This is a genomic window from Kitasatospora sp. NPDC038210 (assembly GCF_055600605.1).
In genome coordinates this window covers 629,630-672,864 of sequence record NZ_JBVJYK010000002.1, presented here as the reverse complement: position 1 = coordinate 672,864, position 43,235 = coordinate 629,630, and the positions used below count along the sequence as shown (strand labels likewise).

Sequence of the window (43,235 nt, the reverse complement as noted above, 5' to 3'; positions counted from 1 at the left end):
CTGATCCACCCCGAAGGGCTTCACCGTTCGACTTGCATGTGTTAAGCACGCCGCCAGCGTTCGTCCTGAGCCAGGATCAAACTCTCCGTGAATGTATACCGGTAATCCGGTCCACACCCGCGTTGAGCGGCACGGCAACCACCGGAATAAGGCGGCCCCGCGCACTGCGTCCTCGCTAGTGTTTGTTTCAAAAGGAATCTCCAACCCCAGAACAATCTGAGGCCGGGGATGTCAACATATCTGGCGTTGACTTTTGGCACGCTGTTGAGTTCTCAAGGAACGGACGCTTCCTTCGGACCGCCTTCCAGCGGACCCTCCGGGCTTCGTTCTTTCGTGTTTCCAGCTTATCAGACGTTTTCCGCTCCGTTTTCTGGAGTTTCATTCATCGGATTCGCTTTCCGCTTTGTCACCCCGGTCTCCCGCGGCGACTCCGGAACTGTACGGGGACCGGCCCACCACATGCAAATCGCCCCCGCCCGGGAGTCCGGGCGGGGGCGATCCGTTGGTCGAGCACCGTCAGGCGCGGCCCATCTCCTCGGCGATGGCCGCCGCGAAGGCGTCGATGTCGGCCTCCGTGGTGTCGAAGGAGCACATCCAGCGCACCTCGCCGGTGTGCTCGTTCCAGAAGTAGAAGCGGTAACGCTTCTGCAGCCGCTCGCTCACCTCGCGCGGGAGGATCGCGAAGACCGCGTTCGCCTGGACCGGGCGGACGATCTCCACGCCGTCGATGCCCCGGACGGCGGCCTCCAGGCGGCTGGCCATCGCGTTCGCGTGGCCGGCGTTGCGCAGGTAGAGGTCGCCGGAGAGCAGGGCCTCGAACTGGACCGACACGAAGCGCATCTTCGAGGCCAGCTGCATCGAGGTCTTGCGGAGGTACTTGATGTTGCGGACCCGCTCGGGGTTGAGCACCACCACGACCTCGCCGAACAGCAGGCCGTTCTTCGTCCCGCCGAAGGACAGCACGTCGACGCCCACGTCGGTCGTGAAGGCGCGCAGCGGCTGGCCGAGCGACGCGGCGGCGTTGGCCAGGCGCGAGCCGTCGACGTGGACGAGCATGCCCAGCTCGTGGGCGTGCTCGGTGATCGCGCGGATCTCCTCGGCGGTGTAGAGGGTGCCGAGCTCGGTGCTCTGGGTGATGGAGACCGCGAGCGGCTGCGCGCGGTGCTCGTCGCCGTAGCCCCAGGCCTGCTGGTCGAGCAGCTCGGGGGTGAGCTTGCCGTCCGGGGTGGGGATGGTGAGCAGCTTGATGCCGCCCATCTTCTCCGGGGCGCCGCCTTCGTCCACGTGGATGTGGGCGGTCTCGGCGCAGACCACCGCGCCCCAGCGCGGGAGCAGCGACTGGAGGGCGACCACGTTGGCGCCGGTGCCGTTGAAGACGGGGTAGGCCTCGGCCGTCTCGCCGAAGTGGCGGCGGAAGACGTCCTGGAGGTGGGCCGTGTAGTCGTCCTCGCCGTAGGCGACCTGGTGGCCGCCGTTGGCGAGGGCGATCGCGGCCAGGACCTCCGGGTGCACGCCGGCGTAGTTGTCGCTGGCGAAGCCGCGGACGGCGGGGTCGTGCCGCCGTACCGCGTCCGTACGGGTGAGGTCGGTCATCGGGCTGTCAGCCACAGGTGCTGTCCGTTCAGTTCTGCTGCGGGGCGGTCCCAGAGGCCCGCCAGGTGATCGGCGAGGTCCGAGGTGTCGGTGAAGCCGGCGAACTTCGCCTCCGGCTTCTCGGCCCGCATCTCGGGACTGACCAACGCCTTGATCACCAGGATCGCAGCCGCCGCGGTGGGCTCGCCGTCCGGGGCGGTGGTCTCCTTCTTGAAGGAGTCGGCCATGGCGAGGGTCCACGCCTCGGTGGCGGCCTTGGCCGCGGCGTAGGCGGCACCGCCGGCCGTGGGCTTGTGCGCGGCCGAGGCGGAGATCATCGCGTAGCGGCCGGACTCGCTGCGGACCAGCGCGGGCTGGAAGGCCAGCGAGGTGTGCTGGAGGGTGCGCACGACGGTGTCGTGCAGGAAGTCCCAGTCGTCCAGCCGGCTGTCGAAGAAGGTCTTGCTGCCGCGCCAGCCGCCGACCAGGTGGATGAGGCCGTCGACGTGACCGTGCTCCGACTCCAGGTGGTCGGCCCAGTCGTGGACCTCCTGCGGGTCGAGCAGGTCGATGACCTGGCCGCTGATCTTGGCTCCGCGCACCGCCACCCGGGTGGCGTCCAGGGCGGACTCCAGGCGCTGGGCGTCGATGTCGGCACCGATCACGGTGGCGCCGTCGGCGGCGAGGCGGCGCAGCACGGCCCGGCCGGCGGGGCCGCTGGCTCCGGCGACGGCGATGACCTTGCCGGCCAGCGGCGCGTTGGTGGAGGTGGTCACGCTGCGGCTCCCTGGATGGTGTTGCCGGTGATGCCGGTGGTGGAGGCGATGACGCCGCTCAGCTTCTTGTTGAGGGCCTCGTAGAACATGCTCAGCGGGAACTCGTCCGGGAGCACGGCGTCGCACAGGGCCTTGTTGAGGGCCTTGCCGTCGGTGATGTCGAGCGGCAGGGCCTCCGGGCCCTTCGCCCAGGTGGAGGCGGGGTGCGGGGTGAGGTACTGGGAGACCAGCTCGTAGGCGGCGATCCAGTGGGCCGGCTTGGGCCGGTCGATGCCGTCGCGGTACAGCTTCTCGATGTCGGCGCAGAGCGCGTTGGTGACCTGCGGGGCGCGCTCCCAGTCGATGGAGAGGCGGTTGTCGCGCCAGCTCAGCGCACCGTGCTTGTGCAGGTACGCGAAGAGCAGCTGGCCGCCGAGGCCGTCGTAGTTGCGCACGCGGTCGCCGCTGACCGGGAAGCGGAACATGCGGTCGAAGAGGACGGCGTACTGGACGTCGCGGGCGTGCGGGTTGCCCTCGGACTCCAGCTGCACCGCCTCCTTGAAGGTGGTGAGGTCGCAGCGGAGCTCCTCCAGGCCGTACATCCAGAACGGGCTGCGCTGCTTGATCATGAAGGGGTCGAACGGCAGGTCGCCGTGGCTGTGGGTGCGGTCGTGGACCAGGTCCCACAGGACGAAGGTCTCCTGCGCGCGCTGCTGGTCCTGGAGCAGGCCCTCGGCGTCGGCCGGGATCTCCAGGCCGAGCTGCTGGACGGCGCTGGTGGAGACGGCGCGGAAGCGGGCGGCCTCGCGGTCGCAGAAGATGCCACCCCAGGTGAAACGTTCCGGCGCCTTGCGCACGGACACCGTCTCGGGGAAGAGGACGGCGGAGTTGGTGTCGTAGCCGGCCGTGAAGTCGGTGAAGGTGATCGGCACGAACATCGGGTTGTCGAAGCGGGTGCGCTCCAGCTCGGCCAGCCAGTCGGGCCACACGACGCGCAGCAGGACGGCTTCCAGGTTGCGGTCCGGGTTGCCGTTCTGGGTGTACATCGGGAAGACGACGAGGTGCTCCAGGCCGTCCTCGCGCTGGTCGGCGGGCTGGAAGGCGAGCAGCGAGTCGAGGAAGTCGGGCTCGCGGTAGCCGGTGTCGGCCCACTTGGCCAGGTCCGCGTCGACGGCGGTGAGGTACGCGGCGTCGTGCGGGAAGTTCGGGGCGAGCTCCTCGACGGCGGCGCGGACGGTGGCGACCAGCGGGTCGACGGTGTGCCGCTGGACGGCGGCCAGGTCGATCGAGCCGTCCTTGGACTGCAGCGGGCGCAGCGTCTCGACGGCCTCCTTCAGGCGCAGCCAGGCCGGGTGGCCGGCGAGGGTCGAGACCGGGGCGTCGGCCGCCGCAGCGAGCCTTGGCGAAAGATTCTGCATCGTGGACTCACTTCGACAGGAGTTATTTCAACGGGGACACCATAAGTACGAAAGGTTCTCCCGTTCAAGGGGGTCCGGACCGGCAAAGCTGCGGCGCCCGGCCGCTCCGGCCCGAAATCCTGTGCGGGAAGGCGGTTGTCCGACATGTGGACACTGATCTGGATGTTCTGGACAGATGCGCCGTTCTGATGCGAACCTCCCGGCATGTTCCCGGCGGTGATCACGGTGGCCGTACGCCACGACAGCCCGTTCCGGGTGCCCACCCGTCGACACGGCTGTTGTTGTCGTCGGTGTCGCGCGCGCGGTCTCCGCCGCCGCTGTTGCCGCTGCTGTTGAGCCGGCCACCGGCCGCTGTCCGGCTGCCGTCGACCCGGCCGCGGCGGATCCGGCTCGGGGGCACCGCGGACGTGGGCCCGTACGCCGACCATGCCGTGTGTGTTCCGGCGCCGCCACCGGGGAAGTGACCCGCCGGGAACCCACCCCCCACGCCACGCCCTGCCGTCCCGGCCGTTCGTCCCGCCCGTCGTACCCGTTCCGCCCCGCTCGTCCTGCCAGTCCCTCCCCCCGTCCTGCCCGGTCCTTCCTCTGGAGTCCCGCCATGACCCTCCGCAAGCCGTCCGCCGTACTGTCCCTCGCCGCGCTGGTGGCCGCCGCGGCCACGCTGAGCGCGTGCGCTCCGCAGGACTCGAAGTCCGACGCCGCCTCCGGTGCCCCGGGCACGGGCGGCACGGCGGCGGGCTGCGCGCCGGGGGCGCTGGCGACGCACACGGCCGGGACGCTGACCATCGGCACCGACAAGCCCGCCTACGACCCCTGGTTCTCCGAGGACAAGCCGGAGAACGGCAAGGGCTTCGAGTCGGCCGTGGCCTACGCGGTGGCGGAGAAGCTGGGATACCCGACGTCCAAGGTCAGCTGGGTGGTCGCGCCGTTCGGCAAGGCCACCGCGCCGGGAGCCAAGGAGTTCGACTTCGACATCAACCAGGTGTCGATCAGCGACGAGCGCAAGCAGGCGGTGGACTTCTCCTCCGGCTACTACGACGTGCGCCAGGCCGTCATCGCGCTGAGGAACTCCAAGGCGGCGGGCGCCAAGAGCATCGCCGACCTCAAGGGCGCCAAGCTCGGCGCGCAGATCGGCACCACCAGCCTGGACACCATCACCAACACCATCAAGCCGACCGGCCAGCCGGCCGTCTTCGACTCCAACGACCTGGCCAAGGCCGCGCTGAAGAACGGCCAGGTCGAGGCCCTGGTGGTGGACCTGCCGACCGCCTTCTACATCACCGGCGCCGAGGTGCCGGAGGCCCAGGTTGTGGGCCAGTTCGAGGCGGCCTCGCAGGGCGAGCAGTTCGGCCTGGTGCTGGACAAGGGCTCCAAGCTGACCGGCTGCGTGTCGCAGGCCGTGGACGCGCTGCGCTCGGACGGCACGCTGGCGAAGCTGGAGAAGCAGTGGCTCTCCGACGCCGTCTCGGCGCCGGTGCTGAAGTGAGCGCTGACACCGGCCCCGGCACGGCCGGGGACGCGACGGCGACCGGAGCCGTGGAGCTCGCGAAGCCCGCGGACGGGGACGACGGGTACCGCCCGTCCGAGCGGCGCCTCGCGCACGAGGCGTACCGGCGCGCCCGGGCCCGCCGGTCGGCGCTGATCGCCGCGGCCTCGACCCTCGCGACGGCGTTCGCGCTCTACCTGCTGATCGTCAACTCCCCCGGCTGGCAGGTGACCCGACGGACCTTCTTCAACCTCGACTACGCGCGCCAGGCGCTGCCCGAGGTGCTGAAGGGGCTGCGGGTGAACCTGGAGCTGATGCTCGGCTGCGGGGTGCTGATCCTGGTGTTCGGCCTGCTGCTCGCGGTGCTGCGGACGCTGCGCGGGCCGGTCTTCCTTCCGGTGCGGCTGCTGGCCACCGCGTACGTGGACTTCTTCCTCGGGCTGCCGATGATCATCTGCCTGCTGGTGATGATCACCGGGGTCCCGGCGCTGCGGCTGACCGGGGTCACCACCGATCCCCTGCTGCTGGGCGGGGCCGCGCTGGTGCTGACGTACTCGGCGTACGTCTCAGAGGTGTTCCGCTCCGGCATCGAATCGGTGCACCCGAGCCAGCGGGCCGCGGCGCGGTCGCTGGGGCTCACCAATGCGCAGGCGATGCGGTACGTGGTGCTGCCGCAGGCGGTCCGGCGAGTGGTCCCGCCACTGCTCAACAACCTGGTGAGCCTGCAGAAGGACACCGGACTGGTGTCCATCGGCGGTGCGATCGACGCGGTGTACGCCGCGAAGATCATCGCGTCCCGGTCCTTCAACTTCACGCCGTACCTGCTGGCGGGTCTGGTGTTCATCGTGCTGACCGTTCCGCTGACCCGGTTCGCCGACTGGCTGACCGCGCGGATGAACCGTCGGCAGTTCCAGGGAGGTGCGGTGTGACGGCGCAGGTGCTGCGGCTGGAGTCGGTGCGCAAGACCTTCGGCGCCCACGTGGTGCTGCGCGACGTGGACCTCGCCGTGCCCGAGCACTCGGTGACGGCGTTGATCGGGGCCTCCGGCTCCGGGAAGTCCACGCTGATGCGGTGCGTCAACCTGCTGGAGGGCATCGACGACGGTGCGATCTTCCTGGACGGCGAGGAGATCACCGATCCGCGCGCGGACGAGGACGCCGTGCGGCGCCGGATCGGGGTGGTGTTCCAGTCCTACAACCTGTTCCCGCACATGACCGTGCTGGAGAACATCACGCTCGCGCCGCGCCGGGTGCACGGGGTCGCGCGGGCCGAGGCCGAGGCGCGGGCGCTGGACTTGCTCGACCGGCTCGGGCTCGCGGCCAAGGCGAAGGAGTACCCGGACCGGCTCTCCGGCGGGCAGCAGCAGCGCGTCGCCATCGTGCGGGCGCTGGCCACCGGACCGCGGCTGTTGCTCCTGGACGAGATCACGGCGGCGCTCGACCCGGTGCTGGTCGGGGAAGTGCTCTCGGTGGTGCGGGACCTCAAGGAGCAGGGGATGACGATGGTCCTCTCCACCCACGAGATGGGGTTCGCGCGGGAGGTCGCCGACCAGGTCTGCTTCCTGGACGACGGAGTGGTGCTCGAACAGGGTCCGCCGGAGCAGGTGTTCGGCGATCCGCGGGAGGAGCGGACCCGGCAGTTCCTCAGCCGGGTGGTCGCCTCGGGGCGGCTCCAGGGCTGAAGCCGGGCAGCCGGCGGGGGTGCGCGGCCAGGAGCCTCGCAACGACGGTCACAACCGTGCGCCCCCGTACGCGCCCTGGCCGCACCGAGGTGACTCCGGTGATCGTGGACGGGACGACCGTCACCGCGGACGGGGGCGGCGAACGGCGGCGAGGAACGACGAACGGATGACAGCCGACAGCTGACAGATGTTGAAACCTGTCAGCTGTCATCTGTTCGCCGACCGCTGTTCGTCGTTCGCCGCCCTCCGCCGCCCGCCGCCCCGGGAGGCCGCCGTTGCACGGACCCACCCTGGTCAACTGGCTGCTCGCCCTCCTTACCGCCACGGCCGGCGCCACCTGCCTGATCAGACTGCGCCACTCCTCCCCCGCCCCCTGCGCATCGGGCACGCACCGCCCGCGCGCCCGGGAGTCCGACGCCGCCGAAGCCCTGATGGGACTCGGCATGGCCGCGATGGCCGTCACCGGCGCCACCGTCCCGGCCGCCGTCTGGGCTTCGCTGTTCGGCCTCCCCGCCGCGGCCTTCCTGCTCGCCGCCGCCCACGCCCCGGCCGGCCGGGGCCACCGGCTGCACCACGCCGTCGGCGCGCTCGCCATGACGTACACGGCCCTCACGATGGCCGGACCCCCCGGCCACCAGCACCACCAGGGCGGCCTGGGCGTGCCGCTGCTGACCGGCAGCCTCCTCCTCTACTTCGGCGGGTACGCGGTCTGGGCCGGCAGCCGGCTGCTGCGCACCCCGGCCGGCACCCTCGCCGTCGGCACCGCGGGACTCCCCCAGGCCTGTCGGCTCACCATGGGCATCGGCATGTTCGCCATGCTCCTGACCATGTGACGCCTGCCCGCCCGCCCGTCTGCGCCAAGACCCCGTCGCGCGCGTGGCGTTGGTCACTGGCCCGTCGAAAGCCGTTCCACCGGGCGTCGCCGGCACATAGGTTGGCAGGGAGCGCGCTGTCGCGTTCCGTGCGTACTCGGGGAGCCCATGCGATGACTGCCCTGATCGGCCTGTTGCTGCTCGGACTGCTGCTCTCGACCGTCGCGCCCCGGCTGCTGGCCCGGGCCGGCTGGGTGGAGCGCGAACCGGTGCTGGCCCTGCTGGTGTGGCAGTGCCTCGTGGTGGCGGTGCTGCTGTGCTGCGCGCTGGGCCTGCTGCTGGCCGCCTCCGCCGCCCTGCCGGAGCTGCGCGCGCTGGTGTTCTCGGGCGCGCCGCACGGCGTGGAGGCCGCATACGGACTGCAGGACGCCGAGGGCTGGGGCCGGCTGTGCGCCGCGGTACTGGCGGCCGGGGGCGTCCAGACGGTGCTGGCGCTCACCCGCGAGGTCCGTACGGCCAAGGCGCTGCGCGACCGGCGGCACGCGCAACTCGCCACCCGTGCGCCGGAGTTGCCCGAGTCGATCGAGACCGCCCGGAGCCGCCGGGAGCGGCTGGTGGTGCTGGAGAACATCCGCCCTGAGGCCTGGTCGCTGCCGGGCCCGAACTCCCGCCTGGTGGTCACCACCGGCGCCCTCCAGCAGCTGACCGATCGGGAGCTGGCGGCTGTGCTGAGCCATGAGCGCGGCCACGTGCGGGCCCGGCACCACTGGCTGCAGCAGTTCGCGCAGGCGCTCGCCTCCGGCTTCCCCGGCGTCGGCGTGTTCAGCGCGTTCCGGGACCAGGTGGCGGAGCTGGTCGAGCTGGCCGCCGACGACCGGGCCGCACGTCGGCACGGCCGGCACACCACCGCCCTCGCACTGGCCGAACTCAACCTCGACCGCGGGGTGTTCGGCTCCTGTCCGCCCGGTCTGGCGCAGTCCCCGAAGCGGGTGGACCGGCTCCTCGCGGGCCGTCCACGGCTCCCGGTGTCCCACCGGCTCCGGCTCACCGTGGTGGCCCTGGCCGCACCCGCCGCGGCCGTCCTGCTGGCCGTCGCCCCGGGGCTGCACTCCCTCCTCTGAGCCGCCCGGGGCCCGCGCGGACGGTCCGGCCCGCTCGGTCCGACCCGGGCCCGATCCACCTCGGCCCCATTCGACCCTGGTCCGATCCGACCAGGTCCGATCCGACCAGGCCGGAGAAGAAGTGGCGGCGGATCAGCCCGACGGGGCTTCGCAGGGCCTGCCGAGCCCGTCGCCGAGGGTCAGTCCCAGCACCTCACGGTGGAGCGGACGGGCCTGCTCGTAGCGCTCCCGACCGGCCTCGGTGAGGGTGAGCACGATGCCCCGCCGGTCCTTCTCGCACATCGCCCGGGTCACCAGCCCGGCCTTCTCCAGGCGGGCGATCAGCCGGGAGAGCGCACTCTGGCTCAGGTGGACCGTCGGCGCCAACTCGCTCACCCGCAGCGCGTGGCCGCCACCGGCGTCACATCCCTCGACGAGGCGCTCCAGCACCTCGAACTCACTCATGCCCAGCCCGAACCGCTCGCCCAGCTCGCGGTCGAGCATGCAGGCGGCCGCAGCGTGCCTGGCCAGCAGGTCGCGCCACTGCGCGACGAGGCCGGCCTCCACCGGGGAGTCGAGTTCTGCCACGCCGCCACCCTAGCACCTGCGCCGTAAATTATTGCGTTCACATCTAATTCATTTGCATTGAATGCATACGCATGTACTGTCCTCCCCATGACCACCGCGACCGTCACGCCACCCGACGCCCCGTCAACCAGCGGGCCGCACTGGACTCCCCGCCTCTGGGGCACCCTGATCGTGCTCTGCGCCGCCATGTTCCTGGACGCCCTGGACGTCTCGATGGTGGGCGTCGCCCTCCCGTCCATCGGCTCCGAACTGCACCTGTCCACCTCCACGCTGCAGTGGGTCGTCTCCGGCTACGTGCTCGGCTACGGCGGCCTGCTGCTGCTCGGCGGCCGCGCCGCCGACCTGCTCGGCCGCCGCCGGGTCTTCCTGGTCGCCCTGGGTGCCTTCGCCGGCGCCTCGCTGATCGGCGGCCTGGTCGACGACGGCGGGCTGCTGATCGCGGCCCGCTTCCTCAAGGGCGTCAGCGCCGCCTTCACCGCCCCGGCCGGCCTCTCGATCATCACCACCACCTTCGCCGAGGGCCCCGCCCGCAACCGCGCGCTGTCGATCTACACCACCTGCGGCGCCAGCGGCTTCTCGCTCGGCCTGGTGCTGAGCGGCCTGCTCACCTCGGTCGGCTGGCGCTGGACCTTCCTGATGCCCGTCCCGGTCGCGCTGCTCGCCCTGGTCTTCGCGGTCCGCCTGCTCCCCCGCCCGGCCGAGGAGCCCGCCAAGGGCGGCTACGACGCACTGGGCGCGATCACCGGCACCGCGACCGTACTGCTGCTGGTGTTCACCGTCACCGAGGCGCAGGGTGCCGGCTGGCTGAGCCTGCGCACGGTCGGCTCGCTGGTCGCGGTCGCCGCGCTGGCCGCCGCCTTCCTGCTGGTCGAGAGCCGTACCGCCCACCCGCTGGTCCGGCTCGGGATCTTCCGCAACGGCTCGGTCGCCCGGGCCAACCTGGTCGCCTTCGCGATGACCGGCGCGTACGGCGGCTTCCAGTTCGTGGTGACCCTCTACCTGCAGCACCTGCTCGGCTGGTCGGCCCTGCAGATGGCCCTGGGGCTGCTGCCGGCCGGAGCGTTCATCGCCCTCTCCGCGCCGTTCATGGGCCCGATCGTGGACCGCTTCGGCACCGGACGGCTGCTGCCGATCGGCGTGCTCGCCCTGGTCGGCGCCTTCGCCCTCTTCCTGCGGCTGGACGAGCACAGCTCCTACGTCGCCCTGGTGCTGCCCTCGATGCTGCTGCTCGGCGTCGGCTTCGCGCTCGCGTTCCCCTCGGTGAACATCGCCGCCACCGACGGCGTGGCCGACGAGGAGCAGGGCCTGGCCTCGGGCCTGGTGAACACCGCGATCCAGGTCGGCACGGCGGTGGTGCTGGCCGGGGCGACGGCGATGATCACGGCCGGCAGCGCCGGCGGCGACAGCCCGCAGGCCCAGCTGGACGGATTCCGTCCGGCGCTGGTGTTCGTCACGGTAGTCGCACTGGTCGGACTGCTGGTCGCGACGGTCGGAGCGCTGGTGGACCGACGCCGGAGTGCCGCCCCCGTGACGGTGCCTGACTATGATTATCCGTCAGTCGGGCCGACGGCGGCCCGGACCGAAGTCCTGACCGAGCACTGATCCCGTGAGCCCCGCCCACGGCCGACCCCCGGCCGTCGGGCAATGGCGCCGGCTCCACCAAACCCCCGTGTTGGTGGAGCCGGCCGTCTTCGTACCGGCCGCCCGGGCGGCGCCCGCCAGGGCACGGTTGCGCGGGGCGGCTGTCGGCTTCGCAAGTATATTGGCCCGGAGCCAACGAACGTTCGGAGCAGACACGATGGCACCTCGCGGGGATTCGGTCAACGAGGAGATGCGGCAACGCTCCCGCCGGCGCATCATGCGGGCCACCGTCGAGCTGGTTGACCAGCGCGGTTACGCGGGCACGACACTGACCGACATCGCCGAGCGGGCCGGGCTGGCCCGCGGGCTGGTCTCCTACTACTTCGACGGCAAACGACTGCTGATGCAGTCCGCGACACACCGGATGATGCACCAGGCGCTGGCCGGCGCCCTGGCGGAACTCGCGCCCGGCTCCTCCCCCGAGGCCCGGCTGGCCCGCGCCATAGACGCCGTCCTCGCGCTCGCGATGGAACACCCGCGGGTGATGCGCTCGCACCTGGCGCTGATCCTCGACCCGGACACCGGCGCCTTCGTCCAGGACCCGGAGCAGCAGCAGCTCGGCGCCATCCTGCAGGGACTGCTGCAGGACTGGGGCGCCCCGGACCCGGTCGCCGAGCACGCGGTGCTGCGCAGTGCGCTGATGGGGGGCTGCATCGGGGTGCTGCTGCCGGGCGCCGAGATCCCGCTCGCCCCGATCCGGGCCGACCTCTTCCGCCGCTACGACCTGGCCTGGCACCTCGGCAGTCCGCCGCAGCCCGACCCGCCGGAACGCGAAAGGCCGCCGGCCCGCGGTTGACGGCGGGGCGGGCGGCCTGCCACTCACTCGCTTCGGTCTGCTGCCGGGGGCTCCGCGAGGACGGGCCCCCGGGGTTTCAGCGCTCCTTCAGGATCGAGGCGAGCAGGTCTATGGTGCGCTCCGGCGTGAGGCTGTCCACGCAGAGCCGCTCCATGACCTGGATGTACGCGTCGACGTCGTCCCGCTTGTCCAGGTAGAGCGCGCTGGTGAGCTGCTCCAGGTAGACCACGTCCGCGAGGTCCTGCTCCGGGAAGCGCAGGATCGTGAACGCGCCGGACTCCCCGGCGTGCGCCCCGAAGCGGAAGGGCATCACCTGGATCACCACGTTGGCCTGCTCGGCGACGTCGATCAGGTACTGCACCTGACCTCGCATCACCTTGGGCCCGCCGACCGGCCGGCGCAGCGCGGCCTCGTCGATGACCGCCCACAGACGAGGGCTGGCACCCTCGGTCAGCAGCTTCTGGCGGCGCAGACGGAGGCTGACCCGCCGTTCGACCTCCTCCTCGCTGATGACCGGCCGACTCTGGCCGAAAACCGCCCGTGCGTACTCCTCGGACTGCAGCAGCCCGGGGATGAACTGCACCTCGTAGGTCCGGATCAGCTGAGCGGCCTCCTCCAGTCCGACGTAGGTCTGGAACCAGCCTGGCAGCACGTCGTTGAAGCTGTGCCACCAACCGGACTTGTTGGCCTCGCGGACGAGGCCGAGCAGGGCTTCCCGCTCGATGCCGTCGTCGACGCCGTACAGGCTGAGCAGGTCGGCGACGTCACGCTCCTTGAAGCTGACGCGGCCGAGCTCCATGCGGCTGATCTTGGACTCGGAGGCCCGGATGGCGTAGCCCGCGTCCTCGCGGGTGATGCCGCGCGCCTCTCGCAGGCGACGCAACTGCGAGCCGAGGAGGATCCGGCGGACCATCGAGCCGCCGCCCGGCTGAACTGTGGTCATGCGGTCGAAACCTCCACCTAGGGCAAACAGCGCACAGTCTGCCATCAGTTGAGCGCTCACGGTGCCGATACTGACGGATGTTCCTATCAGTTCTGCACTCCGCACACCAGGATGCACGTGCATCCGGCGCTTGCATATGCCAATAGTGCGACTGCACGTGAATCGACTCTTGCATCTGCAGTGAGCGCACACCACCATGGTGCACGTGCACCTGCACATCCCTGGCAATCCCGCGGGCTCCGCGTCGACCCCACGCGCGACTCCGTGCACCGGCCCGACGGCGTCCCCCGCGTCATCGGGCGTTCGAGTGCGCGTGCGTCTGGTCGAAGGGGCGGCCGAGCGGCCGAGCGAGTCGGAGGTGACCGGCATGACCCCGGCGGGTCCAGCCGTGTCCGCCCCCTTATGGGAGGAGCTCTTCATGAGCACCGGTACGGCTTTGGCGGTTGACCCCCATGTGGTCACCTGTACGCTCGCTCCTCGCTTCGAAGCCGTCAGAACCGCGCGCGACTTCGCCCGGACCACGCTCCAGCGCTGGGGACTGACGGAGCTGTTCGACGACGTGGCGCTGGTGGCGTCGGAACTCGTGACCAACGCGCTCCGGCATGCGATCGGCGCACGGCCCGACCCGACGGGCGGTGCCCCGGGCGAGTATGACTTTCCCACACAGCCGACCGCGGACGGGCGGCTGCCGATCCGAATAAGCCTCGTGCACCGCGCGCCCCAGGTGGTCTGCGCCGTGAGCGATCCGAGCAGCGTTGGACCGGTGGCGCGGGAGGCGGACTTCGTCGCCGAATCCGGCCGCGGGCTGCACCTGGTGGAGTCGTTCAGCCGCTCCTGGGGCTGGCACCCGCTGGGCAGCGGCAAGGTGGTCTGGGCCCTGTTCGAGGCGGAGCCGACGGGCGGCCCGCTGGACGGACACCCGGAGATCGGTGGACGCGGGGCGCTCGACGCACTCGGCGGCCCGGTCGACATCGGTGGACGGCACCGGCGCTCGGCCTAGCGCCCCGCGGCACGTGGCGAGCAGCGCCCGACGCCGTGCGGTCGATCGGGGAACCGGCCCGGCGATCGGTCGGAGGACCCGCTCGGCGATCGGCCGGAGGACCGGCCCGGCGGTGGTCGGTCGAGTGGTCGACCCGGAACGCCTTCCCGCACCAGGCCCTGCAGCGAGCCGGACGGCGGACGGAGCGGCCGGTCGAGGGAAGCCCCGGGAGGACCACGCCCCGGGCCCCTGCGCCAGGCCCCGTCATCACTTCGCCCCGGCGGCGACCGGTACGGTCGGAGAAGGCGGAGAAGTCGGAGGAGACGACCGAAAAGACAAAGGCCGTCGCGGTGTCGGCACCCACGACGGCCCCCCGATGGTGAAGCACGGCGGCCGGTCAGACCGCCAGGTGGTCGAACTCCCCGTCCTTGGCCCCCAGCAGCAGGGCGGCGATCTCGGCCCGGGTGTAGATGAGGGCCGGACCGTCCGGGAAGCGCGAGTTGCGCATCGCGACGTCGCCGCCCGGCAGGGCCGCGAACTCGACGCAGTTGCCCTGGGAGTTGCTGTGCCGGCTCTTCTGCCAGACCACCCCCGTGAGATCGGCCGCGGCCATCCCGTTGTAGGTGTCGTGCGAGTCGTGTGTGTTCTGCGAGTCGTGCATAGAAGTCTCCCGAAGAGCTCCGGAGTTGTCGTCCAGCGCGGCGCCCCCGGCACCGCCGAACGAACGGACCGGCCCCGTACCGGCCCGGCACAACGCCTCACTTGACGCGATGATAGCTGCAGTGCACGTGCATCAGCACGGGACATTGCAGGTGCACGAGGCCTTTCACCCGCAGCCCCGAACTCTTCACGGGGCCTTCTCCTGACGGTACGTAAACGGACATAGCCGACTGAATCACCGGGGTCGCGATAACCGGCCGTGAGCGGCCCCCCGCTTAATGTTGATCTTCGAATGCCGGGAGTCGCACCGCCGTGACCCTCCGTCAGGCGACCTCCGGGCTGTGAGACATCTCACGCGCCGCGACTGCAACGCCGCACCCCGTCCGGCACGTCCAGGCAATGAGCCGCGCCCGCACGGGGATTGGGTGTGGAATGTCCGGATTGTAGGCAAACCACCCGAACCCGATGCGGCGGACACACCGGGTTCGCACAGCGGCCGCGCGAAACCCGTACGGCAGCCGACTGCAGGCCGGACGGGCAGATGTCCTACGATCTCCGGCATGAGCACCGCAGCCATTCCGGGCGCGCCACTGCCCGTCCGCACTCCAGGCTCCCGTGCGCGGGGGCGCCACCGTCGTCCCGAGCGCCCCGAGATTCCGACCGGCGCGCCGGCCCTGGTGCTCGCCGTGCCCACGGCCGCCGGGCCCGAGTCCCGCTCGGTCGTCGAGGAGCTGCTCTCCATCGTCCGCAGCGAGCAGAACGGCGTCCAGGCCGCGGTCGGCTACCTCCCCGGCGGCTCCGCCGAGGGTGAGGGCGGCGAGGACCGCACCGTCGCCGAGCTCCTGGCCACGGCCGCCGAGGCCGGCCTGCCGATGCCCGTCCTGGTGCCACTGGTGCCCGGTCCGCACGGCTTCCTGCCCGAACTCCACGCGCTCGCCGCCGAGTACGGCGCGCCCGTCACCGACGCGCTCGGCCCGCACCCGCTGCTCGCCGAGGCCGTCCACGTACGACTCTCCGAGGCCGGGCTGGCCCGCGCCGACCGCGCCCGGCTCTTCGCCATCGCGACCGCCGCGGACGGCGTGGTCCTGACCACCGTCGGCGGCGAGGACGCCGCCGCCGCGGCCGGCATCACCGGCGTTCTGCTGGCCGCCCGCCTGGCCGTGCCGGTCGTGGCCGCCGCGCTCGACGTGCCCGGCTCGGTGGCCGCGGCCGTCGACCACCTCAAGGAGACCGGCTCCCAGCGCCCGGCGCTGGCCCCGCTGGTGATCGGGCCGGAGGCCGACTCCGAGCTGCTCGCCGCGGCCGCCGAGGAGACCGGCTGCCCGTCGGCGGCGCCGCTGGGCGCGTACCCGACCGTCGGCCAGCTGATCGCCTCGACCTACCTGGCCGCGCTGCCCGCACCGTCCGCGGAGGACCTGGCGCGGGCCGAGGCGGAGGCGGCGGCCGCCGCCGAGGCCGAGGGGGTCGTGGAGGGCGCCCGTGGCGCCCACGCGGCCGCCGAGGAGCCTGCCGGACAGTAGCGGACACCGCGCGCCCGTCGGCGCGCACACGGGGCCCGGAACGGCTTGCGTTCCGGGCCCTTCGCTTTGCCCGCTTTCCCGCTCTTGCGGCGTACGGGAGTTACCGGAGTTAAGCGAACAATGAATGGAATGTCCGTTCTGCCGCTGTTTGCCGGGGAATGGCGAGCGCACTCCGGGGCGCTCGAATCACGTCCGCTCCGCCGGTTGGACCGGTGCGCCGTTTCGCGCTTCGACACACCGTCATGCCATTCCTGAGGCAAAGACAGTTGTGGGCATCCGCAATCGCATTGCCGAAAAACGATCATTTACGATCATGATTAGCCGCCAATTTGGCACTTCCTGCTAATCCGTGATGCGCGTCACAGCTATTTGCAGTTTGAACTTAAGTCTGCTTAACGTGCTCCCCGTTCGTGACCACACGGACCCAGTTCATCCGCGACGCCGAGTCCTGCCGTCGGATGTCCTGGCAGCGCGAAAACGCACCACGGCAGGAGCGGGGGACCCACAGGTAAGTCGCCCCGGACCGCTCCCAGGAACGGTTCAGGGCTAGGGGTGAAGCCGCGCTCACGCGCGGCCGGGCAACTCCGGCCCGAATCCGACAGCTCACCTCGCAGGCGTGGGAGAGGACCGCGTCTTCATGCTGCCCACCAACGGCACCCGTCTGTCCAGCCGCACCCGCCGCGTGATCGCCGCCATCGGCGTCGCGGGCGTCGGCCTCACCGTCCCGTGCCTCGTCTCCGGCACCGCCTCCGCCGCCTCCGTCGCGACCTGGGACAAGGTCGCCCAGTGCGAGAGCAGCGGCAACTGGAGCATCAACACCGGCAACGGCTTCTACGGCGGCCTGCAGTTCACCCAGAGCACCTGGTCCGCCTTCGGCGGCACCGCCTACGCCTCGCGCGCCGACCTGGCCACCAAGGACCAGCAGATCGCCGTCGCGGAGAAGGTCCTCGCCTCGCAGGGCCCCGGTGCCTGGCCCGTCTGCTCGGTCAAGGCCGGCCTGACCAAGGGCGGCACGCCCGCCGCCGTCGACACCTCGGCCGCTGCCGCTCCGGCCGCCCCGGCTGCCAAGCCCGCCCAGACCCCGGCCCCGGCGGCCAAGCCCGCCAAGCCGGCCGCGCCCGCCCAGGACGCCGCCGACTCTGCCGCCGGCACCTGGGCCCAGAGGCACCAGCAGGCCGCCCAGAGCGACGACTACACCGTGGTCGAGGGCGACTGGCTGTCCTCGATCGCGGACAAGCACAACGTCCAGGGCGGCTGGGAGCGGCTGTACGAGCTCAACCGCAGCACCCTGACCGACGGCCCGAACACCATCTACCCGGGCCAGCACCTGACCTTCGGTGACCACGGCCAGACCCAGCAGTCCGCCTCCTCGGACAAGTCCGGCTCGGACTTCACCTGGTTCAACCGCTCGCAGAAGTCCGGTCAGTCCGCGAACGGCGGTTCCGTGAACGCCAAGCCGGTCGCCCAGACCCAGACCCCGGCCGCCCAGGCCCCGGCGCAGGCCCCGGCCGCCAGCGGCAGCATGGCCGCCGCGGTCGCCTTCGCCGAGTCCAAGGTCGGCCAGGCGTACGTCTACGGCGGCACCGGCAACGGCGGCTGGGACTGCTCCGGCCTGACCCAGGCCGCCCTGCGCGCCGCCGGCATCTCCGTCCCGCGCGTCGCCGCCGACCAGGCCGCCGCCAGCACCCACGTCTCGCTGGACAGCCTGCAGCCGGGCGACCTGCTGTTCTGGTCCAACAACGGCAAGGACTCGGGCGTCTACCACGTCGCGATCTACGTCGGTGGCGGCAAGTACGTCGAGGCCGCCAACCCGAGCGCGGGTGTGCGCGAGCAGACCGTCGCCAACTGGGCCCCGGACTTCGCCGGCCGGGTCTGAGCACGGCGAGACGGCTGACGGCAGGCAGCAGGCAGCAGGCAGCAGGCAGCCGACTGCTCGTCGCTGACGGACTTCAGACGACCGCTGACGGATGACAGCTGACAGCTGACAGCTGACAGATTTCAATATCTGTCATCCGTCGTCCGCAGATCGCGGGTCGTCGGCCGCCACCGAACACTGATCACCCGCCACCCCCGGGGAAGAGTCTGGTCGCTCCTCCCCGGGGGTCGCGGCGTATCCCCGTGGTGGAACCGGACCCGAACGGGCATGCTGCTGCTCTGCACCCGAGGAGGAGTCACATGGCCCAGGTCACCGTCACGCTCGACGCGAACCTCGCGATCGACGCGATGATGCTCTCCGGTACCAAGAACCCGCAGGACGCCGTCGAACTGGTCCTGCGCGACTACCTGGCCCGCGGCCGCCGCACCGAGGCCCGCACCGGCGACCCGGCCGACGGCAACCGCCTCGCCCAGGACCGCACCACCGACACCGAGCACGGCTGAGGGCAGTCGAGATCTGCCGAGCGCTGCCGAGCAGGGCCGCACACAGGCACGCCGAAGGGCCCCGGAGAGCAACTGCCCTCCGGGGCCCTTCCCTCGGCCCTGCGGCCGGCGCTCAGCGCGCGCAGGCCCCGGTGGACCCGCGCATCACCAGCTCCGGCTGGAACATGAACTCGCCGCGCTGGACGGCGTTCCCGCCGACCTCCTCCAGCAGCGCGTCCACCGCCGCCGTGGCCATCGCCTCGACCGGCTGGCGGATCGTGGTCAACGGCGGTTCGGTGAAGGCGATCAGCGGCGAGTCGTCGAACCCGACCACCGACACGTCCTGCGGCACCGACAGGCCGCGCTGCCGCACCGCCCTGATCGCCCCGAGCGCCATCATGTCGCTCCCGCAGACGATCGCCGTGCAGCCCTTGTCGAGCAGCGCGCCGGCCGCCGCGTGTCCGCCCTCCACGCTGAACAGCGTGTGGTGGACGAGGTTCTCGGCCTCCTCCTGGGTACGCCCGAGCACCTCCCGCATCGCCGCCGTGAAGCCTTCTATCTTGCGCAGCACGGGCACGTACCGGCGCTGCCCGACGGCCAGCCCGATCCGCTCGTGGCCGAGTTCGGCCAGGTGCTGGACGGCCATCCACATCGCGGCCCGGTCGTCCGGCGAGATGAACGGCGCGTCGATCTTCTCGCTGAAGCCGTTGATCAGCACGAACGGCACCCCGCGCCCGGCCAGTCGCGCGTAGCGGTCGTGGTCGGCCGTGGTGTCGGCGTGCAGTCCGGAGACGAAGACGATGCCCGCCACGCCCCGGTCGACCAGCATCTCCACCAGTTCGTCCTCGGTGGATCCGCCCGGTGTCTGGGTGCACAGCACCGGCGTGAAGCCGTGCCGGCTGAGCACCTGCTCGATCACCTGCGCCAGTGCCGGGAAGATCGGGTTGCTCAACTCCGGTGTGATCAGCCCGATCAGCCCGGCGCTGCGCTGGCGCAGCCGGGTCGGACGCTCGTAGCCGAGCACGTCGAGCGCGGCCAACACCGTCTGCCGGGTGGCGGCGGAGACGTTCGCCTTGCCGTTGAGCACGCGGGAGACGGTGGCTTCGCTGACCCCCGCCTGTGCCGCGATGTCTGAGAGTCGCGCCGTAGTCACGGTCCCAGAGCCTATTGCAACCACGTCAGACCGCCCACCAGCCGGTGCTGTCCGGAGCGAGCACCGTCTCGCCGCCGTCCACCACGAGGTCGGCCGAGGCGAGCAGCAGGGTGCCCGGGGCCGCGATCCGCACCGGCTCGCCGGTGGTGTTCACGGTGCACACGAAGGACCCGCGGCGGAAGGCGAGGGTGCCCTCCGGGCCGTCCAGCCACTCGACCTCCGTGCCGGCGCCGAGGTCGGCCGTCGCCCGGCGGAGGGCCAGCGCGCTGCGGTAGAGCTCCAGGGTGGAGGACGGGTCGCCGGTCTGCGCCTCGACGCTCAACTCCGCCCAGGCGGCGGGCTGCGGCAGCCAGGACGGCCCGCCGGCCACCGGGCCGAAGCCGTACGGGGCCTCGGTGCCGGACCACGGGATCGGGACGCGGCAGCCGTCGCGGTAGCCGTCCTGTCCGGCCTGGCGGAAGAACGACGGGTCCTGGCGCACCTCGTCGGGCAGGTCGGTGACGTCGGGCAGGCCGAGCTCCTCGCCCTGGTAGACGTACGCGGAGCCGGGCAGCGCGAGCATCAGCAGGGTGGCGGCGCGGGCGCGGCGCAGGCCGAGCTCGCGGTCGCCGGCGGTGCGGATCTGGGTGCCGAGGCCGGGCTCGTTGCCGAAGCGGGTGGCGTGCCGGGTGACGTCGTGGTTGGACAGCACCCAGGTGGTGGGGGCGTCGACCGGACGCATCGAGTCGAGCGAGAGGTCGATCACCTCGCGCAGCGCGGCGGCCTCCCAATCGGTGCCCAGGTACTGGAAGTTGAAGGCCTGGTGCAGCTCGTCGGGGCGGACGTAGTTGGCGGTGCGCTGGACGGTCGGGGTCCAGGCCTCGGCGACGCCGATCCGCTGGCCCGGGTACTCGTCGAGGATCTTGCGCCAGCTGCGGTAGATCTCGTGCACGCCGTCCTGGTCGAAGAACGGCATGACGTCGTTGCCGAGCAGCTTGAGCTGGTCGGAGCCGCCGAGGTCGGGCAGGCCGGGGGCCTTGACCAGGCCGTGGGCGACGTCGATGCGGAAGCCGTCCACGCCCATGTCGAGCCAGAACCGCAGGATCGAGCGGAACTCGTCGGCGACGGCGCGGTTCTCCCAGTTGAAGTCGGGCTGCTCGGGGGCGAACAGGTGCAGGTACCAGTCGCCGGGGGTGCCGTCCGGGTTCTCGGTGCGGGTCCAGGCCGGGCCGCCGAAGATGGACTCCCAGTCGTTGGGCGGCAGTTCGCCCTTCTCGCCCTTGCCGGGACGGAAGTGGTAGCGGTCGCGGAGCGGGGAGTCGGGGCCCTCGCGCAGGGCGCGCTGGAACCACTCGTGCTGGTCCGAGGAGTGGTTGGGGACCAGGTCGACGATGATCCGCAGCCCCAGTCCGTGGGCGTCGCGGATCAGGGCGTCGGCGTCCAGCAGGGTGCCGAACATCGGGTCCACCGCGCGGTAGTCGGCGACGTCGTAGCCGGCGTCCGCCTGCGGCGAGGCGTAGAACGGCGACAGCCAGACGGCGTCCACGCCGAGGTCGCGCAGGTACGGCAGGCGGCTGCGGATGCCGGGCAGGTCGCCCATGCCGTCGCCGTTGGAGTCGGCGAAGCTGCGCGGGTACACCTGGTAGATGACCGCGTCCCGCCACCAGTCTCTGTGCACGCCGCCCGCCGCAGGAGCCGGGGTGGCCGCCTCGTGAGCGGTGTCGGCGACAGGCCGGGAGGTGTCGGCCAGGTTCTGGGTCATGGACGGTATCCCTTGGGGATCGGAGGAGCGGGGGGCCTTGCGCGCGAGGTGTGTCGCGGCAGGCGTCACGACTTGGAGGCACCGGCGGTCAGGCCGGTGACCAGGTGGCGCTGCACCAGGTAGAAGAAGGCCGCGGACGGGATCGCGATCAGCACGGCGGTGGCAGCCATCAGGTTCCACTGGGCGTCGTGCTCGCTGACGAAGGTCTGCAGGCCGACGGCCAGCGTGTACTTGTCCGAGCTGAGCATGAACGTCGAGGCGAACGGCACCTCGGCCCAGTAGGTGAGGAAGGAGTAGAAGGCGGCGACGGCCAGGCCCGGGCGGGCGAGCGGCAGCACCAGCCGCCAGAAGGTGCCGAACGGGGTGAGCCCGTCGACCCGGCCGGCCTCGTCGATCTCCACCGGGATGGTGTCGAAGTAGCCCTTCAGCAGCCAGGCGCAGTACGGCACGGTGGTGGTCGAGTAGACCAGGATCAGACCGGTGTAGCTGTCCAGCAGGCCGAGTTCGGAGAGCATCGTGTACATCGGCACGATGAGCACCGCGATCGGGAACATCTGGGTCACCAGCAGCGACCACATCAGCGGCTTGTGCCCGGGGAACTTCATCCGGGAGACGGCGTAGCCGGTGGTGGCGGCGAGCATGACGCCGAACACGGTGGTGATGCCGGAGACCAGCAGGGCGTTGCCGAACCAGGTGAAGAAGTCGGTGTCGGACAGCACGTGCTGGTAGTTCGACAGCGTGAGCTTGTCGAGGATCTGGCCGGGGTGGAGGTAGTCGGTCTTGTCCGGGCCGAGCGAGACGAAGAGGATCCACGCGACCGGGAACAGCGCGATCAGGCTGGCCACGATCAGGGTGCCGTGGGACAGCGCCCGGACCAGCGGGCTGCTCTCGCCGCGGCGGCGGACCTTGGCCGGCCGGGCGGCCGGGGCGGCGGTCGCCGCGGGGGCCGGGCGTTCGGTGGTGGTGCTCATCGGGGTTACCTGCCTTCGTGGGTCAACTGGGTCCGGGGCCTCAGCCGTTGGCCTGCTCGTTGCGGGCGAGCCAGCGCCGGTAGAAGGCGGTGAAGACGATCAGGATGGACAGCAGGATCACGCCGTACGCGGCGGATTGCGCGTAGTCCCGGGGGATCTGGCCGAAGCCGAGGCGGTAGGCCCAGGTGACCAGCAGCTGGGCGTCGGGCGCACCCGTGCCGAACAGCAGGAAGATGACGTTGAACTGGTTGAACGTCCAGATCACGCCGAGCAGGACGACGGTGGAGGAGACGCTGCGCAGCCCGGGCATGGTGACGTGGCGGAAGCGCTGCCAGGGGGTGGCGCCGTCCATCTCGGCGGCCTCGTAGAGCTCGGCCGGGATCGACTGCAGGCCGCCGAGCAGCGAGATCATCATGAACGGCACGCCGGCCCAGGTGTTGACCAGGATCGCGGCCGCCTTCTGGGCCCACGGGTCGGTGAGCCAGCCGGGCTCGGGCAGGTGCAGGGAGGAGAGGATCCCGTTGACGACGCCGCCGTCGGAGAGCATCAGGCGCCAGGAGAAGACCGTGACGAAGGTGGGCACGGCCCAGGGCAGGATGAGCATCATCCGGTAGAAGGCGCGCCCGCGCAGCTTCTTGTTGAGCAGCAGGGCGAGGCCCAGGCCGAGGGTGTAGTGCAGGAAGACGCAGATCGCCGTCCAGGCGATGGTCCAGACGAAGTGCGACCAGAAGCGGTCGTACGAGCCGGGGCCCCACAGGATGTCGGCGTAGTTGTGGAAGCCGACGAAGTTGTAGCTGGCCGGGATCTCGTTGACGCCGATCGTCCGGGCGACGTTGAGGCTGTTGGCGTCGGTGAGGGTGAGCCAGATGCCCTCGACGAGCGGGTAGAGCACCAGCACGCCGAGCACCAGGACGACCGGGGCGATCATCGCGTAGGCGTACCAGTGCTTGGCGTAGGAGCGCTTGACGCGTTCCAGCAGGCCCGGACGCTGCTCGCGCTCCCGGCTGCCCTTGCCGGTGGCGCCCTGCACGGCGACTGACATCGTTTGCACCTTCTCGGGGGGATTCTCGGGGGAGGCCGACGGCCCGGCCCGTCGGGGAGGCGAGGGATGACGGCGGACAACTGACAGACGATGAAATCTGTTCTCTGTTATCCGTTCGCCGTCATCCGTCAGCCGTCATCCGACGGACCGGGCACGGGGACTACTTGGCGAAGCCCGGCAGGAGCTTGGCGTAGTCGGTGGCGACGGTGTTCAGCGCGTCCTGGGTGCCGGTGCCCTGGACGGCCTTGCCCAGGTTGGTGCCCAGCGAGGCGAACAGCGAGCTGTACTCGGGCAGTTCGGGGCGCGGCTTGGCGCTGCTGAGGATGCCCTGGAAGCCGGCGATGCCCGGGTCGGCCTTGACGTCGGCGGTGAAGGCGTCGGAGCGGGTCGGCAGGGTGGAGTTCTTCTGCGCGATGAACGCCTGGCTCTCGGCCGAGGTCATGAAGGCGGCGAACTTCTCGGCGGCGGCCTTGTGGGCCTTGTCGGCACCGGCGTAGACGGAGATGTTGTGACCGCCGGTCGGGGCGCCGGCCTTGCCCGCGGAGCCGCCGGGGACGGCCGCGATGCCGAGGTTGGTCTTGTCGGCGAAGGCCGAGCCCTTGTAGATGTTGGTGATCTCCCAGGGGCCCTGGATGATCGCCGCGACCTTGCCGCTGTTGAAGGCGTCCATCATGTGCGCGTAGGCGTCGGTGGTGACGTCGGCCTTGGCGGTGCCGGGCGAGGTGAACATCGACTTGTAGGTCTCGACGGCCTTGACGGCCTCCGGCGAGGTGACGGTGATCTTCTTGCCGGCGGCGTCGACGGTGTCGGTGCCCTCGCCGAACAGGAACGGCATCGCGTAGTAGCCGTCGGCGGCCTTCAGCCAGAAGCCGTCCACGCCCGCCTTGTCCTTGACGGCGGCGGCGTCGGCCTTCAGCTCGTCCCAGGTCTTCGGCGCCTCGGTGATGCCGGCCTTGGCGAACAGCTCCTTGTTGTAGAGCAGGCCCAGGGTGTCGGTGACCAGCGGGACGCCGTACAGCTTGCCCTCGTACTTGGCCTGCTGGATCAGGCTGGGCTGGAAGGCGGAGGTGTCGGCGGCGGCCGGGGTGCCGTCCAGCGGCTCCAGGTAGCCGGCCTTGGCGAAGGCGGCGGTCCAGCCGACCTCGGAGCGGAACACGTCCGGAGCGCCCTTGGCCCCCATGGCGGTCTGGAGCTTGTTCTGCGCCTGGTCGAACGGGACGTTGACGAAGTCGACCTTGATGTTCGGGTTGGCGGCCTCGAACTTCTTGACGAGCTCCTGGTAGTTCGGCGCCTCGTTGGTGGCGTTCGAAGTGTCCCAGTACGTGAGGGTGACCGGCCCGTCGGCCTTGCCGTCCGAGCTGGAGCCGCTGCTGCCACAGGCAGCCATCGAGACCGCGAGGGCCACAACGAGGGCAGAGGCCGCGATGCCACGCCGCATGAGAACTCCTTGGGAGGGTGGGGGTGCCCGAGATCTTCGGAGACAGGCGCATAATGGCTGCCTCGTGCCGACCGCATCCTTGCTGCCGTCGGGCTGGAAGGAAGTTAACAGCGGTGAAAGATCGACGGAAAGTCCTTGCAGCAAGTTTCTGCAAGAAACGGGGATCGTTACATCCGCGTGTCCTGGACGTTGCCACTCGGTAGTTGACGCCCACGCCGATTGCCCCGGTTCGTCCGATTCGGACCGCTGCCGGGTGGCCGACGGAACCACCGTGCGTGGCTGAAAGCCGCCTGGCGCAGACTGGACGCATGCGCATCAGGACCGTCACCGAGGACGAACTTCCGCTGCTCGCCGAGCTGGAACGGGCCGCCGGCGCCCCCTTCGCCGCGATCGGCATGCCGGAGGTCGCCGAGGACGAGCCCCCAGCCCCGGAGGAGCTGGCGCACTACCTGCAACGGGGCGTCGCCCTGGTCGCCGAGGCCCCCGACGGCACGATCGCCGCCTACCTGCTGGCCGAGCCCGTGGACGGCGCGATGCACATCGAGCAGGTCTCCGTCCACCCCGACCACGCCCGCCACGGCATCGGCCGGTCGCTGATCGAGCACCTCGCCGGGACCACCGACGCCCCGGCGCTCACCCTCACCACCTTCGCCGAGGTGCCCTGGAACGCCCCCTACTACGCGCGCTGCGGCTTCCGCCCGCTGAGCGACGCCGAGGTCACCCCGGGCCTGCGAGAGATCCGGCGCCAGGAGGCCGAGCACGGCCTGGACCGCTGGCCCCGGGTCTGCATGCGCCGGGACCTGCAGCCGTGATCCCGCCCGCGGCCCCGCCGTTGGCCGGGGCCACAGCTGCGGGCAGGGCCCCGGCCCTGCCCGTGACGGGCTAGTTCGTCCCCAGCCGCAACACGGTCGTGGAGCGGAACTCCTCCCCCGGCCGCAGCACCGTGCTCGGGAACGCCGGGTGGTGCGGGGAGTCCGGGAAGTGCTGGGTCTCCAGCGCGACCCCGGCGAACGGCCCGTACGGGACGCCGCTCGCGCCGGTGACCGCGCCCTGGAACTTGTTCGCCGTGTAGACCTGGACGCCCGGCTCGGTGGTCAGCACCTCCAGGGTGCGGCCGCTGACCGGGTCCTCCAGCAGCGCCGCCCGCGCCGGACTGCCGTCCGCGGGCCGCTCCCGCAGCACCCAGTTGTGGTCGTAGCCGCCGGGCCCGACCAGCTGCGGGTGCCGGTCGTGCACCGACTTGCCGATCGGCGTGGCCACCGTGAAGTCGAACGGCGTGCCGGCCACCGGCTCCGTCCGCCCGGTCGGGACCTGCCGCTCGTCGGCCGGGGTGTACTCGTCGGCGTCCAGGGTCAGCAGATGGCCGAGGACGTCGCCGTTGCCTTCACCCGCGAGGTTGAAGTACGCGTGGTTGGTCAGGTTGACGACGGTCGGCTTGGTGGTGACCGCGCGGTAGGCGATCACCAGCTCGCCGGAGGCGTCGAGCGTGTAGTCGACGGTGACGTCCAGGGCGCCGGGGAAGCCCTGGTCGCCGTCCGGGCTGTGCAGCCGCAGCCGCACCCCGCCCTCCACCGCCTCGGCCTCCCACATCCGGTGTGCGAAGCCGTCCGGCCCGCCGTGGATGGTCATGCCGCCGCCGGTGGGGGCGAGCGGGTACTCCTCGTCGTCGACGGTGACCGACGAGCGGTCGATCCGGTTGGCGTACCGGCCCACCACCGTGCCGTAGTGCCGGGCCGGGCCCAGGAGCTGGGCCAACTCGTCGCTGGAGAGCAGCAGTTGCGCGGAGCGGCCGGAACGGTCCGGTGCGCTCAGGGTGTGCAGGGTGGCACCGAGGTTCAGCACGCTCGCCTCGTACGGACCGGCCGTGAGCGTCCAGCGCTCGATCGCGGCGCCCGCACCCGAGGGTTCGAGGTGTTCGTGTCGAACACTGGTGGCCTCGCTCGCCATGGCCTGCTCCTCACTGTCGGCCGGAGCACTCCGCGCCCGGCCGCTTCCTGGTCCGTCGAGGGTGCCTCGGCAGCCCCGTCTCCGTCAGCCTATCGACGGCGGCGGCCACCCGGGCGCAGCGGCACCGGCGCGCTCCGCCCCTACGCTGCACCCGCCCTGACCGACCGCCACCTGCCACGGCCGCCATCGCCGCCGCCGCGCGGACCGCCGCCCCCTACTCCTCGTCCTCCACCCGGCTCGCCTCCCGCTGCTGCTGCAGCCCGAGCGCCGAGGCCAGCCCGTCCGGCCCGCTCCCCGCCTTGCGGTAGACGGCCGCCAGCCGCCTGTTCACCAGGCTGATGTGCAGGCCGAGCTCCTCGGCGATCCGCTGCGGCGGCAGGCCCTGCACCGCCTGCCGGGCGACCTCCAGTTCCGGGCCGCTGAGCGTGTCCAGGGTGTCCCGGAAGTCGCGCAGCCCGAGCCGGTTGGGCCGCAGGCCGTAGTTGGCCAGCTCCCGCCGCGCCTGTTCGACCAGCCCCTCCGCCGAGCAGTGCTGGGCCAGTTCGATGCCCTGGTACAGGTACTCCTGGGCGTCCTCCAGCCGCCCGACCCGGCGCAGCGCGGCGCCGAGGTCGACCAGTGCGACGGCGTGCTCGTAGCCGGCCGGGGACTGTCCGAGGTGCATCACGGCCTGCTCCAGCAGCTCGACCGCCTGCTGGCCGTCCTCGACGTACGCCTGCAGCCGCAGCGCGCTGCCGATCGCCGAGGCGGTGCCGAAGGTGCGGGCGTGCCGGACGGCCGTCTGGGCGTACTCGCGGGCGCGCTCGGGCTCGTCCTCCGCGATCGCGACGGCGAGGTGGCCGGCCCAGGGCGCCCAGACGGTGTTGCGCCAGCCGCGGATCTCCAGCTGGGTGCCGGCCTCGGTGAGCGCGGCGGCCGCGCCCGCGTGCCGGCCCTTGGCGATCAGCAGCTTCCCGTACAGCGAGGCCGCGTCCGGCAGCACCATGGCGGTCGCGTGGTACGGCGGGTGGAAGCCGAAGTCGTTGGCCAGCTCCCAGGCCTCGTCGACCCGGCCGCGGGCGATCAGGGTGTCCACCAGCACGCCGACCGCGTCCCAGGCCAGCGGCAGCTTCTGCCCGATCCGCTCGGAGATGCGGTACGCCCGGCGCAGGAAGTCCTCGGCCTCGGCGAGCAGGCCGCGGCGGAACCGGGCCAGACCCATCAGGAAGTACGCGAAGCCCCGGTGGGCTCCGCTCCAGCCGGCCACCTCGAACTGGATGATGGCGTCGGCGGCCAGTCGCTCGGCCTGGGCGACGCGGTCGTTGTAGATGTACGTGAGGCCGAGCATCGAGGGCAGTTCGAAGCCCCAGGTGGTGTCGGTCCAGCCGAGGCCCTTGGGCAGACGGCCGCCGTCGAGCACCCTGTCGGCGAGGGCGAGCGCGTCGGCGGAGGGGGCGCCGCGCAGGGTGAGGTCCCAGGCCCGCATGGCGAGCACGGCCCGGTCGGCGGCTTCCTGGCCGGTCAGGCTGCCGCACATCGCACCGAGCCGGGCGGAGCGGCCGGGGCCGTCCTCCTCGGACTTGCGGAAGGCGTGCCACATGAACGAGGCGGCCTGCAGCCGCTGTCGTCCGGCCGGGTCGTCGGTGATCTGCGCCTCTTCCTGGCAGACCAGGGCGGCCTGGCGCAGCTCGCCGCTGTGCGCGAGCACCTCGGAGAGCCGGAAGGTGGCGTCCACCCGCAGTTCGGGGCGCAGCGGCACCTCGTCCGGGTCGAGGGCGAGCTTGAGCTGGTTGACGGTGGCGACGGGGTCGGTCAGCAGGGCGGAGCAGCCGAGTTCGTAGAGCACCTCGGCCTTGATCTCGTCGGCGGGCGGCTCGTTGAGCGCGCGGTGCAGGCAGCGCTGGGCGGCCTCGGGGGCGCCGATCAGCTGGTGTTCGACGGCGGCGCGGCGCAGCTTCTTGACGATCCGGTCGTCGCCCTCGCCGGAGTGGGTCTCGACCAGGTGGCGGGAGGCGGCGAGCAGGCCGAGCCCGGCGTTCTCGATCTCGACGGCGGCGATGCCGTGCATGCCGAGGCGGGTGGCGTCCGGCATGGTGTTGTAGATCGAGCTGGCGATCAGCGGGTGGACGAATTCGAGGTTCCCGTTGGGGGCCTGGGTGAGCACGCGCTGCTTGCGCAGTTGCTTGATGGAGTCGCGGGCGCCCTCGGTGCTCTGGGTGGAGATCCGGGTGGCGAGGTCGACCCTGATGTCGGTGCCGAGCATGGCGCAGGCCCAGGCGAAGCGCAGGGTGCTGGCGCCGAGCCGGTCCAGCCAGCTCTTGAGGGTCATCCCGGTGGCGTCGACGGCGAGTTCGCGCAGCTGCCGGGAGTTCTCCTCGACCGGTTCGAGCTCCTGGTCGCGGACCTGGTCGAGGAGGGCGACGACCTCGAAGGGGTTGCCGTTGACGACGTTCCAGAACTCGTAGCAGAAGGCGTCCTCGGCCTTGGGGCCGAGTTCGGCGCGGATCATGTCGGTGACGGAGCTGAGGTTGAGCCGGTTGAGCTCGTGCTTGCGGCCCTTGAGGCCGATGATGTCCCGGCGGAACTCCTGGGTCGCGACGGGCCAGTCGTTCTCGTCCTCGCGGAAGGCGAAGACCAGCAGGACGGGCAGTTCGCTGGAGCGGACGGCGAACTTGGCGAGCCAGGAGAGGGATTCCGCGTCGGCCCAGTGCAGGTCGTCGACGATCATCACCATCGGCGCGCGGCGCGGTGCGAGCTGGGTGAGGACGTAGTCGAGGCCGTCGCGCACGCCCTGCGGGTCGAGGCGGCGGGCGCCGGCCTTGGGCTGCTTGAGGCCCATGGCCGGTCCGACGACCTCCTCCCAGGTACCCATGACCTGGCGGAACACGTCCGGCGCCAGGTCGGTGAGCACCGGCTGGAGCAGCTGGCGCAGCACGTGGTACGGCTCCTTGAACTGGCGTTCGCCGCCTCGGGCGAACAGCACGGTGGCTCCGTCGCGCAGCTTGGCGATCCGTCGGACCTCCTGCAGCAGGCTGGTCTTGCCGATGCCGGGACGGCCGGAGAACGCGAGCAGGTCGCCGATCTCGGTGCCGCCGGCGGCGAATTCGCGGCAGAGCCGGTCGACGGCGTTCTCCACCGAGCGCAGTTCGGCGTCCCGGTCGCGCAGTCGGACGCGGGGCGCGGTACCGTCACCGTCGCGCCCGGAACCGGCCCCCGCCCGAAGTTCGTTCTCCTGCTCGGTCACCGTCGCGCCTCCGCCTCGCCCGATCGCGTCACAGCTCCATCACTGCGTGGAGCCGAGGTTAGCGCTGCGTGGGCCTCACTGTGCGCCATTCGTGCAGGCTGGGACGGACGGTGAGGGTTCGGAGAGCTTGCCAAGGGCAATTGCCCTATATCCCTAACGTCCGATCATTGCATCAGATACCCTACGGCCCTCAGGCAAAGATGATCTTGCGAACACCACCCTCACCATCTCAGCCTCGCCGTGTCAACTCCCCCCACAGACAGTGCTCGAACCACAAGCGCCCCCACCCTCCGCTGCACCGGGAGTCCGATGTCTGACGACACCTCACTTCAGATTCCGTTCCCGCACCGCCGCAGTCCGCACGGCCCTCTCGCCACCGCACTGCACCGCGACTGGCTGATCCGCCACCCCCTGCTGCCCGACGCCGACCACCCCGGCTACGCGCACTGGGAGGTGGTCGACCTCGCCGCGCTGGGCTACCCCGACGCCGGACCGACCGAACTCGCCCTGGCTGCCGACCTGATGGGCTTCTACTTCCTCTTCGACGACCAGTTCGACGGCCCGCTCGGTCGCCGCCCCTCGGAAGTCGCTCCGATCTGCGAACGCCTGATCGCCGTCCTGCACGGCGCCCGCCCCGACCAGGGCTCCCCGGTCGAAACCGCGTTCGCCGACCTGTGGAGCCGCAGCGTGCAGGGCATGCCCGCGCGCTGGCAGGCGCGCGCCGCGTACAACTGGGAGTACTACCTGGCCAGTCACCCCGCAGAGGCGGCCGGCCGGATCTCCGCCCGGCCGCCGGACCGGGACGGCTACCTGGAGCTCAGACGGGGCACCGCGGCGATGGAGACCATCTTCGACATGGTCGAACGCATCGGCCTGTTCGAGGTCCCGGCCGCCGTCCTGCACCACCCGGTGCTCCGTCAACTCCGCCAGCTGGCAGCCGACATACCGTCGTTGAGCAACGACGTCCGGTCCTACCCGCTGGAGGCGCCGCGCGGGGACGTCAACAACCTGGTCATGATCGTCCAGCGCGAACGCCGCTGCTCGGCCGAGGAGGCGTGCGCGGCGGTCATCGCGGAGGCCCAGCTGATGGTCGAACGCTGCGCCGAGCTGCACGGACGACTTCCCGACGTCTACCGCGAGTTGGGCCTGTCCCGGATAGAGCGGGCGATCGCCCAGCGGTACGCGGACGGGCTGCTCACCTGGCTGGCGGGCTACCTCAGCTGGGAGGCCCGCACCGGCCGGTACCACGCGGTCTGACACCCGCCCGCCGGGCACCCGGCCGTGCGCCTGCCGGGCACGGCCACCGCACCCGCCCCGCCCGGGGCGCCGAGGTGGACGACCGCACCGACGGCGACGACCACGACGGCGACGGCGACGGCGACGGCGACGACCGCACCGACCACGACGACGGCGATCACACCGACCACGGCGACCGCACCGACCCCGACCGCGCCTGCGGGAACGGCCGGAACGCCCACCCTCCGTACGGACGGGTCGCACGGACCGTAGCCGCACCGCGCGCCCGGCGGTTATCGTGCTCGACGGCGGGCGCCCCCGGCGCCCGGCCCGTGTGCGTGTCCATGCCCTCCCGCCGGGCCGCCCCGACCGGGCGGCCCGGCGCGCCGCCTCCGGCCGTTCGGTCCGGGCGGCGCCCGACGTCGCGAGGAGACACCAGAGCATGACGGTCTACCAGCCCCCCGGCGCGCCCGGCAGCATCGTCGCCTACCGGTCCCGGTACGAGCACTGGATCGGCGGCGGATGGACGCCCCCGGTGCGCGGCGAGTACTTCGGCGATCCGACCCCGGTCACCGGCGAGGTCTTCACCGAGGTCGCCCGCGGCACCGCCGAGGACGTCGAGGCCGCCCTGGACGCGGCCCACGCCGCCGCCCCCGCCTGGGGGCGCACCCCGGCCGCCGAGCGGGCCCAGGTGCTGCTGCGGGTCGCCGACCGGATGGAAGCCAACCTGGAGAAGCTGGCCGTCGCGGAGAGCTGGGAGAACGGCAAGCCGGTGCGCGAGACGCTGGCCGCCGACCTCCCGCTCGCCATCGACCACCTGCGCTACTTCGCCGGTGCGCTGCGCGCCCAGGAGGGCAGCCTCTCCCAGCTGGACGAGGACACCGTGGCGTACCACTTCCACGAGCCGCTGGGCGTGGTCGGGCAGATCATCCCGTGGAACTTCCCGATCCTGATGGCGATCTGGAAGCTCGCGCCGGCGCTCGCGGCCGGCAACGCGGTGGTGCTCAAGCCCGCCGAGCAGACCCCGGCCTCGGTGCTGCTGCTCGCCGAGCTCACCGCCGACCTGCTGCCGCCCGGTGTGCTCAACATCGTCACCGGCTTCGGCGAGGAGGCCGGCGCCCCGCTCTCCGCCAGCCCGCGGATCCGCAAGCTCGCCTTCACCGGCGAGACCTCCACCGGCCGGCTGATCTCCCGCGCGGCGGCCGAGAACCTGATCCCGGTCACCCTGGAACTCGGCGGCAAGAGCCCCAACGTGTTCTTCGCGGACGTCGCCGACGCCTCGGACGCCTTCTACGACAAGGCCATCGAGGGCTTCGCGATGTTCGCCCTCAACCAGGGCGAGGTCTGCACCTGCCCCAGCCGGGCGCTGATCGACTCCTCGATCTACGAGCGGCTGCTCGCCGACGGCCTGCAGCGGGTGCGCGCGATGCGCCAGGGCGACCCGCTGGACACCGAGACCCAGGTCGGCGCCCAGGCGAGCGCCGAACAGCTGAAGAAGATCCTCTCCTACTTCGAGATCGGCCAGGCCGAGGGCGCCAAGGTCCTCACCGGCGGAGAGCGCGCCGACCTCGGCGGCGCCCTGGCCGGCGGGTACTACGTGACGCCCACCGTGTTCGAGGGCGACAACTCGATGCGGGTCTTCCAGGAGGAGATCTTCGGCCCGGTCGTCTCGGTGACCCGGTTCGACGGCTTCGACCAGGCGGTCGCGCTCGCCAACGACACCCAGTACGGGCTCGGCGCCGGCGTGTGGACCCGCAGCCTCAACACCGCCCACCGGGCCGGACGCGCCATCCAGGCGGGCCGGGTCTGGACCAACTGCTACCACGCCTACCCGGCCCACGCGGCCTTCGGCGGCTACAAGAACTCCGGCATCGGACGGGAGAACCACAAGGCGCTGCTGGAGCACTACCAGCAGACCAAGAACCTGCTGGTCAGCTACTCCACCGACGCGGTCGGCTTCTTCTAGGCCGACAGGCTCCGGACCCAGAAGTTCCGGACCCAGAAGTTCCGGAGCCAGAAGTTCCGGGCCGAAAGGCTCCGGATCGAAGGGCTCCGGGCCCAGAAGTTCCGGACCGCCAGGTTCCGGGCCGAAAGGCGGAGCGGGAGACCGGCCCCGGCCTCCCGCTCCACCGCCACTCCCCGCGGCGGGCTTTTCGGGCAAATCGCCTGATTCGTGATCCAAGCACATGAATCCTGCCATTTTCCCGACGCGCCGCCGACATGCCCGGACGGACCCCGCGAACGCCTTAGAACAGGACTCCCCGACACCCCTCACCCCCGGGAGTCCCGCATGACCATCGCCGTCTCCAAGCTCTCCGACCCGGCCGTCCGCAACTTCGTCACCGCGATCAACGCGGGCGACCGCCAGGCCTTCCAGGCCACCCTCACCCCCGGCGCGACCATGTCCGACGACGGCTCCGACCGCGACCTGGCGGACTGGACGGAGCGCGAGATCTTCGGTGCCGGCGGCCGGATGGCCGTCCAGACCGAGTCGGACGGCGGCCACGCACTCGTCGCCAACTTCACCAACGACACCTGGGGCGAGATGCGCACCGCCTGGCGCTTCACCGTCGACGGCGGCAAGATCAGCCGCTTCGAGACCGGCCAGGCCTGAACCGGCGGGCCTGAACCGGACCGCCGGGGATCAGGACAGCCCCAGGCACCCCCGCACCGCGCGGATCAGGTTCCGCGAGCGGACGTCTCCGGTGACACCCGGCTGCATACCGTTGGTGACGTAGCCGAAGCCCAGCCCCAGCTCCGGATCGGCGAAGCCCAGCGAACCGCCGCGCCCCGGGTGCCCGAAGCTCGCCGGGGAGGCCATCGGCGCGGTCGGGCCGTGCCGCCAGAAGCCCAGGCCGAAGGTGGAGTTGACGATCAGCACCCGGTCCGGCCCGCTCACGGCCGGCCCGACCGCGCGGGCCAGCACCTCCGGCCCGAGCAGCGGCGGCAGCAGCGCGCCGGAGCCGTCCGGACGGTCGGCCGCGCCGATCAGCGCCGCGTAGAACCGGGCCAGCGAACGGGCGGTGCCGATGCCGCCGGCTCCGGGGATCTCGGCGGCCTGCACCGCCGGGTCGTTGAGGTCCACCCCGGGGCGCACCGAGGCGAAGGACCGCGCGGTCAGCGAGCCCGGGTCCTGGTAGGCGTCCCGGACGGCCTGCTTGGGCCGCAGCCGCAGCCCGCTCGGGCCGGTCCGGGCCGCCTCCGGGGCGGGCAGGTCGACGAGCTTGCCGACCCTCGGCGCCGCCCCGGCGGGCAGCCCGATCCACAGGTCCAGCCCGAGCGGCCGGGCGATCTCCTCGGCGAAGTACTGCCCGATCGTCCGGTCGCTCACCCGCCGCACCACCTCGCCGACCAGCCAGCCGAAGGTGTACGGGTGGTAGCCGTGCGCCGTGCCGGGCTCCCACGCGGGCGCCTGCGCGGCGACGGCGGCGGCCGCGCGCTCCCAGGTGAGCACGTCCTCCAGCCGCAGCGGCACGTCCAGCGCGGGCACCCCGGCCCGGTGCGAGAGCAGCCAGCGCACCGGCACCCCGGCCTTGCCGGCCGCCGCGAACTCCGGCCAGTACGAGGCCACCGGCGCGTCCAGGTCCAGCAGCCCGCGTTCCGCGGCCAGCAGCGCGGTGGTCGCGGTCAGGCCCTTGGTGACCGAGCGCAGCACCTGCGCGGTGTCCGCCGTCCACGGCACCGCCGGCGCGGGCCGCCCGCCGACCTCGGGCCGGGCGTCGCCGCCCCACAGGTCGACCACCTTGCGGCCGTGCACGTAGAGCGCGAAGGCCGCGCCCAGTTCGCCGTACTCGACGAAGTTCCGCGCGAAGGCCGCCCGCACGGGCCCGAACCCCTCGGCCGTCTCGCCCCAGATCTCCACCACCGCGCGCCGCCTTCAGACCGTTCCGATCACCGTCGTCCGCCCGCGTTCGAAAGTTCGCGGAAGTCCGTTCGAACCGGGCCCCGAAACCCTAACCTGTTCGTCATGACCAACCCTGCCGAGGAACTGCTGGACGTCGTCGACGAGCACGACCGGGTGATCGGAACCGCCTTGCGCGGCGAGGTCTACCGGCGCGGCCTGACGCACCGCTGCGTCTTCATCCTGGTCCGCGACCCGGCCGGACGGATCTTCGTCCACCGCCGCACCGCCACCAAGCTGTTCGCCCCCGGCGCGTACGACATGTTCGTCGGCGGCGTCGTCGGCTCCGGCGAGACCTACGCCGAGGCCGCCGTCCGCGAGGCCGAGGAGGAACTCGGCGTCCACGGCATCGCTCCGCGCCCGATGTTCAAGTTCCACTACCGGGAGCCCGACGGCGGCAAGCTCAACTGGTGGTGCGACATGTACGAGGCCGAGTGGGACGGCCCGGTCAGCCCGCAGGAGTCCGAGGTCGCCTGGCACACCTGGCTCACCCCGGACGAACTCGCCGAGCGCCTCGCCCGCGACACCTTCGTCCCCGACGGCCGCGAGGCCTACCGCCGCTACCTGGACCTCCGGAGCGCATAGGCCGCCGGACGGCACCGGGCACCGGACCGCATGGGCCGCCGGACCAGCGCCGGATAGGGTGACGCGCATGGCCTCCCGTACGCCGTCCCCGACGGCCGACCGCGCAGCACGGACCTCCACAACCGGCCGGGCCGCGGCGGGTGAACGGCCCCGCCGACGGCTGAGCGTGGACGAGCGGCGGGAGCAGTTGATCGCCGTGGCACTGGAGCTGTTCAGCCGGCGGCCGCCGGAGGAGGTGTCGATCGACGACATCGCCGCCGCCGCGGGCGCCTCCCGGCCGCTGGTGTACCACTACTTCCCCGGCAAGCAGGCGCTGTACGAGGAGTCGCTGCGGCGGGCCGGGCGGGAGCTGGCCGCCCGCTTCGAGGAGCCCATGGAGGGGCCGCTGTCCGAGCGGCTCCACCGCGTGATGGGCCGCTACCTGGACTTCGTCCAGAGCCACGGGCCCGGCTTCGCGGCGCTGCTGCGGGGTGGCTCGGTGGCGGCCAGCGCGGGCACCTCGGCGGTGATCGACGACGTGCGCCGGGCCGCGCAGGAGCAGATCCTGGCCCACCTCGCACTCCCCTCGCCCAGCCCCGGACTGCGGCTGACCGTGCGCGCCTGGATCGCCAACGCCGAGATCACCTCGCTGGAGTGGCTGGGCGAGCGCTCGGTGCCGCTGGAGGAACTCCAACTGCACCTGGTGCAGGAGTTCGTCGCGGCGCTCACCCTCACCGCCGCCCGCGAGCCGGCGCTCGCCGCCGAACTGGCCTCCTTCTTCGCCGCCGAACGTCCGGACGGCCCGACCGGACGCCTGGTCCGGGACCTCGCCGGGCTGTTCGCCGTCCCGGGGATCCTCGACGCGGTCACCGCGCTCGCCACCGCAGCTCCGGCCGATGCGCCCGCCGGGGCGCCCGAGCCTCCTGCGACGGCCCCCGCCCCCGAAGCCGGCCCCGAGGCCGGACCGAAGGCCGGAACCACCGCCGGCTGACCGCCGAAGCGGTGGTCACCGCGCTGGTCCGAGTGATCATCGGGTCATCCTGCGGTTCGGTCAGGACGGCGGGCTCTGATAGGAATGGGCAGGGATTTGACGGCGCGCCGCTGCGGCGGGCCGGTCCCACCCGAACCACCGACGGCAGACGGAGCAGAGCGGGGGGCTCACCAGTTGACCCAGGACGTCCAGTTCAGTGCGGAGGCCAACCCCTTCGCGGCAGCCGAGCAGGTCTGCGCGACCCTCGGCACGCTCACCGACGCCCTCTTCGACGAGCAGACCTCGCGCCACCCGGCGGCCTCGCTGAGCGCGCTGCGCACGAGCGCGCACCCCGCCGCCGAGGCCCTGTTCGGCCTGCCGCTCGCCCCGAACGGCCCGGTGCACGCCGCCGTCGACCGGCTCGGCACGGTGATCACCGCGGGCTCCGCGCGTCCCGGTACCGGCGCGCGGATCGCCGACCGGGTCATCGACGCCCTGCAGTCCCGCTACGGCGGCGGACCGGTGCGCGGCGCCATCGCCGACCGGGGCACCACCTCGGCCGCACTGTTCCACCTGCCGGTCACCGGCGAGTTCGCCGACGCCAAGCTGCGCCCGCCGTTCGCCCCGGCGCTGGCCGCGCTGGCGGCCGGACAGCAGACCCGGCAGCCGGTCGAGCTGCCCACCGGCGCGGGCGCCGAGGTCCGGCTGGTCGTCCCGCCCGGCTTCCACCCGCTCACCTCCCCCGGCGGTCCCCCCGGCGTCTCCGCCCGCACGGTGCCGCTGCTGCCCGCCGACGCCGACCCGGCCGACCGAGCCGCCGTGGCGTCGGCCGCGGAGCTGTCCGGTCACCTCGCGGAGGTCGCCGAGGAACTGTTCAGCGCCACCGGCACCGAAGGGCGCCGCGACTTCGCGGTGATCTCCGCCACCCTGGCCGACCTGATCCGCGACGCGGGCGTCGCGTACGCGGGCGTCTGCGCCCTGCAGCTCGACGACCGCGCCTCGGACGCCGCCCTCGTCGTCTCCCTCACCCGGCACCCGCTGCCGATCACCGCGCTCGCCACCGAGCTGGCCACCGTCCGGCGGCACGCCGAGGTGTGGACGGTGCTGCTGCCGGCCGGACCGGCCGCCGTCCTGGTCGAGGGCCGGACCGTGCCGGTACCGGGATCCCTGGCGGCCGACGGGCAGCGGCGCTGGGTGGTCACCTCGGCCGTCCAGGCCTTCGTCCCGCTGCCGGACGGCGCGACCGTGCTGTGCGCCCAGCTGTCCACGGCGCGGCCGGAGGACTGGGAGCTGTACACGGAGGCGTTCGCGGAGCTGCTGAAGAGCATCCAGTTCGGATGGGACGGCGAGCCCGCGCCCACCGCGGCGGTGGGTGACGCGGTGCCGGCCGTCGTCCCGGCGACCGCTCCCGCCCAGGTGCCCGCCCAGCCGCCGGTCTCGGCACCGGTCCTGGCACCGGCCGCCGTTCCCGCCGTTCCCGTCGAGGCGGAACGGGCGGACCGAGTGGAACAGGTGGAACAGCGGGCGGCGGACGAGCCCACGGAGGTGCCGGTGCACCTGCGCGGTACGCCGGTGCGCGTCCCGCCCGCGGACTTCAACCCGTTCGCGCCGGTCGCCGAGTCGGCCGCCGCCGAGACCGCGCAGGCCGCGCAGGCCCCGGACGACCGTCCGAAGGGCACGCCGGTCATGATTCCGCCGCCGGACTTCGACCCCTTCGCCCCGGAGGCCCTCACGGGTACACCGGGCGACGCGCCGACCGCCCGGCCCGTGGGTGCGCCTGCGGTCGCCGACCCGTTCGGTACGACGGTCGCGGCCGAGCAGAAGGACGACCCGTTCGGCACCACCCTCGCCTCGCAGGGCCCGGCCGTCCCGCCGCCGCCGTCGACCCCGCCGGTCGTCCCGGCGCCCGTCGTGGCCGCCGCGCCCGCCCCGGCCACGACCGCGGGCGACGAGGGAGCGCCCCGCAAGGGCACGCCGGTCATGATCCCGCCGCCGGACTTCGACCCCTTCGCGATGTCGGACTTCTCGGCCACCGCGCCGGTGGCGGAGGCGAAGCCCGCGGCAGAGTCGAACGACGCGGCGCCGGAGCACCGGCCGTTCGGCTGAGCGGGCAGAGGGCAGAGAGCAGCGGGCAGCGGGCCGCCGACAACGGGTGACAACTGACAGATTTCAGATTTCGTTCGCTGAACTCTGAAATCTGTCAGCTGTTACCCGTCAACTGTTCTCTGTCACCCGCCCCCGCTCCCCCGTCAGCCGCCCTCCTCAGGCGCGCCGCCGCTCGATCGCCGCCTCGATCCCGTCCAGCATCCGCGCCATCCCGAACTCGAACAGCGCCTCCAGGCTCAGGTCGATCTCCGGCCCCCGGTTCATCGCGTCGAACATCGGGAACCGCTCCGGGTCCGACATCAGCCGATCGTGGTCCTCGTCGCCCAGGCGGTCCATCCACTCGTCGGCGGACAGCCCGCTGTCCTGCTCGGCCTGCGCCTCCCGCTCGAAGTGGACCGCCAACCCGCACACGAACGCCGCCAGCGCGACGGAGGCCTGGGCGATCTCCTCCCAGCTCAGCCCCAGCCCCGACAGCGCGGCCATCGACCGTTCGGTGTGCAGGGCCGCGTCCGGCGCCAGCACCGGCCGGGTGAAGGACATCGTGGACGCCAGCCACGGGTGCCGCCGGTAGATCCGCCACTGCAGCCGCGCGACGGCCTCCAGGCCCTCCCGCCAGTGCGACGCGGGCGGCTCGGGCAGCGGCTGCTCACCGAAGGCCACGTCCATCATGAGCCGCAACAGTTCGTCCTTGCCCGGCACGTGCCGGTAGAGCGACATCGTCGCGACCCCGAGGTCCGTCGCGACCCTGCGCATCGACAGCGCCGCCAGCCCCTCCGCGTCCGCGACCCGGACGGCCGTCGCCACGATCCGCTCCCGGGTGAGCTCGCGGTCGCCCCCGGCCCGCGCCCGCCGGACCCCGGGCACCCCCGAGGCCCCCGAACTCCCCTGCGCCTCGCCGGCTCGCGCCCCGACAGCCCTCACCCCGGCGGGTCGCGCCCCGGCAGCCCCCGCCCCGGCAGTCCTCGCGCCCGGAGCCTTCGCCCCGACCACCACCGTCCCGACGCCGGGGACGGCCCGGACCAGCCCCTCCTCCCGGAGGCGGCTCAGCACCTTGGTCGCCGTGGCCATCGCCACGCCCCACTCCCGGGTGATCCGCCGGGTCGACGGCACCCGCTCGCCCGGCGCCAACTCCCCTGCCACGATGCGCCGTCGAAGCTCGGCCGCGATCCGCTCCGAGGGAGTCCCGCTCTCAGCCATCACCCACCACCGCCTGCCAGACCATCAACCACCCCGGGGGGAAGCCCGATCGGGGCACTCCACCCGGACGATCACTGCCATCAGCCCGCCCCGCAGGCCGAGTCGGCTCTCAGCCGACGCGCCGCGCCAGGTGCACCACGTCCGGCACTCCCCGGGACACCGGGATCTCGTGCGTCACCACGTCCGAGAAGCCCGCCGCCCGCAGCGCCTCCTCGAAGGCTGCCGACGGCTGCGCGCTCCACACCGCCAGCACCCCGCCCGGCTGCAGGCGGTGCCACAGCACCGCGAGCCCGTCCGCGCCGTACAGCCCGTTGTTGGAGTCGGTGACGGTCCAGTCCGGCCCGTTGTCGATGTCCAGGCACAGCGCGTCGTAGCGCTCGCCGTCCGCGGCCGCGAGGTACTCCAGCAGGTCGGTGTGGAGCACCGCGACCCGCTCGTCGTCGAGCGCGCCGTCCGAGAAGCTGCCGAGCGGGCCGTTCCGGTGCCAGTCGATGATCGCGGTCTCCCGCTCGACGATGGCGATCCGCCCCCAGCGGGGCTCGGCCGCCGCGTAGGCGAGCGAGAAGCCGACCCCGAGGCCGCCGATCAGGACCGCCGGCCGCTCGGCGCGGCTGCCCGTGCGGTCCAGCTCGTCCAGTGCCGCCTGGACCAGGAGCCGCTCCGAGCGCCCGTCGGCGGTGTCCATCAGGAAGCAGCCGTTGGCGATGATCTCGAAGTGCCGTCCGCGCTGCCGAAGCACCACCTCGCCGAACGGGCCCTCCCGCCGGTCGAGCGTGACGACGGCCTCGGGGCCGTCCCGTTCGGGCAGTGCGGTGGTCATCCGTCCTCCTCGACGAACCCAGCGAACTCGGGCGTACTCGGGCGCACTCGACCACCGGCGGCTCCCGTGCGGGCACGGGACCGTCCCGATGCGGACGAGTACCCGCCCGACAATAGCCGAGTCCGCACCCGGTTCCGTCAGGTCGTGATCAGTACCCCCGCGTAGGAGACGCCGGCCACCACCACCCAGGAGCCCAGCCCCAGCAGGGCGATCCGGCCGCCGGTTCGGACCATCGTCGGCAGGTGCACGGCGCTGCCGAGTCCGAACAACGCGGCGGCGAGCAGCAGCTCCTGGGCGTCCCCGGCCAGGTCGAGCGCCCGCTCGGGCAGCACCCCGGTGGTCCGCAGGACGATCATCGCGAGGAACCCGGCCACGAACAGCGGCAGGATCGGCGGGCGGCTCGCGGTCTTCACCGACTTCCCAGCCGCCCCCTCCGCCGAGCCCGATCCCGCGGAACCGGCAGCCGCACCCGCACCGGTACCGGCACCCGCCGCCTTCGCCACCCGCAGGTTCCGCCGCACCACCACGGCCACCCCCGCGACCAGCGGCGCCAGCAGCACCACGCGCATCAGCTTGACCAGCACCGCCTCCCGCAGCGCCCCCGCCCCGCCCGTCTGCGCGGTGGCGACGACCTGCCCGACGTCGTGCACGCTCGCGCCGACCCAGCGCCCGAACTCGACCTCGCCGAGCCCCAGCGGGTGCTGGAGCAGCGGCAGGACCGCGATGGCGAGGGTCCCGCACAGGGTGACCAGGGCGACCGAGGCCGCGACGTCCTCCTCCTCGCTGCCCGCCGCCTGGCTGACCGCGCCGATCGCCGAGGCCCCGCAGATCGAGTACCCGGTGGCGACCAGCAGCGGCTGGTCCCCCGGCAGGCCGAGCCGTCGGCCCAGCCACAGCGTGCCGGCGAAGGTGGCCGCGACCACCGCGAGCACCATGGCGACGGTGGCCCAGCCGAGGCCGAGCACGTCGCCCAGGCTCAGCTTGAGCCCGAGCAGGACGATCCCGACCCGCATCAGCCGCTTCCCGGCCGTCGACAGGCCCGGCCGGGCGACCCCGCGGACCACCGGGCGCAGCCCGGGCAGGTGGGCGGCCGCCATGCCGAGCACGACGGCGGCGGTCAGCTTGGGCACGGCCGGGACCGCCGCGTGGACGGCCAGGGCGGCGGCCACACCGAGGGCCGCGAGCAGCAGCCCGGGGGCGTCGCCGCGCATCGGGGGCAGCGAACGGGTGCGGGCGGCGCGCTGCCGGAGGGTCAGTGCCACGCCGCCGCTCACTGCTCCTGGTCGGCGGGAAGCCGGTAGACCCGCCGGATGCTGGTGCCGAGCCGCGAGACGTCCGCGCCGTACACGTGGATGGAGATGGCCGTGGTGTTGCAGGAGTTGCGGACCAGGTGGATGTCACCGGGTGGGGCGAACGCGGCGACGGTGCCGGCCGGGCCGGCCACGTGCTCGGTCTCGACCAGCCGGGCGGTCCGGCCGTCGGAGACCAGTCGGTAGCGGGTCTCGCTCTCCTGGCCCCGGTGGACGCCGGCCACGCACCACGAGACGTGGTCGTGGATCGGGGTGTGCTGTCCGGGCAGCCAGACCAGGGCGACGACGGAGAAGCTGCCGTCCTCCTCGGCGTGCAGGACGTGCTGGCGGTAGCGCTGCGGGTCGCCCTCGCACTGGGCGGGGGTGAGCAGGGCGTCGGGCCCGTCCGGGTCGGCGTGCAGGTGCGGGGCGAGGCGCTCGCCGACCAGGTAGGCGGTGAGCTCCGGGGGCAGTCCGCGGTCCACGACGGCGCGGATCTCACTGATCAGCGCGGTCATCCGCTCGGTGAGCCGGTCGCTGCCGACCGTGGCTGGGGGCGTCATGTCAGCAGATTGGGACCAATGGACCTATCACGTCCAAGGAGGGTTCGTAAGCGACACCCCCATCAGGGCTTATGGGTCAGCAGCCGACCCGGCTCGCCGCAGCCTGCCGCAGGTGGTCCAGCACCAGCCCGGTGGCCGGGATCCGGCGGTGTTCGCGCAGCACGTACGCGCTCACCTGTCGCCGCAGGTGCGGTTCGACGGCCCGCCCGGTGACCTTCCGGTGGCACATGAAGGAGAGCACCAGGGCGGGCATCAGGGCGATCCCGACCCCGGCGGCGACGAGCGACTGCACCGCGAGGTTGTCGTCGGTGGAGAAGACGATGTCCGGCGCGAAGCCCTCCTCCGCGCAGACGTGCAGCAGGTTGGCCCGACATCGGGGACAGCCGGCGATCCACCGCTCGCCGTCGAGGTCGACGAGCCGGACGGCGTGCCGGCGCCCGAGCGGGTGCCCGACCGGGAGCAGCACCGTGAGCAGGTCCTCCATCAGCGGGATCTCGTCCACCCCGTCCGGCACCTCGGTGGCGGCGCCGGGGTAGCGGAAGGCCAGCGCGATGTCGCACTCCCCGCGCAGCAGCCGCTGGACGGAGTCGGGGGGCTCGGCCTCCAGCAGCTCGACCCGTACGCCGGGGTGCTCGGCGAGCAGTCGGGCCATCGCCTCGGGTATCAGGGTGGCGTTGGCGCTGGGGAAGGCGCAGACCCGCACCCGCCCGGCGCGCAGCCGGGCGAGCGCGGCGAGCTGCTGCTGGGCTGCGGACATGCTGCCGA

38 protein-coding genes, 1 rRNA gene and 1 riboswitch (1 of these 40 cut by a window edge) are annotated in these 43,235 nt (G+C 72.3%); of the genes, 18 read left to right on the top strand and 21 right to left on the bottom strand.

Features of this window, described 5'->3' with window-relative positions; all coding sequences use genetic code 11:
* The 4 genes from ACZ7KX_RS06450 to ACZ7KX_RS06435 all read right to left on the bottom strand — a co-directional run.
* Positions 1-92 (bottom strand): 16S ribosomal RNA (locus ACZ7KX_RS06450); the annotation flags it as partial.
* 424 nt (positions 93-516) lie between these two features.
* Positions 517-1,593: a threonine aldolase family protein gene (locus ACZ7KX_RS06445; RefSeq protein WP_350524284.1), complete on the bottom strand. Its 1,077-nt coding sequence runs from the start codon at positions 1,591-1,593 to the stop codon at positions 517-519.
* Positions 1,590-2,348 (bottom strand): SDR family NAD(P)-dependent oxidoreductase, encoded by a 759-nt coding sequence (locus ACZ7KX_RS06440; RefSeq protein ID WP_350524274.1) that lies wholly within the window; start codon positions 2,346-2,348, stop codon positions 1,590-1,592. The genes ACZ7KX_RS06445 and ACZ7KX_RS06440 overlap by 4 nt, the downstream gene beginning before the upstream one ends.
* Positions 2,345-3,745: a DUF6421 family protein gene (locus ACZ7KX_RS06435; RefSeq protein ID WP_470325553.1), complete on the bottom strand. Its 1,401-nt coding sequence runs from the start codon at positions 3,743-3,745 to the stop codon at positions 2,345-2,347. Before ACZ7KX_RS06435 ends, ACZ7KX_RS06440 begins: the two co-directional genes overlap by 4 nt.
* A gap of 598 nt (positions 3,746-4,343) precedes the next feature.
* Here ACZ7KX_RS06435 and ACZ7KX_RS06430 point away from each other — a divergent pair.
* The 5 genes from ACZ7KX_RS06430 to ACZ7KX_RS06410 all read left to right on the top strand — a co-directional run bounded on the left by ACZ7KX_RS06430 (position 4,344) and on the right by ACZ7KX_RS06410 (position 8,845).
* Positions 4,344-5,231 carry an ABC transporter substrate-binding protein gene (locus tag ACZ7KX_RS06430; protein ID WP_470325552.1) on the top strand — a complete coding sequence of 296 codons (888 nt, stop codon included), beginning with the start codon at positions 4,344-4,346 and terminating at the stop codon, positions 5,229-5,231.
* Between the two features lie 50 nt (positions 5,232-5,281).
* Positions 5,282-6,160, top strand: coding sequence for an amino acid ABC transporter permease (locus tag ACZ7KX_RS06425; RefSeq protein WP_470325573.1), 879 nt, complete (start codon positions 5,282-5,284; stop codon positions 6,158-6,160).
* Positions 6,157-6,912 (top strand): amino acid ABC transporter ATP-binding protein, encoded by a 756-nt coding sequence (locus ACZ7KX_RS06420; protein WP_470325551.1) that lies wholly within the window; start codon positions 6,157-6,159, stop codon positions 6,910-6,912. Before ACZ7KX_RS06425 ends, ACZ7KX_RS06420 begins: the two co-directional genes overlap by 4 nt.
* A 275-nt stretch (positions 6,913-7,187) precedes the next feature.
* Positions 7,188-7,745: a DUF5134 domain-containing protein gene (locus ACZ7KX_RS06415; RefSeq protein WP_470325550.1), complete on the top strand. Its 558-nt coding sequence runs from the start codon at positions 7,188-7,190 to the stop codon at positions 7,743-7,745.
* A 152-nt stretch (positions 7,746-7,897) separates the two neighbouring features.
* Entirely contained in the window at positions 7,898-8,845 is a 948-nt protein-coding gene (locus tag ACZ7KX_RS06410) for a M56 family metallopeptidase (RefSeq protein ID WP_350524269.1), read from the top strand.
* Between the two features lie 132 nt (positions 8,846-8,977).
* Here ACZ7KX_RS06410 and ACZ7KX_RS06405 read toward each other — a convergent pair whose 3' ends face one another.
* The gene (locus ACZ7KX_RS06405) at positions 8,978-9,412 is read right to left on the bottom strand and encodes a MarR family winged helix-turn-helix transcriptional regulator (protein WP_470325549.1); all 435 of its coding nucleotides are present in this window, start codon (positions 9,410-9,412) and stop codon (positions 8,978-8,980) included.
* Between the two features lie 87 nt (positions 9,413-9,499).
* Here ACZ7KX_RS06405 and ACZ7KX_RS06400 point away from each other — a divergent pair, with 87 nt between their 5' ends.
* Together ACZ7KX_RS06400 and ACZ7KX_RS06395 are read left to right on the top strand one after the other, a co-directional pair.
* Positions 9,500-11,014, top strand: coding sequence for an MFS transporter (locus ACZ7KX_RS06400; protein WP_470325548.1), 1,515 nt, complete (start codon positions 9,500-9,502; stop codon positions 11,012-11,014).
* Positions 11,015-11,210: 196 nt separating this feature from the next.
* A complete protein-coding gene (locus ACZ7KX_RS06395) occupies positions 11,211-11,849 on the top strand; it encodes a TetR/AcrR family transcriptional regulator (RefSeq protein ID WP_470325547.1) in 639 nt (212 codons plus the stop codon).
* A 76-nt stretch (positions 11,850-11,925) separates the two neighbouring features.
* Here the strand turns inward: ACZ7KX_RS06395 and ACZ7KX_RS06390 are convergent, their stop codons facing one another.
* Positions 11,926-12,792: a helix-turn-helix domain-containing protein gene (locus ACZ7KX_RS06390; RefSeq protein WP_350524265.1), complete on the bottom strand. Its 867-nt coding sequence runs from the start codon at positions 12,790-12,792 to the stop codon at positions 11,926-11,928.
* A 418-nt stretch (positions 12,793-13,210) separates the two neighbouring features.
* Between ACZ7KX_RS06390 and ACZ7KX_RS06385 the strand changes: the two genes are divergently transcribed.
* Entirely contained in the window at positions 13,211-13,792 is a 582-nt protein-coding gene (locus ACZ7KX_RS06385; RefSeq protein ID WP_470325546.1) for an ATP-binding protein, read from the top strand.
* Between the two features lie 376 nt (positions 13,793-14,168).
* Here the strand turns inward: ACZ7KX_RS06385 and ACZ7KX_RS06380 are convergent, their stop codons facing one another.
* On the bottom strand, positions 14,169-14,432 hold the full coding sequence (locus ACZ7KX_RS06380; protein WP_470325545.1) for a DUF397 domain-containing protein: 264 nt from the start codon (positions 14,430-14,432) through the stop codon (positions 14,169-14,171).
* Between the two features lie 559 nt (positions 14,433-14,991).
* Here ACZ7KX_RS06380 and ACZ7KX_RS06375 point away from each other — a divergent pair.
* From ACZ7KX_RS06375 to ACZ7KX_RS06365, 3 genes are all read left to right on the top strand, one after another.
* Positions 14,992-15,951, top strand: a complete 960-nt coding sequence (locus tag ACZ7KX_RS06375) for a sirohydrochlorin chelatase family protein (RefSeq protein ID WP_470325544.1) — start codon at positions 14,992-14,994, stop codon at positions 15,949-15,951.
* Positions 15,952-16,419: 468 nt separating this feature from the next.
* A riboswitch (cyclic di-AMP (ydaO/yuaA leader) is annotated at positions 16,420-16,581 on the top strand.
* 7 nt (positions 16,582-16,588) lie between these two features.
* Positions 16,589-17,827, top strand: coding sequence for a transglycosylase family protein (locus tag ACZ7KX_RS06370; protein ID WP_470325572.1), 1,239 nt, complete (start codon positions 16,589-16,591; stop codon positions 17,825-17,827).
* A gap of 299 nt (positions 17,828-18,126) precedes the next feature.
* Positions 18,127-18,330 carry a hypothetical protein gene (locus tag ACZ7KX_RS06365; RefSeq protein WP_396553451.1) on the top strand — a complete coding sequence of 68 codons (204 nt, stop codon included), beginning with the start codon at positions 18,127-18,129 and terminating at the stop codon, positions 18,328-18,330.
* A 112-nt stretch (positions 18,331-18,442) separates the two neighbouring features.
* Here the strand turns inward: ACZ7KX_RS06365 and ACZ7KX_RS06360 are convergent, their stop codons facing one another.
* From ACZ7KX_RS06360 to ACZ7KX_RS06340, 5 genes are all read right to left on the bottom strand, one after another.
* On the bottom strand, positions 18,443-19,462 hold the full coding sequence (locus tag ACZ7KX_RS06360; protein WP_350524259.1) for a LacI family DNA-binding transcriptional regulator: 1,020 nt from the start codon (positions 19,460-19,462) through the stop codon (positions 18,443-18,445).
* A gap of 25 nt (positions 19,463-19,487) precedes the next feature.
* Positions 19,488-21,203: a glycoside hydrolase family 13 protein gene (locus ACZ7KX_RS06355; protein WP_350524258.1), complete on the bottom strand. Its 1,716-nt coding sequence runs from the start codon at positions 21,201-21,203 to the stop codon at positions 19,488-19,490.
* Positions 21,204-21,268: 65 nt separating this feature from the next.
* Complete coding sequence (locus ACZ7KX_RS06350; RefSeq protein ID WP_470325543.1) at positions 21,269-22,174, bottom strand: sugar ABC transporter permease; 906 nt, start codon at positions 22,172-22,174, stop codon at positions 21,269-21,271.
* 40 nt (positions 22,175-22,214) lie between these two features.
* Complete coding sequence (locus ACZ7KX_RS06345; RefSeq protein WP_350524256.1) at positions 22,215-23,216, bottom strand: carbohydrate ABC transporter permease; 1,002 nt, start codon at positions 23,214-23,216, stop codon at positions 22,215-22,217.
* 160 nt (positions 23,217-23,376) lie between these two features.
* Positions 23,377-24,654: an extracellular solute-binding protein gene (locus ACZ7KX_RS06340; protein WP_470325542.1), complete on the bottom strand. Its 1,278-nt coding sequence runs from the start codon at positions 24,652-24,654 to the stop codon at positions 23,377-23,379.
* A 308-nt stretch (positions 24,655-24,962) separates the two neighbouring features.
* On the opposite strand from ACZ7KX_RS06340, the gene ACZ7KX_RS06335 reads away from it, so the two are divergent.
* Positions 24,963-25,466: a GNAT family N-acetyltransferase gene (locus ACZ7KX_RS06335; RefSeq protein WP_470325541.1), complete on the top strand. Its 504-nt coding sequence runs from the start codon at positions 24,963-24,965 to the stop codon at positions 25,464-25,466.
* 70 nt (positions 25,467-25,536) lie between these two features.
* Here ACZ7KX_RS06335 and ACZ7KX_RS06330 read toward each other — a convergent pair whose 3' ends face one another.
* The gene (locus ACZ7KX_RS06330) at positions 25,537-26,601 is read right to left on the bottom strand and encodes an aldose epimerase family protein (RefSeq protein ID WP_396553446.1); all 1,065 of its coding nucleotides are present in this window, start codon (positions 26,599-26,601) and stop codon (positions 25,537-25,539) included.
* A gap of 214 nt (positions 26,602-26,815) precedes the next feature.
* The gene (locus ACZ7KX_RS06325) at positions 26,816-29,824 is read right to left on the bottom strand and encodes an ATP-binding protein (RefSeq protein ID WP_470325540.1); all 3,009 of its coding nucleotides are present in this window, start codon (positions 29,822-29,824) and stop codon (positions 26,816-26,818) included.
* A 309-nt stretch (positions 29,825-30,133) separates the two neighbouring features.
* Between ACZ7KX_RS06325 and ACZ7KX_RS06320 the strand changes: the two genes are divergently transcribed.
* The gene (locus ACZ7KX_RS06320) at positions 30,134-31,081 is read left to right on the top strand and encodes a terpene synthase family protein (protein WP_350524251.1); all 948 of its coding nucleotides are present in this window, start codon (positions 30,134-30,136) and stop codon (positions 31,079-31,081) included.
* On the opposite strand, the gene ACZ7KX_RS06315 is transcribed toward ACZ7KX_RS06320, so the two are convergent.
* Entirely contained in the window at positions 31,036-31,302 is a 267-nt protein-coding gene (locus ACZ7KX_RS06315) for a hypothetical protein (protein ID WP_470325539.1), read from the bottom strand. The two genes, ACZ7KX_RS06320 and ACZ7KX_RS06315, sit on opposite strands and share 46 nt — an antisense overlap.
* 200 nt (positions 31,303-31,502) lie before the next feature.
* On the opposite strand from ACZ7KX_RS06315, the gene exaC reads away from it, so the two are divergent.
* Positions 31,503-33,026: an acetaldehyde dehydrogenase ExaC gene (gene exaC / locus ACZ7KX_RS06310; protein ID WP_350524250.1), complete on the top strand. Its 1,524-nt coding sequence runs from the start codon at positions 31,503-31,505 to the stop codon at positions 33,024-33,026.
* Between the two features lie 324 nt (positions 33,027-33,350).
* On the top strand, positions 33,351-33,674 hold the full coding sequence (locus ACZ7KX_RS06305; protein WP_350524249.1) for a nuclear transport factor 2-like protein: 324 nt from the start codon (positions 33,351-33,353) through the stop codon (positions 33,672-33,674).
* Positions 33,675-33,704: 30 nt separating this feature from the next.
* On the opposite strand, the gene ACZ7KX_RS06300 is transcribed toward ACZ7KX_RS06305, so the two are convergent.
* Positions 33,705-34,925 carry a serine hydrolase domain-containing protein gene (locus ACZ7KX_RS06300; protein ID WP_470325538.1) on the bottom strand — a complete coding sequence of 407 codons (1,221 nt, stop codon included), beginning with the start codon at positions 34,923-34,925 and terminating at the stop codon, positions 33,705-33,707.
* A gap of 102 nt (positions 34,926-35,027) precedes the next feature.
* Here ACZ7KX_RS06300 and ACZ7KX_RS06295 point away from each other — a divergent pair, with 102 nt between their 5' ends.
* The 3 genes from ACZ7KX_RS06295 to ACZ7KX_RS06285 all read left to right on the top strand — a co-directional run bounded on the left by ACZ7KX_RS06295 (position 35,028) and on the right by ACZ7KX_RS06285 (position 38,601).
* The gene (locus ACZ7KX_RS06295) at positions 35,028-35,546 is read left to right on the top strand and encodes an NUDIX hydrolase (protein ID WP_350524247.1); all 519 of its coding nucleotides are present in this window, start codon (positions 35,028-35,030) and stop codon (positions 35,544-35,546) included.
* A gap of 67 nt (positions 35,547-35,613) precedes the next feature.
* Positions 35,614-36,516 carry a TetR/AcrR family transcriptional regulator gene (locus ACZ7KX_RS06290; RefSeq protein ID WP_470325537.1) on the top strand — a complete coding sequence of 301 codons (903 nt, stop codon included), beginning with the start codon at positions 35,614-35,616 and terminating at the stop codon, positions 36,514-36,516.
* A 174-nt stretch (positions 36,517-36,690) separates the two neighbouring features.
* The gene (locus ACZ7KX_RS06285; RefSeq protein ID WP_470325536.1) at positions 36,691-38,601 is read left to right on the top strand and encodes a hypothetical protein; all 1,911 of its coding nucleotides are present in this window, start codon (positions 36,691-36,693) and stop codon (positions 38,599-38,601) included.
* A gap of 156 nt (positions 38,602-38,757) precedes the next feature.
* Here ACZ7KX_RS06285 and ACZ7KX_RS06280 read toward each other — a convergent pair whose 3' ends face one another.
* The 5 genes from ACZ7KX_RS06280 to ACZ7KX_RS06260 all read right to left on the bottom strand — a co-directional run.
* Positions 38,758-39,798 (bottom strand): TetR/AcrR family transcriptional regulator C-terminal domain-containing protein, encoded by a 1,041-nt coding sequence (locus ACZ7KX_RS06280; RefSeq protein ID WP_470325535.1) that lies wholly within the window; start codon positions 39,796-39,798, stop codon positions 38,758-38,760.
* 109 nt (positions 39,799-39,907) lie between these two features.
* Positions 39,908-40,618, bottom strand: coding sequence for a spermidine synthase family protein (locus tag ACZ7KX_RS06275; protein WP_470325534.1), 711 nt, complete (start codon positions 40,616-40,618; stop codon positions 39,908-39,910).
* 137 nt (positions 40,619-40,755) lie between these two features.
* Positions 40,756-41,829 carry a YeiH family protein gene (locus ACZ7KX_RS06270; protein ID WP_470325571.1) on the bottom strand — a complete coding sequence of 358 codons (1,074 nt, stop codon included), beginning with the start codon at positions 41,827-41,829 and terminating at the stop codon, positions 40,756-40,758.
* A gap of 59 nt (positions 41,830-41,888) precedes the next feature.
* On the bottom strand, positions 41,889-42,470 hold the full coding sequence (locus ACZ7KX_RS06265) for a cysteine dioxygenase family protein (RefSeq protein WP_350524243.1): 582 nt from the start codon (positions 42,468-42,470) through the stop codon (positions 41,889-41,891).
* Positions 42,471-42,546: 76 nt separating this feature from the next.
* On the bottom strand, positions 42,547-43,235 hold the 3' portion of the coding sequence (locus tag ACZ7KX_RS06260) for a LysR family transcriptional regulator (protein WP_350626643.1). 217 nt of this gene lie beyond the right edge of the window; the window shows 689 of its 906 coding nt (coding positions 218-906); its start codon lies beyond the right edge, outside the window — the gene reads right to left on this strand; its stop codon occupies positions 42,547-42,549.

Coding starts and splice junctions, on each gene's coding strand:
- ACZ7KX_RS06265 (WP_350524243.1), bottom strand. CDS start 42,470: ATGACGCCCCCAGCCACGGTCGGCAGCGACCGGCTCACCGAGCGGATG.
- ACZ7KX_RS06430 (WP_470325552.1), top strand. CDS start 4,344: ATGACCCTCCGCAAGCCGTCCGCCGTACTGTCCCTCGCCGCGCTGGTG.
- ACZ7KX_RS06320 (WP_350524251.1), top strand. CDS start 30,134: ATGTCTGACGACACCTCACTTCAGATTCCGTTCCCGCACCGCCGCAGT.
- ACZ7KX_RS06335 (WP_470325541.1), top strand. CDS start 24,963: ATGCGCATCAGGACCGTCACCGAGGACGAACTTCCGCTGCTCGCCGAG.
- ACZ7KX_RS06355 (WP_350524258.1), bottom strand. CDS start 21,203: ATGACCCAGAACCTGGCCGACACCTCCCGGCCTGTCGCCGACACCGCT.
- ACZ7KX_RS06305 (WP_350524249.1), top strand. CDS start 33,351: ATGACCATCGCCGTCTCCAAGCTCTCCGACCCGGCCGTCCGCAACTTC.
- ACZ7KX_RS06400 (WP_470325548.1), top strand. CDS start 9,500: ATGACCACCGCGACCGTCACGCCACCCGACGCCCCGTCAACCAGCGGG.
- ACZ7KX_RS06340 (WP_470325542.1), bottom strand. CDS start 24,654: ATGCGGCGTGGCATCGCGGCCTCTGCCCTCGTTGTGGCCCTCGCGGTC.
- ACZ7KX_RS06295 (WP_350524247.1), top strand. CDS start 35,028: ATGACCAACCCTGCCGAGGAACTGCTGGACGTCGTCGACGAGCACGAC.
- ACZ7KX_RS06370 (WP_470325572.1), top strand. CDS start 16,589: ATGCTGCCCACCAACGGCACCCGTCTGTCCAGCCGCACCCGCCGCGTG.
- ACZ7KX_RS06330 (WP_396553446.1), bottom strand. CDS start 26,601: ATGGCGAGCGAGGCCACCAGTGTTCGACACGAACACCTCGAACCCTCG.
- ACZ7KX_RS06395 (WP_470325547.1), top strand. CDS start 11,211: ATGGCACCTCGCGGGGATTCGGTCAACGAGGAGATGCGGCAACGCTCC.
- ACZ7KX_RS06365 (WP_396553451.1), top strand. CDS start 18,127: ATGGCCCAGGTCACCGTCACGCTCGACGCGAACCTCGCGATCGACGCG.
- ACZ7KX_RS06390 (WP_350524265.1), bottom strand. CDS start 12,792: ATGACCACAGTTCAGCCGGGCGGCGGCTCGATGGTCCGCCGGATCCTC.
- ACZ7KX_RS06410 (WP_350524269.1), top strand. CDS start 7,898: ATGACTGCCCTGATCGGCCTGTTGCTGCTCGGACTGCTGCTCTCGACC.
- ACZ7KX_RS06350 (WP_470325543.1), bottom strand. CDS start 22,174: ATGAGCACCACCACCGAACGCCCGGCCCCCGCGGCGACCGCCGCCCCG.
- ACZ7KX_RS06435 (WP_470325553.1), bottom strand. CDS start 3,745: ATGCAGAATCTTTCGCCAAGGCTCGCTGCGGCGGCCGACGCCCCGGTC.
- ACZ7KX_RS06270 (WP_470325571.1), bottom strand. CDS start 41,829: ATGCGCGGCGACGCCCCCGGGCTGCTGCTCGCGGCCCTCGGTGTGGCC.
- ACZ7KX_RS06375 (WP_470325544.1), top strand. CDS start 14,992: ATGAGCACCGCAGCCATTCCGGGCGCGCCACTGCCCGTCCGCACTCCA.
- ACZ7KX_RS06445 (WP_350524284.1), bottom strand. CDS start 1,593: ATGACCGACCTCACCCGTACGGACGCGGTACGGCGGCACGACCCCGCC.
- ACZ7KX_RS06345 (WP_350524256.1), bottom strand. CDS start 23,216: ATGTCAGTCGCCGTGCAGGGCGCCACCGGCAAGGGCAGCCGGGAGCGC.
- ACZ7KX_RS06280 (WP_470325535.1), bottom strand. CDS start 39,798: ATGGCTGAGAGCGGGACTCCCTCGGAGCGGATCGCGGCCGAGCTTCGA.
- ACZ7KX_RS06380 (WP_470325545.1), bottom strand. CDS start 14,432: ATGCACGACTCGCAGAACACACACGACTCGCACGACACCTACAACGGG.
- exaC (WP_350524250.1), top strand. CDS start 31,503: ATGACGGTCTACCAGCCCCCCGGCGCGCCCGGCAGCATCGTCGCCTAC.
- ACZ7KX_RS06385 (WP_470325546.1), top strand. CDS start 13,211: ATGAGCACCGGTACGGCTTTGGCGGTTGACCCCCATGTGGTCACCTGT.
- ACZ7KX_RS06275 (WP_470325534.1), bottom strand. CDS start 40,618: ATGACCACCGCACTGCCCGAACGGGACGGCCCCGAGGCCGTCGTCACG.
- ACZ7KX_RS06290 (WP_470325537.1), top strand. CDS start 35,614: ATGGCCTCCCGTACGCCGTCCCCGACGGCCGACCGCGCAGCACGGACC.